This is a genomic window from Streptomyces sp. NPDC002276 (assembly GCF_053891435.1).
In genome coordinates, this window is the sequence record NZ_JBSFCQ010000022.1 from 57,672 (window position 1) to 115,342 (window position 57,671).

Genomic DNA, 57,671 nt, shown 5'->3' on the forward strand with positions numbered 1-57,671 from the left:
GGCATCGAGCGCTGGATCTGGTCGAACTGCTCGTGGAATCGCTGTGGTGCCATGGCGTGTCCTCCCACTGCGGCGGCGGTCGTCAATCAGAGCCCGCTGGCGAGTACTTGATACAGCGCCAAACCGGTGTGGTGTGCACCGGGGGGCCACTACCATCCGAGGAGTGACAGCGGATGGCGACCCGGTTATCGAACTGCTGCCGATGGTGTTCGCGGCTCCGAGCGAGGCGCTGGCCGGTGCGCGGGAGGTTCTCGACGGCGATCCGACGCCGTTCCAGGGCTCCGTGGCCCACCATGTGATCGGTATCTGGCAGCGGGACTTCGGCGATCTCCGGCTCGCGCTGAAGCACTTGCGGCGCGCCCGTGACCTGGCGGCGCGCGCGGAGTCGGCGGACCGGGAGGCGGACGTCCTGGGCACGCTCGGGGTGGCGCTGGTGCACGCGGGCCGCACCCGGCAGGGTCTGGCGGCCTTCGAGCGGGGCATCGCGCGCGGCAGCGGACAGACCAGGGCGCGCGTCCTGTTCCGGCGGGCCTACGTCTGGTGGGTGCTGGGACGGCACAAGGAGGCGCTGGACGACGTACGGCGGGCGATCCCCGTGCTGCGGCAGACGGACGACGTGATCTGGACGGCGCGGGCGCTGACCCTGCGCGCGACCGTGCATCTGGCGCTCGGCGCGGTGGACCGGGCCGACGCCGACTTCACGGCGGCCGAGCGGCTGTGGGAGACCACCGGCCAGGAGCACGACAAGGCCGACGCGGTGGAGAGCCGGGGCCTGGCCGCGTTCCGCTCGGGCGACATCCCGGTGGCGCTCCAACTCCTCGACGAGGCGGAGGAGATGTACGCCAAACTCACCACCCCCACCTTCATGCTCACCATCCGCCGCTGCGAGGTGCTGCTGAGCGCGGGCCTGGCCGCGGAGGCGCTGGCCCAGGCGGACACGGCCGTCGGGCTGCTGGACGGCATCGGCGGGCAGTCCACCCGCAAGGCGGAGCTGCTGCTGGTGGCCGCCCGGGCGGCGCGGCTCGCGGACGATCCGTCCACGGCGATCGCGCGCGCGGCCGTGGCGGTACGGCTGTTCGCCGCACAGCGTCGCACCTGGTGGCAGACGCATGCCCAACTGGTGCTGATCGAGGCGAGGTTGGCGGCCGGGCGGGCCTCCGGTCGGCTGGTCGCGGACGCCGCCGCGGTGGCCGGGCGGCTGGCCGCGTTCGGTTCCCCGTCGGCGCCGGAGGCCGCGCTGCTCGCGGGCCGGATCGCGCTGGCGCTGGGCTGGACGGCGGACGCGGAACGGCACTTGGCGGTGGCCGCCCGCAGCAGACGCGGCGGTCCCCCGCTGGCCCGGATGACCGGCTGGGCGGCGCAGGCGCTGCGCGCCGAGGCCGCCGGTTCGGGACGCGGGGTCCTGGAGGCCTGCCGTCACGGGTTGGACGTCCTGGACGACCACCGTACGACCCTGGGCGCCTCGGAGTTGCGGGCCCGGGCCACGGCGCAGGGCGCGGAGCTGGCGGCGCTCGCGCAGCGGGCGAGCCTCAACTCGGGTGGTCCGCGACGGCTGTTGGTGTGGAGCGAGCGGTGGCGGGCGACCGCGCTGTCCACCCCTCCGGCCCGGCCGCCCGCCGACCCGGCCCTGCTCAGCGGTCTGACGGCGTTCCGCGAGATCGCCGCCCGCGCGGAGGAGGCCCGGATGGAGGGGCACCCGGTACCGGCCCTGGAGCGCGAACAGCGGCGCCTGGAACGGGAGATCCGCTCCCGCACCCTCCACATCCGCGGCGACGCCCCCGGCGAGGGCGAACGCTTCGATCCGACCCGGCTGCTGGCACGGCTCGGTGAGGGACGGCTGGTGGAACTCGCCGTGGTCGACGGGCGGGTGCACGCCCTGCTGTGCGGCCAGGGGCGGGTCCGGCGGTTCCCGGCGGGCCTGCTCTCGGAGGCGATGGCCGAGGCGGAACACGTACAGGCGGGGCTGCGGCGGCTGGCACACCCCGGGGCGGAGGCCAGGCTCCCGGTGGTGGAGGCGGCGGGCCGACGGCTGGAGGAACTCCTCCTCGGTGAGGCGGTCCAACACCTGGGCGCCGGGCCGGTGGTGGTGGTCCCGCCGGGCCGACTCCACCGTGTTCCCTGGGCGTTGCTGCCCTCGTTGCGCGAGCGGGTGCTCAGTGTGTCGCCGTCGGCGGGCAGTTGGCTGCGTGCCCTGGACACCCGGCGACCGCCCGGCGGACGGCACGTCCTGGTGCGCGGGCCCGGCCTCGCGACCGACGGCGCCGAAGTCCCGGACCTGGCCGACCGCTACGGCACTCCTACGGTCCTGGAGCACGAGGACGCCGACGTCCCCCGGGTGCTGGCCGAGTTGGACGGCGCGACGTTGGCCCATATCGCCGCGCACGGCACGTTCCGCGCGGACAGTCCCTTGTTCTCGGCCCTTCGCATGGCCGACGGCCCGCTCATCGTCCACGACTTCGAACGCCTCGCCCGCAGCCCGTACCGCATCATCCTCTCCAGCTGCGACACGGCCCGCCTCGCCCCGGTGGGCGCGGACGAACTCCTGGGCCTGGTAACGGCGTTGCTCCCGCTGGGCACGGCGGGAGTGGTGGCGAGCAGCGCCCCCGTCAACGACGCCGCCGTGGTCCCGCTGATGGTCGCCCTGCACAAGGGCCTCAGCGCGGGCCTCTCCCTCGCGGAGGCCCTCCGCGACGCCCGGGCCGCGCTGCCCGGGGACGCGGTCCACCAGGCCACGGGCTGGGCGTTCACCGCGTTCGGAGCGGCCTGACCGACCGCCCCGGCAGCGCACCGGCCACGCGGACCGCGTCGTGGCCGATGGGGCACCGGTCACGCGGACTGCGCCGCGGCCGATGGGCCACCCGTCACGCCGACTGCGCCGTCGGCAGTTCCACCAGCCACGGCAGCGCGCCGCGGTCGCTCGCGCCGAGGCGGGCGTAGGCGCTGTAGAGGTGGTTGCCGACGGTGCGGACCGAGAGGGTGAGGCGTTCGGCGATCTGGCGGTTGCTGAGGCCCGCGGCGGCGAGGGTGACGATCTGCCGCTGGCGGGCGGTGAGTTCACCTAGCACCAGGCCGGAGAGCGCCGGGGTGCGGGCGCCCTGGCAGCGGCGGGCCAGCGCGACCGCGCGGGTGCGGGACATCCGGGCGGCACGCGGGTCGCGGTGCGCCCGGACGGCCTGTGCGTGCGCCTCGGCCGCGAACAGCAGGAACCCGCGCTGCTCCAGCTCCCCCGCCACCCGGTCCAGCGCGGGCCCGTCGCCGTCGACCAGCGCCTCGGCGTGCCGCGCGAGCACGGCCGGTCCGTCGCCGGGCAGCCGGGCGAGCCGTCCGGCCACCTGTTCGGGAGCGCCGAGGCGTACGGCGTCGTAGAGCGCGTACGCGGCGGGCCTGCCGTCCTCGACCGCACCCCCGCGCCGGTCCGGCGCCACCGCCTCGGCCACGGTCTCGCGGGCCGTCTCCACATCGCCCCGGGCCGCCGCCACCCAGCCGGTCGCGGGGCGGTTCGCGAGGGTCTCGTCGGTGTCCGGCACATCGCCCGACTGGGCGGCGGCCAGGGCGAGTTCGACCCCGCAGGCGCGGTCCTCCGGGGTCTCCCGCAGTCCCTCCCGCGCCCAGGCCGCGGCCTCGCGCAGTTCGCCGCGCAGCCTCGCGAACCGGGCGCGTACGGACGCGTACCCGGCCGGTACCGGTGCGCCCTCGGCCACCAGCCACTCCCCGACCGGCGTCGGCAGCGGCCGTACGTCGGTCCGGTCGATGCGGTCGGTGAGCGCGGCGCGTTCGGCGGCGAGGTCCGGGACGCACTGGTCGGGGGTGCGGGCCAGGCGGCGGGCCCGGAGCCGGCCGGCGGCGGCGCGCAGCGCGGGGCCGTGCAGGGGGTGGGTGAGACGGACGGCACCGCGGTCGTCGACGTGGATCAGGTCCTCGGCCTCCAGGCGTTCGAGGATGTCGAGGTCGAAGTCGTCGGGGGAGGACGCCAACGGCTCGGCGAAGGCCAGGCGTTCGAGGCTCTCGCGCTCGTCGAGGTCGGCGCGGGCGAGGACCTGCCCTGTGCGTTCGCGGACCGTCGCGGTGACCGGCACCGGGCCGCGCCAGGCCCACTCGTCGGTGTCCGTGGCCCGGGTCAGCAGCCCGCGCTCGCGCACCGCGCCGAACAGGTCGCGCAGCAGGCGCAGATCGCCCTGGCAGAGGTGGTGGAGGCGCTTCACGGTGAGGGGTTCCAGCGGGCCGCCCGCACCCGCCGCCAGCAGTTGGGCGATCTCCTCGCGGGGCAGCGGCTCCAGCGCGATGCGCGGCAGCAGTTCGCCCGTCCACAGGCGGGACACCGCGCCGGGCACGGGGTTGCCGTCGGTCACCACGACCACCAGGCGGGTCCGGCCGTGGACGGCGAGCTGGTGCACGAGGGCGGCGGAGGAGTCGTCGAGGAGGTGGGCGTCGTCGATCAGCAACAGCCGTGTTCCGGACAGGAGTTGGACCGCTCGGTGCAGGGAGACGCTCTCGGACAGCAAGTGGGCGAACGCGGCGAAGGGCAGCGTGCGGGTCTCGGGTGTCCCGGTGACGCGGACGCAGTCGCCGCCCCGGACGGCCTCGGTGACCAGCCGGGTCTTGCCCCGGCCGGCCGGGCCGGAGACCACGATGCCGTGCCGGCCGGCCGTCAACGACCCGCGGACCAGTTCGAGTTCGTCCTCCCGGCCGGTGAACGGCCAGGGTAGTTCAAGGGTTTTCGCGTCCTGTTCGAAAGTCATCACGCAGGTATGAGTCGGGCTACTCAACCCTGATACAGGGTGACTTGAGTAGCCCTCGACTCAGGCGCCCGGGTACGGTCACCGGCACTCTGGTCGCATGACCGCTCGCTACTGCTCCCTCGCGCAGCGGCCCGCCCCGGAGTTCGGACCGGGACTGGCCGCGGAGCGGCGCGGTGCGCTCATCGGCGGCAGCCGGATGTGGGTCAACGGCACGGTCCTGCACTACTACTTCTTCGACGTCGACAACTCCGCCGCCGCCGACACGTCCGTCATCCCGGTGCCCGGGACCGGCGAGCTGCGGCGGGTGCCGTGGGCCGGTGCCAAGGAGCAGCAGGACGTCGTACGCGAGTGCTTCCGGGAGTGGCGGGGGCTCGGCATCGGTGTCGACTTCGCCGAGGTGGGCGACCGTTCGGAGGCCGAGCTGCGCATCGGGTTCCAGGCCGGGGACGGTTCCTGGTCGGCGGTGGGGCGCGACGCGCTCACGGTCGGTCTGGGCGACCGCACCATGAACTTCGGCTGGGACCTGACCGCGCCCGGACAGCGTGGCACGGCGCTGCACGAGATCGGGCACGCGCTGGGCATGCTGCACGAGCACCAGAGCCCGTTCGCCGGGATCCACTGGGACGACGAGGCCGTGTACGCCGAGCTGGCGGGCCCGCCGAACTTCTGGAGCCGGGACCGGACCCTGTTCAACATCCTGCGCAAGCTGGACCCGGACGAGGTCAACGGCTCCGTCTGGGACCCGCAGTCGATCATGGAGTACCCGTTCGCGTCGGGCCTGGTCCTGGAGCCGGAGGAATACCGTGCGGGTCTGCGCCCGCACGGCGGTCTCTCCGCCGCGGACAAGGAGTTCGTGCTGCGCTGGTACCCGCACGTCGGCCCTCCCCGGCCGGCCGAGCTGGTGCCGTTCCGCTCGGCGCCGCTGCGGCTGGGGCCGGGCGAGCAGGCCGACTTCACGATCGAGCCGACCCAGACCCGCGAGTACGCCGTGGGTGCCTTCGGGGACAGCGACACGGTCGTCGTGGTCTTCGAGGAACGGGACGGCGAACCGCGTTTCCTCGCCGGGCAGGACGACGGGGGAACACCGCACAACGCGACACTCAAGGTCCGGCTCGTCAGGGGCCGCCGCTACTTCGTCCGTGTGCGTCTGTACTCCACGTGGGGGTCGGGGGACACCGCGGTGATGTGCTGGTAACAGCACGGGTACAGCCGCACGCGGGCGGACGGACCACAGGTCCGGCGCCGGGGGAAGCGGCCGAGGTTCGTAGCCTTCGGGGGAGGGATACGAGCCTCGGCCACGCCGCCGTGTTCAGCCGCCGAACCGTTCTAGGACCCCAACTCCATTGGCCGGGCAGGGTCTTTGGACCACTCCTCAAGTGAGCCGTCGTAGACGGAGACGTCCGTGCGGCCGAGCAGGGTGAGCGCGAGGGCGGCGCCCGCGGCCGAGATGCCGCCGCCGCAGTACAGGACGACCGGTGAGTCGTCGGTGTCGAGGACGGCTCCGATCCTGGCGGCGAGTTCGGGCTCGGGCAGTATGTGCCCGGTGGCGTCCTGCAACCCCCGGCCCGGGAGGCTGCGGCTGCCGGGGATGTGTCCACGGCGGCTGTAGCGGGTGGGCGCGGAGCCGTCGTAGCCGCCGGGGGGCAGCGCGCAGACCAGGGTGCCGGGCCGCTCGCCACGGCTGATGGCGGCCACGTCGTCGATCCCGGACCACAGATCGGGTCGTACGACGGGTGTCAGGGGACGGACGGCCGGAACCGGGCCGGTGTCGTCGCCGGAGGCGAGCGGACGCCCGGCCGCCTCCCACGCTTCGAGACCGCCGTCCAGCACCGCCGCCGGTACGCCGATCGCCCGGAGCATCCACCACAGGCGGGCCGCCCAGATGCCGCCGCCGCTGTCGTACGTGACGACCTCGACGCCCTCCCCCACACCCAGCCGGGCCAGCACGGCGACGAGCATGCCGGGGGACGGCACGGCGAAGTGGTACGGCGCGTCGTGGTCGGAGAAGTCACCGGTCAGGTCGGCGTGTCGTGATCCGGGCAGGTGCCGCTCGGTCCAGGTCCCGCGCCCGCTCGCGGAGCGGTGGTCGCCGTCCTCACGGGGTGAGGGCAGCAGCGTGGTGGCGTCGAGGACGACCAGCCGGGGGTCGTCGAGACGCGCGGCGAGCCAGGTGTCGTCGACCAGCGGGCCGGGCAGCAGGGAGGTGGTCATGGCCGCCGATCGTACGCCCGCCACCTGGGCGTCTCACCCCTCGGGCATGACCGTCCCACATTTCGGACCTCGCTTGCACAGAATCCGGGTAGTGCGGTTATCGTTCGGCCATCTACGCGGGAGCCCCTACCCGGTTGGGCTGAGAGGGCGTCTGGGACCGGCTCGTCGAGAGTCCGGCCCCCATGGGGACGCCGACCGCACCACTCGCGCCTCAGCGCCCGCGTAGGAGTTCACGTGTCTACAACAGTCGAGCCCCAGCACCCGGTGGTCAACTCCCCGGCGCGCCGCTCCTGTTGTTGTCGCATGCACTGATCCACCGCCTTCGCGCACCCCTCCCCTCCCTTCAGGCGCCGTCACGCCTGCGCACGTTTCGGAGTACCCCCATGCCGCACATACGGGTCATGCTCGACTATTTCCACCCGTGGCCGAATTCGGCCGGTCTGTACGTCGCCCGCGCCCGCGGCTGGTACGCCGAGGCCGGGCTCGACGTGGAGCTGGTGGTCCAGGATCCGGGACGCGGGGACACCCTCGAATACCTGGCGCGGGGCGAGGTGGACTTCGGGATCTTCCCGCCGAACCGGCTGCTGGCCCGGCGCGCGGAGCGAGGCCAGCCCCTGATCGCCGTCTCCGCGATCAACCACCGGGGCCTGGAGGCCATCCAGACCACCACGTCGACCGGCATCACCCGCCCCCGCGACCTCGCCGGCCGCCGGATCGCCTACAACCCGACCCCGCGCGGCCGGGCCATGGTCCGCCACCTGGTGGCGGCCGACGGCGGCGACCCGGACGCCGTGATCGGGATCGACGCGGGCGCCCGCGAGCTGACCGTGGACGACATCGCGGCGGGTGAGGCCGACGCCACCTTCGGGAACTACTGGTCCTGGGACGCGCTGCGCGGCGATCTGCCCGAGGAGCAGCGGCTGACCTGGCCGGTCGACGAGATCGGCGCCCCGCGCTACCACAGCTACCTGCTCGGCACGAACGAGACGCTTCTCACCGAACACCCCTCCCTGGTACGGGACTTCCTCGCCGTCACGGCCCGCGGCTACGCGGCGGCGGCCCAAGAGCCCGACGCCACCCTGGAGTTGCTGGAACGGGTCATCCCGTACTTCCCGCGCCCGCTGATCGCCCGCTCCCTCGCGCTGATCGCGCCCACTTGGACGGACGCGGACGGGCGTTGGGGAGTGATCGACGAGGGCCGGATGGGCCCGTACGCGCACTGGCTGGCCGAGAACGGCGCGATCCCGGACGACCGGGACTGGGCGAAGTCGTTCACCAACGGCCTGCTGGACGTGGCCACATGAGAGCCCTGGCCTGTCAGGCGCGGACGCTGACCCGGCGGCTCGCCGTCGACTTCATGCGGGTGGGCAGCGCGCTGTGTCGGCCCTGACCGGACCGACCCGCCAGCCCTCCCACCCCTCGAAGGACCCGACATGCATCGCCGTACCGCCCTGTCCGCCATAGCCGCGACCGCCCTCCTCGCCGTCACCGGCTGCTCCGCCGACTCCACGGCCGCCGCGAAGGACGGCACCACCACCGTCACCCTCGCCCTGGACTGGACGCCCAACACCAACCACACCGGCATCTACGTCGCCCAGGCCAAGGGCTGGTTCAAGGCCGCCGGGATCAACGTGAAGATCGTGCCGTACGGCTCGACCGCGCCCGAGACCCTGATCGCCAACCACAAGGCGGACTTCGGGATCTCGTACCAGGAGGGCATCACCACCGCGCGAGCGGCGGGCCAGGACATCACCTCCGTGTACGCGGTGACGCAGAAGACGGACGTGACGATCGCCGTGCGCGCCGACCGCACCGACATCACCTCGCCGAAGGACCTGGACGGCAAGACGTACGCCGGTTTCGGCGCCCCGTACGAGAAGCCGCTGTTGCAGAAGGTGATCCAGAACGCGGGCGGCAAGGGCGACTTCAAGCAGGTCACCCTCAACACCTCGGCGTACGCGGCTCTTTACGCGGGCAAGGCGGACTTCGCGATGCCGATGCCGACCTGGGAGGGCCTGGAGGCGGAGCTGAGCGGCAAGCCGCTGAAGAACTTCCAGCTCTCCGACTACGGCTTCCCGGCGATCTACTCGACCCTCGTCGCGTCCTCGGACCAGTTCCTGAAGAAGAACCCGGAGACCGCGAAGAAGTTCCTGGCGGCCGTCGACAAGGGCTACCGCTACGCCGCCGAACACCCGTCCCAGGCAGCCGACTTGCTCATCTCGGCGAACAAGAGCGTCCTCACCAACACCAAGCTGGTGCGGGAGAGCGAGGCACTGCTGGCCAAGGAGTACTACAAGGGCGCGGACGGTTCGATCGGCACGCAGAGCGCGGAGCGCTGGCAGGCCTTCGCGGACTTCGAGTACAAGGCGGGCCTCCTGGTCGACGCCGACGGCAAGAAGCTCACCGCCGCCCCGAAGGCCTCGACCTTCTTCACCAACGCCTATCTCCCGGACGCCAAGTGAGGCCGCTCCTGCGGTCGTTGTGGCCGCCGCTCCTCGTCCTGGCCGTGCTCCTCGGCGGCTGGCAGCTCTACGTCACCGCCGCCGGAGTCGATCCGACGACGCTCCCCTCCCCCGCCCGGGTGGTGGAGCAGGGCTGGCTGAACCGCCAGGACCTGTGGGACCAGACGCTCCCCACCCTCCAGGAGACGCTGCTCGGCTTCGCGCTGTCGTTCGCGGCGGCCTGGCTGGTCGCCGTGCTCCTCGACTTCTCCTCGGCCGCCCGCCGGGGCCTGTACCCGCTGCTCGTCGCCTCGCAGACCATCCCGATCGTGGCCGTCGCACCGCTGCTGATCATCTGGTTCGGCTTCGGTCTGCTGCCGAAGATGCTGGTGGTGACGCTGACGACGTTCTTCCCGCTCGCCGCGAACCTCGCGGCGGGCTTCGCGGCGACCGACCGCGACGCGATGCGGCTGCTGCGCTCGCTCGGCGCGGGCCGCTGGCGGACGTTCCGGCTGGTCCGGGTGCCGAGCGCGATGCCGTACTTCTTCGCCGGGCTGCGCGTGAGCATCACCTACGCCGTCGTCGGCGCCGTCTTCGCCGAGTACGCGGGCGCGGAAGCGGGCCTCGGGATCTACATGCAGGCCCAGAAGAGCGCGTTCCGCACGGACCTGGTGTTCGCGGCGGTCGCGGTGACCGCCGCGCTCAGCATCGCCCTGTTCGGCGCGACCTTCCTGCTGCAACGGCTGGTACTCCCGTGGGAACGGGCGCTGAAGGAGGACAAGTCGTCATGAGCAGTCTGCGCATCGAGGGCGTCGGCAAGTCCTTCGGCCCCCTGGAAGTCCTGCGGGACCTCGAACTCACCGTGGAGCAGGGCGAGTTCGCGGCCGTCATCGGCCCGAGCGGCAGCGGCAAGAGCACGTTGTTCAACCTGGTCTCCGGACTCGACCGCCCCACGTCGGGCCAGGTACTGGTGGAGGGCGAGGCGGCCGGAGTGGAGTCCGGCAAGGTCGCCTACATGCCACAGAAGGACCTCCTCTTCCCCTGGCGGACGGTCCTCGACAACACGGCACTGGGCCTTGAGGCGCAGGGAGTTGGGAAGAAGGAGGCACGGCGCCGGGCCGACGCCCTGTTCACGGACTTCGGCCTCGACGGCTTCCAGAAGGCGTACCCCTCCCAACTCAGCGGCGGCATGCGGCAACGCGCGGCCCTGCTGCGCACGGTCGTCCTGGAACGCCCGGTCCTCCTGCTCGACGAACCCTTCGGCGCGCTCGACTCCCTCACCCGCACCGAGATGCAGCTGTGGCTGGCCGGCATGTGGCAGCGCCACCGCTGGACCGTCGTCCTGGTCACCCACGACATCCGCGAGGCGGTCCTGCTCGCGGACACGGTCCACGTGCTGTCCCCCCGCCCGGCCACGATCGTTGACCGCGTCGAGGTCCCGCTGCCCCGCCCGCGCGGCGCGGACGACTTCACCAACCCCGACTTCGCGTCGACCGAGCGCCGCGTCCTGGACGCCCTACGCGGCACAACGGCGGTGAAGACAGCGTGAGTTCACACCTCGCCCACGGCCTGGGCACCGACCCGGTCGCCCCCGACTGGCCACCCCTGACGGACACCGAGGTGACCGACATCGTGGGCCCGGCCCGGGTGGTATGGCGCAGCCCACGCCCCCTGTCGGCAGCGGCCGTGGTGGAACAGGACGGCCGCCACCTGTTCGTGAAACGCCACCACACCTCCGTACGCACACTGGAGGGCCTGACCGAGGAACACGCCTTCCTACGGCATCTACGGCGGCGCGGCGCACCGGTGGTCGAGGTGCTGGACGCGGCGACGCGCGGCGAGTGGACGTACGAGGTGCACTCGACCGGCACCGGCACGGACCTCTACCGCGACGCCCTGTCATGGTCCCCGTTCCGCACCTCCGCCCATGCTCGCGCGGCGGGTGAGGCGCTGGCCCGCCTGCACCTGGCGGCGGAGGGTTTCGACGCCCCGCGCCGCCAAGTGCAGCCGCTGGTCGCGTCGTTCACGGTGTTCGCCTCGGCCGACCCGCAGCCGGAGCTGGAGCGGTACGTGCAGCAACGCCCCCAACTGGCAAAGGGGTTGGGGGACTTCCCGTGGCGCGAGGACACCCGGCGGGTCCTGCTCCCGCTCCACGAGGAACTGGCCCCGCACCTTGAGGGGTTGGATCCCTTGTGGACCCACAACGACTGGCACGCCTCCAACCTCCTCTGGAACGAGGACGGTTCGGTCGCTACGGCCCTGGACTTCGGCATGAGCGACCGGACGACGGCCGTGCACGACCTGGCCACCGCGATCGAACGCAACACGGTCCAGTGGCTCCAGCCCGGCTTCCCGGTCCGCGAGCAGGACGCCCTCGCGCTCCTCGACGGCTACCGGTCCATACGTCCGCTCAGCCCAGCCGAGTCTCAGGCACTCCCCGCGCTACTCCCCCTGGTCCACGCCGAGTTCGCGCTCTCCGAGCTGGGCTACTTCCACGGCGTCACGCGCTCGGCGGCGAACACCCGGCTGGCGTACGAGTACTACGTGGGGCACGCGGAGTGGTTCGCCGGGGAGGGCGGACGGCGACTGCTGGAGCTGTGCGGCCGCGCTAGCGGGGCGGCAGTTCGCGGGTGAAGACGACACGGGGTCGGCCCGGGCCGTCGTAGTCCTCGACCACACGCGCGTCGAAGCCAAGGGTGCGGTGGAAGGCGATCGAACCCTCGTTGGTGACCGAGGTGATGGCCTTGAGACGGACCGCGCCCTGCCGTTCGGCGGCCTCGATGAACGCCGAGTAGAGGCTGCGGCCGAGGCCGGTGCCGCGCGCGTCGTCCCGGGTCGCGATCAGGTGCACGTACCCGGTGTGGTCCGGCGTGACGAACCCGAAGAGGTACCCACGGATGCCGTCGTCGGCCCGGGCGACCAGGCAGGTGGACCCGAACTCCTGCACCAGCGCGGTCAGATGAAGCGCGCGGAGGTCGCGCTCGCCCCAGTAGCGTGCGTGGTCCTCCAGGACCTGGTGGAGGTCGGTGACATCGGCGGGTTCGATACGGACGGCCATGGCATCGATCATGGCACAGGGCGATCCGGCTCCCCGCGCCATGATCGAACGCCTCACATCAGCTCGACTGGGACGAGTGACCCCGGCGGCGCCATTCCTCGGCGAGGAGTTCGTACGACCGCACCCGGTCCGTGTGGTCGTGGGTGATGGTGGTGATGAGCAACTCGTCGGCGCCGACGGCCTCTTGGAGTTGTTCCAGTTGGTCGGCGACCCGGGCGGGTGAGCCGACGAACTGGGTGTCGATGCGGTCCTGGACCAGCTCGCGGTCCTCGTCGGTCCAGACGTGGGCGCGGGCCTCGTCGGGGGTCGGGAACTTGATGGCGCCCTCCGCCGTACGGATGGAGCGCACCCACAGACCGTAGCCGGTGGCGAGTTCACGGGCCGTGTCGTCGTCCTCGGCGACGACGACATCAGCGGAGACGCTGACGTACGGCTTGTCGAGGATGTCGGAGGGCTGGAAGGCGGCGCGGTAACCGTCCGCTGCCTCTAGGACGCTGGCGGGGCTGACGTGGTAATTCGCCGCGAAGCGGAGGCCGTTGCGGCCCGCGACCTCGGCGCTGACGCCACCGCTGCTGCCCAGGATCCACAGTTCGACATCGGCACCCTCGCCCGGTACGACGTGTGCCTCGACGCCCTCCGGGGAACGGTAGGTGCCGGCCAGCAGCGCGAGGACGTCGTCGATCTGCTCGCCGTACTCCTGGGACTCGGCCTTGGGCAGCAGGAGCAGTTTGCGCTGGAGCGCGATCCGGGGCGAGCCGAGGAGGAACTCGAAGGAGAAACGGGGCGGGATGCGCAGGCCGTTGGGGGCTCGGCCGTCGACGACCGGGGTGGCCGAGGGCAGTGGGGGCGACGGTCGGCCGCCCGAGCGGCCCAGGCCCAGGTCGAAGCGGCCGGGGTGCAGCGCGTCGAGCAGACCGAACTCCTCGACCGTGGACAGCGCGGTGCGGTGGCCGAGTTGTACGGCGCCGGAGCCGAGCCGGATGGTGGAGGTCGCGGAAGCCGTCAGGGCCAGGACCACCGCGGGGGACGTGCCCGCGACCCCGGGGTTGAGGTGGTGCTCGGCGAACCAGTAGCGGGCGTACCCGAACTCCTCGGCCCTGCGCGCGAGTTCGATGGAGTTGCGCAGGGCCTCGGGCGCGGTGGAGCCGGAGGAGATCGGGACCAGGTCGAGGACGCCGAGAGGGATGTCAGGCACGCGCGGGCTCCTCACTGGTGGACGCCTCCGGCAGAACCGGGCCCCAGTCGAACGGCGGGTCCGGGATGTCCTTGCGCAGCACGGGAGCCACCGCCGACCCGAACAACTCCAGCGAGTCACGGTGCTGACGGTCCGTCAAGCCGCTGGCGTCGGCGTGGAGATGGAGCACCGTGTGGCCGAACTGCTCGTGGTAACGGTGCACCTTGTCGATGACCTGCTGGGGGCTGCCGATCAGCGCGGAGCTGCGCTCGACGTAGTCCTCCAGGGTCTCGAAGACGATGGGCAGGCCCACCTGCTTCTGGAAGGCGAGGTTGCTCTCGAAGATCGGGCGGTAGACGGTCAGCGCCTCCTGGGTCGTGGGAGCGACGTAGAGGCCCGCCGTGCCCGCGCCGACCGCGATGTCGGCCGGGTCGTGGCCGTAGTGCTCCCAGCGCTCCCGGTAGTGGCGGATCAACTCGGCATACGGCTCTATGGGGTTGGTGACGTTCGCGGAAAACAGCGGGTCGCCGTAGCGCGCGGCCAGGTCGACGCTCTCCTTGCTGGTGGCGCTGCCGTGCCAGACCCGGATCGGCTGCTGGTAGGGCCTGGGCCACACCTCCGCGTCTTTCAACTCCGGGCGGAACCGGGTCTTCGCGGTCACCTTGTCCTGCCGCCAGAGCTGCCGGAACACCTCGTAGCTCTCGGCGCTGCGCTCCCACTGGTCCTCGGGCGTGACATGGAACAGCTCGCGCTGGGCCGTGCCGTTGCCCTTGCCGATGATCAGGTCCAGGCGTCCGCCGGAGAGATGGTCGAGCGTGGCGTAGTCCTCGTAGGCCCGCACCGGGTCGAGGAGGCTCAGCGTGGTGACCGCCGTGAAGAGGCGGATGCGGCGGGTGAGCGCGGCGACGTGGCTGAGGACGACGGTCGGCGAGGAGGAGATGAAGGGCCGCTCGTGCCGCTCCCCCACGCCGAAGCCGTCGAGGCCCAACTCCTCGGCCAGCACGGCGTTTTCGAGGACCTCGCGGAAGCGTTCGTAGGTCGGCTTCCGGATGCCCGTGACCGGGTCGGGCCGGTGGACGATGAGCGTGATCGCGAGGAACTTCACGACGCCGCCCGTTCCTCGCGCACCTCGTCGGGGTGGGCGAGGCCGAGGTGGTCGCGGAGGGTGTGGCCCTCGTACTCGGTGCGGAAGACGCCCTGTTCCTGGAGGAGCGGGACGACCTTGTCGGCGAACGGGTCGAGTCCGGTCGGGGTGATGTGCGGGACGAGGATGAAGCCGTCGCTGGCGTCGGCCTGCACGAAGTCGTTGATGGTCTTCGCGACCGTGGACGGGGAGCCGATGAAGGCCTGCCGGTTGCCGGTCTCGATGACCAGGTCGCGGATGGACCAGTTGTTCGCGGCGGCCCGCTCGCGCCACTCGCGGGCGGTGGCCAACGGATCGCGGTACATGCGGACTTGGGCGCGGCCCTTGGAGATGTGGTTGTCGCTGACGTCCGGGTCGATGTCGGGCAGCGGGCCGTCCGGGTCGTAGGAGGACAGGTCCCGGTTCCAGACGAACTCCAGGTGCTTGAGAGCCGTTGCGCCGCTGACCTGCTGGCGGCGCACCTCCTTCGCGAGGTCTTCCGCCTCGGCGTCGGTGTCGCCGAGCACGAAGGTCGCGGCCGGGAGGATCAGCAACTGGTCCGACCTGCGGCCGTACTTGGCGAGGCGGGACTTGACGTCGGTGTAGAAGGCCTGGCCCTCGTCGAGGGTGCTGTAGCGGCTGAAGATGGCGTCGGCACTGGAGGCGGCGAACTCGCGGCCCTCGTCGGAGTCGCCGGCCTGGAAGATGACCGGGCGGCCCTGCGGGGAGCGCGGGACGTTGAACTGGCCGTGGATGTCGAAGTGTTGGCCCTGGTGGACGAAGGCTCCGGCTTTGGCGTCGGTCAGGAAGGTGCCGGTGGCCTGGTCGGCGAGGATCTCGTCGCCGTGCCAGGAGTCGAAGAGTTCGTTGGTGGTGGCGAGGAACTCCTTGGCCCGGGAGTAGCGCTCGTCCTGCGGGAGGAAGCCGCCGCGCCGGAAGTTCTCGCCGGTGAACGCGTCCCAGGAGGTGACCACGTTCCAGGCCGCGCGGCCGTCGGAGAGGTGGTCGAGGCTGGCGAACTGGCGGGCCACCTCGTAGGGCTCGTTGAAGGTGGAGTTGATGGTGCCGGTCAGGCCGAGGTGTTCGGTGACGGCGGCCAGCGCGGCGAGGATCGCGAAGGTGTCGGGGCGGCCGACCACGTCCAAGTCGTAGATCTTTCCGCCCTGTTCGCGCAGCCGCAGGCCCTCGGCGAGGAAGAGGAAGTCGAACTTGGCGCGTTCGGCGGTCTTCGCGAAGTGCGCGAAGGAGCTGAACTCGATGTGGCTGCCGGCCGCGGGGTCGCTCCACACGGTGGTGTTGTTGACACCGGGGAAGTGGGCGGCCAGGTGGATCTGCTTCAGGGGCTTGCTCATGTCGTACGGTCCCTCCGGCTCAGGCGGTGGCCGCGGCGGCGGCGTAGCGGTTGGCGGGGCGGGCGAGCCCCAGCAGGCCGCGCAGGGTGTCGGCCTCGTAGGCGCGGCGGAAGGCGTTCCGGCGCTGGAGTTCGGGGACCAGCCCCTGGGTGATCGCCGGCAGGTCGTGTCCGGCGACGGCGGGCCGCAGCCGGAAGCCGGTCAGCCCCGCCGACTGCAACTCCTGGAGGAGGTCGGCGAGTTGGGCGGGCGTTCCGGCGAAGATCCGGGCGTCGCTGGTGTACGGCTCGCCCGCGAGGGCGTCGAGGCGCTCGCGGCGGGCGACGGCCGTGGCCTCGTCGTCGTCGAGGAAGACCACCAAGTCGCCGAAGATGTGCAGCGGTTCGTCGGCGCGTCCGGCGGCCTGCTGCTCGGCGCGGATCTCCGCGATGATCGCCCGTGCTTCGTCGGTGTCGTGCGGGGTGACGTAGCCGATGTCGGTGGCGCGGGCCACCAGCCGGTACGGGACGGTCTGGTGGGCGAGGGAGCTGACGATCGGCTGGCCCTGTGGCGGCCGGGGGGTGATGGAGGGGCCCTTGACGCTGAAGTGGCGGCCCTCGAAGTCGATGTAGTGCAGCTTGTCGCGGTCGACGAAGCGGCCGGTGGCTGTGTCCCGGATCTCGGCGTCGTCCTCCCAGCTGTCCCAGAGGCGGCGCACGACCTCGATGTAGTCGGCGGCCTCGTCGAAGTGCTCGGCGAGCCGTTCCTGTCCGGCCGGGGTGCGCAGGCTCTCCAGGTCGATCGGCGGGAAGTCGCGCCGGCCGAAGTGGTCGGCCTCGTGCGGGCGGCCGGAGAGTTGCACCCGCAGACCCGCGCGGCCGGTGCTGACGTAGTCGAGGGTGGCGATCGCCTTGGATATGTGGAACGGCTCTGTGTGCGTGGACACCACGGTCGGGACCAGGCCTATGTGGCTGGTGAGCGGTGCGATGCGGGCCGCGACGAGTACGGCGTCGAGGCGTCCGCGGACCTGGTCGGTGCGGCCGTCCAGCTCGCCGTAGCGCGAGGACTGGAGACCGAGGCCGTCCTCGAAGGTCACGAAGTCGAGCAGACCGCGCTCGGCCTCGGCGACCTGGTCGGCCCAGTAGGCGGCGGTGAACAGGTCGCGGGGCCGGGCCACCGGTTCACGCCAGGAGGCGGGGTGCCAGCCGGTGCCGTCGAGGGCGACGGCGAGATGCAGGGGAGAAGGGGAAGTCGATGACACGAGTGGTGCCTTCCTGGAGGTCCGTACGAGATCGCCGACCCAGAGATATGGGCGTACGGCGGGTGGGGCAACGGGTCAGGGGCGACAGAGCGCGCCGGCCACGCGCAGCAGATCTATGTGCTGCGCGTGGTGAGTCGCACGTGGAGTACAGCGGCGCCACACATGTGCTCCACCTCCACGGAATCCGGCTTCATTAGGGGCAACCGCATGCCTATGCCGTTTCTTCCGGATCGGCGGCGGAAGTCGGACCGGTGAACCGGACGAGCGAGAAGACCGTACGGGCGCGCAGCGTGAAGCCGATCGACTCGTACAGCCGGATGGCGTTGGTGTTGGTGGCCGCGGCGTGCAGGAACGGGTGGTCGCCGCGTTCCTTGATGCCGGCGGCGACGGCGCGGACCAGGCGGGTGGCCAGTCCCCGGCCGCGGTGGTCGGGGTCGGTGCACACGGCGCTGATCTCGGTCCAGCCGGGCGGGTGGAGGCGTTCGCCGGCCAGCGCGACGAGTCGGCCCTCGTGTCGGATGCCGAGGTAGGTGCCCATCTCGACGGTGCGGGGCAGGTAGGGGCCGGGCTCGGTGCGGGCGACCAGGTCGAGGATCTCGGGCACGTCGTCCGGGCCGAGACGGACGGCTTCGGGGTCGGGCTCGGCCCGCAGAGCGGTGTCCACCAGTTGGACACCCTGTCCGGAACGGACGATCTCCCAGCCGTCCGGGGTCTCGCTCACTCCGCGCACGGCGGCGGTGGAGCCGGGGCCGACGAGCGTGGCCAGGTCGGCCCAGGCGCGTGGGTCGTCGTTGTCGGTGATGGCGTTGAAGCCGGCCACGTCGACGGGGTAGCGGGCGGCGCGGCCGACGCGTTCGGCGAGATGGGCGTGCGGGCCGGTGAGCGCGGCCCAGGCCGGGTTGTCCAGGACGTGGCAGGTGGTCGTTTCGATACTGGCGGTGGAAGACATCGGGTGACGGCTCCGGTACTGGTCGCACGGGTCAGGGACCCCGCCGGGGCGCGGCGGGGTCCCCTTGCTGAGAGGGTGGGTCAGGAGTCGGTCTTCGGCAGTCCGGGCGGGTTGATCTCGGACTTGGCGACGGCCTCGTTGGAGAGGTTCCAGGCGGCCAGCCACTTGGCGTACTGGCCGTTCTTGATCAGGTAGTTGATGGCGTCCGCGAGGGGCTTGGCGAGGCCGCTGTCCTTCTTCGCGGTGGCCGCGATCAGGCCCTGGAGGGTGGATCCGGCGCCGGAGTACGTGCCCGCGTTGCGGACCGCCTTGGCCGTGCCCTTGGTCGAGGAGACCTGGTAGGCGACCGAGGGGTTGGGGGCGAGGTAGGCGTCGATCTTCCCGGAGGCCAGCGCGAGGTAGGTGCTGTTGTTGTCCTGGAAGTACTTGACGGTGAGCGCCTTCTTGCCCTCGGCGGCCAGCTTCTTCTTCCACTCCAGGAGGATCCGCTCCTGGTTGGTGCCCGCGCCCACGGCGACGGTCTTGCCGGCGAGGTTCTCGTAATTGCCGTCGAAGTTCCAGGAGTTGTCGGCCTTCACCGCGAAGCCGAGGTTGTCCTCGCGGTAGGAGGCGAACTCGTACTTCGCCTTGCGCTCCTCGGTGTCGGTGACGTTGGAGAAGGCGACGTCGACCTTTCCGCTGTCCAGGCCGATGAAGAGGTTCTCCCAAGTGGAGTTCTTCAGCTCGGGCTTGAGCCCGAGGACGGCGGCGACCAGGCGGGCGATGTCGGTCTCGGAACCGGTGAGGGTCTTCTGGTCCGAGCCGACGTAGCCGAGCGGCGGGGAGCCGGCGGGCAGGAAGCCGACACCGATCTCCAACTTGCCGCTCTTCGCTATGGACTTGGGCAACTCGGCGCTGATCGACTTCACTTCGGCGACCTTGAGCGTCGCCTCCTTGGCGGCACCGAGGGAGAAGGCGCCCACGGTGACCGTGCCGGAGGCGGCGCTGCCGGACGTGGTGGCCGCGTCACTGTCGCCGCCGCAGGCCGCGAGACCACCGGCGAGGGAAGCGAGGACGGTTCCCGCGGTGAGTCCGCGAGTGATTCTGCTGCGCAGGCTGAGAGTAGACATGGCTGTTCCTAGGCTCGGTGTTGAGGGCTTTTGAAGGTGAAGGTGAAGGTGAAGAGGGCGTGGCTCAGAGGACCTTGCTGAGGAAGTCCCTGGTGCGCTCGTGCTGTGGTTTGTCGAGGACCTCGTGGGGCGGGCCCTGTTCGACGATCTTTCCGCCGTCGATGAAAACGACCCGGTCGGCGACCTCGCGGGCGAAGCCGATCTCGTGGGTGACGATGACGAGGGTGGTGCCGCTGGTCGCCAAGTCCTTGATGACGGACAGGACTTCGCCGACGAGTTCGGGGTCGAGGGCGGAGGTCGGCTCGTCGAAGAGGATGACGCCGGGCCGCAGGGCGAGGGCGCGGGCGATGGCGACGCGCTGCTGCTGGCCGCCGGAGAGCTGCCTGGGGTAGGCGCCGGTCTTCTCGGCGAGACCGACGCGGCCCAGCAACTCCCTTGCCAGTTCCAGAGCTTCGGGCTTGCCGAGCCTGCCGGTGGCGACCGGGGCGGCGGCCACGTTGTCCAGGACGGTCAGGTGCGGGAAGAGGTTGAAGTTCTGGAAGACGAACCCGATCCGGCTGCGCTGCGCGAGGATGGCCCGCTCGCTCAACTCCTTCAGCCGTCCGCCCTGTTGCTTCACCCCTATGAGTTCGCCGTTGACGCTGACGTAGCCGATCTCGGGCTTCTCCAGGTGGTTGATGACCCGCAGCAGTGTGGACTTGCCGGAGCCGGACGGGCCGAGGATCACGGTGACCTCGCCGGGCCGCACGGTGAGGTCGACGCCGTCCAGCACGCGATGGGCGCCGTACCACTTGTGGACGTCGTGCACCTCTACGGCGGCGGGTGTGATGTCCGCCAGCGGTTCGACGGTGTTCGTGGTCATACGGCGGTCTCCCTCCGGATGCGGGCCCGCAGATCGGTGACACCGGTGCGGAGTTTCTGGATCGGGGTGGGCGGCAGGTTGCGGGTGGCGCCCCGGGCGTAGTGCCGCTCGACGTAGAACTGGATGACGGACACGACGCTGGTCAGGATCAGGTACCAGACGGTGACGACCAGGAGCAGCGGCACGATGTCGCCGGGGTAGGTGGAGCCCATCGTCTGCGCGGAGCCGAACAGGTCGAGCAGCGAGACGTAGAAGACCAGCGAGGTGCTCTTGATCAGGCCGATCAGCTGGTTGACGTAGTTCGGGGTGATGGAGCGCAGCGCCTGCGGGAAGACAATCTTGCGGAACTGGTAGCTCTTGGGGAGGCCGAGGGCGGAGGCCGCCTCGTGCTGGCCCTGGTCGACGGAGAGGATGCCGCCGCGGACCACTTCGGCCGCGTACGCCGCCTCGTTGAGGCTGAGTCCGACGACGGCGACGACCATGTCGGTGGCGAGCTTCGACTCGTCGAAGGAGAAGAAGGCGGGTCCGAAGGGGACGCCGATGCTGAGCGTCTGGTACAGGGCGCTGAAGTTGTAGAGGAAGATCAGCACCACGATGAGCGGGATCGAGCGCAGGGCCCATACGTAGGTCCAGCTCGCCGCGCGCAGTACCGGGCTCTTGGAGAGTCGGGCCAGGGCGAGCAGGATGCCGCCGAGGAGGCCCAACACCGCGCTGAGCGCGGCGACTTCGAGGGTGATGACGAGTCCGTCGAGGATCGTCGGGCGCAGGAACCAGTAGCCGAAGCGGTCCCACTGGTAGAAGGAGTTGGTGACCAGTCCGTGGACGAACTGCGCGCCCACCACCAGCACGACCAGGGTGACGATCCACCGGCCGGGCCGGCGCAGCGGCTGAACTCGCTGTGCTGTCAGGGGTTTTGACGAGGCATCAGCTACGGTGGCGTCGGCCAGGGACACGGTGGTGCCTGGGGGTTCACTCATGGTGGGCTCCGGCGGGTTCACAGACCCCGGTCCGTGGCGGTGGACGCGCGACGGCGGACGGCACGCGCGGGAGCGCGGGACCGAGGGCGGGGAGGGGGCAGGCACACCGACGGGATCGGGTGTGCGTCAGAAGTGCGTCGGCCGACTGGTCGTCAGGCCCGACAGCGGGCGCGGCCCGTCGCGGTACACAGTGCGCTGCTGACCCGGAGCAGATCGACAGCGCGGTCGGCGACGAACAGGTTGGCGTACGACCGTACGCAGCCCTGCGGGCGGCATGTGGCCGTCCTGGGAGCTGCGTACATGGCGTCACCTGTCACTGTTCCGGCCCCGCAGGGCCTCGCGCTTACCGAAACGTCATCCGGTCCGGTCGTCACCTGGGGCACCCCACCGCGTGCGAGGGTTGCCGGTCAGCAAGCCAGGGCTTGTCGCTGACACTCATGACCGTTCTGGCCGCAAGTTAAGACAATTGCTCGAACGAATGTCAACGGCCGTCCAGCAAGTGGACGGTGCGGACGCCGCTCAACTGCGGCAAGCTCCCGTTTCGTCCGCCGCATGGGCCGCCCAGTCCAGAATCTGGACGGCGGCTCCGGCGGCCTCCAGACCCTGGCAACGGGCGTGGTGGCGGCGGGCGATGCCGTCGAGGTCCAGATGGGTGCCGAAGGCCGGGTGGGCGGCCAGCCGACGGGCGTAGGCCCACAGGTGGGGGTGGTCGGCGACGCTCTGCACGGCGGCGGCGTCCAGGTGGTAGCGGTGCACGGTGTCGAGTTGCACCAGCGTCACCCACAACTCGACGTCGGCGGCGGTGAGTTCGTCGCGGATCATGTGCTCGCGGCCGTCCAGCCAGCGGTCGAGCGAGCCCAGTGTCTCCAGCAGCCGGCCCAGCGCCTCGTCGCGCTCCGCCTGTTCGCCACCGGCCGCTCCGGCGCGCTGCGCCGCGTCCTCGACGCCCTGCGCGCAGAGCCGCTCGACGGCCTCGATCTCCGACTCGGCGCCGCACGGGTAGAGCCGGGGTCCGCCCGCGCCGAAGTGCCGGGCGAGGTCGCGGGTGATGTCGGGGGCGTGGGTGCTGACGATGCGGCCTGACCAGTCGTCGCTGAGCACGGGCGCGGCGGCGGGTCCGGAGTAGCGGTGGGCGCTCGCCTCGTAGAGCGGGCGCAGCGCGGAGTGTCCACCACTCGGACAGTCGGGCACGGCGGACAGGAACACGGCCGGACAGCTCTCTTCGAGGCCGAGCAGGCTGTGGGTGACGGCGATGCGCAGGCCGTCGGCGCAGGCGGTGGACAGATGGAGGCGGTAGCGGCGGGGAACGGCGTAGTGCCCGCTGCGCGCGTCGCTCCCGATCCGGCCACGGAACTGGGGGGCGGAGCGGGGTGAGGGGACGGCGGCGAGAGGCGTGACGGACATGGGACTCCCCGGGTACGGGCGCGTGGACGTACGCGCGGCGGAAGCGTCGTCGAACGGTGGACGGGGCTCAGCGCAGTGGGCTCATGGCGCTGCACACCCGCAGCAGATCGATGTGACGGCGGGAGGTCAGAAGGGGCGAACGGTCCACTCGGCTGGTGGTGACCGGCTCAAGGCGCCCCATGTTTCCCTACCTGTTCACTAGGATTCCCTACTGGAGTGTCGATCCACCGTCGCCCGGGGTCAAGAGGGCGTCCACGGGTCGGGCACAGGTCCCGACCCGTGGACAGGCCGGGCCGCTACTTCGCGTACATCAAGGTCCCGAAGCCGAGCTGGTCGTAGCCGCCGCTGTCGGAGCCGTAGTCACCTCCCCCGCCCTCGGGTGCGACGAGGTTGTAGTACATGGCCGAGATGTACTTGTCGTCGAGGCCGATCCGACGCTTGTAGTGGAAGTGGAGCATCGCCCACACCGGCCGGATCTGGCCGCGCGAGGCGGAGGAGATCACCGTCTGGGAGGACTGGGCACAGCTCTGCCCGGTACCCCAGGTGTAGGTGGTGAAGGGCACGTCGCTGCCCGCGTTGTACTTGGCGACGTACTGCGCGGCCTTCATGAAGCGGCGGCTGTCGTACGAGTACAGGTCGTCGCCCTGGTTCCAGGCCATCTCGCAGATCGCGCCCATCTGGCCCATGCCCAGGACGGTGTGGCCCTGGTCGCGGCCGGACTCCTGCCACTGACCGAGCGCGTAGCCGTCCGAGTCGGTGTACAGATACGGCACGGCGTGCGCGATCGAGCCGTTCCCCGCACCCGACTTGAAGTAGGTGACGGCCTGGTCGTACTTGGCGCTGTCCCCGTTGAGGATCCCGATGGCCAGGATCGACGCCATGTTGCACAGGTCCCAGTTGGCCCAGTAGTTGGTGATGCAGGCGTCGTTGTGGTTGGTGAGGAAGCTGTTGTTGAGCGGGTAGAAGACGTTCGCCAGCATCTGCTGCGCGGCGGCGAGGTCGAACCCGCTGTAGTCCCGCATGAGTTCGCAGGCATTCGCGAACTGCCAGCCGTACAGACCGGCCGCGAGGAACCGGTCGGCGTTCCCGGTCACCGAAGTCAGCGTGGTGGACCATGCGTTGAGGATGTTCGCGGCGCACACGGCGTTCGCCTCGGTGCCGCCGACCTTCCAGCGCAGGGCGTTCTGGTAGGCGGCGGCGATGTCGTTGTAGAGCAGGCTGTAGTTCTGCCCGTCGCCGCCCCGGATGATCGTCGCGGTCGCCCGGTTCGTCCAGGTCGACTGCGCATGGGAGTTGGCGGTCAGCCTGTTCCAGCCGGACAGCCAGGGGTCGGTTCCCGCCGCGACCCTGACCTTGGCCCGGTTGATGTCACCGGCGTTGTGCAGCATGCCGGGGTGGGTGAAGGTGGCCGGGGCCGCGTGCGCGGTCGTGGCCACCGCGGCGCCGCCGAGAGCGGCGGCTGCGGTCCTCAACAGACCGCGACGGCTCAACTCTGTTCTGCGGAGGTGCTCGTGGGGGGAAGTGCGGCTCATTGCTGTGCATCTCCAATCCGTGGAGGATCAGGTGGGCGCGATGCTCACCTCGTCGAACTCCGTGGTGCACCGGACCGGTTGACTGCGCGAGCAGACCACCAGGCCGACGTAGTAGGGGGCGTCACCGAAGCCGGGGATCTCTCCGTCGGCGAGGGGGGTCCACGTGACACCGTCATCGATGGACAGGGCTGCGCTGAAGGCGGTCCCGGCGCGCTTCAACCACAGCAGGGCGGGGAGGGTGACAGCGGCGCCACCAGTGAAGGCGAAGGCACCGGCCACGGTCTTGCGGAGCATGAGTTGAGCGGTCGTCCCACCGCTGACGATCACGCCCGCCGCCTGGTCGAACGGCGACAGCGACTTCGCCATGAGCAGCCCCACCCGGTCGGCCGTGGTACCGGTCCGGGAGACGAGCCGGGCGACGACTTCGCAGTCACCGCTCACGGCTTGCCGTACGAACTGCCCTGTCATTCCTTGGCCGTTGGCGTTCAGGTCCACGCCCGCGCCGCGCACGGTGAAGGTCCCGCCGTCGTACGACGTACTTCCCGGCGTGGTGATCGCGACCACGCCCAGCGTCCCGAAGTCTCGGTCGTCGAGCACGGTGTCGCCGAGATCGCCGTATGTCCACGGCGCGGGCGGCGCGGTGCCGACCGTGAGGGCGAGGGTTCCGGTGGCGGTTCCTGAGGCGTTGGCGGCGGTGGTCGCGACCGTGAACTCCCGTGTCTCCGTGGGGATTCCGGAGATGAGCCCGGTGCGCCGGTCGACGCGCAGACCGGCGGGGAGCCCGTCCGCACCGAACCGCACGGGCTCGTGCGAGGCCCGCAGCGGATAGCGGAAGTCGGCACCCTGGTTGGTGAACACGGCGGTGGCGGAGGTGAGTTGCGGTTGAGCAGGGGTCGGCATCACGGCCTGTGCCTGTGCTGAACGCGGGCCGCGTCCACCGGCGTTGGTCTTCGCGACCGTGTAGTAGTACGTCGTTCCGGGCGTCCCCGTCGCGTCGACGTAGCGGATGCGGGTGCCGAAGCCGACCGGGCCGACGCGGGTGGCGAGGGTCTTGTACGGCCCGGTGGCTCCGGTGGCGCGCAGGACCGTGTACTCGGCGGACAGGTCCGGGTCGGACCAGGCCAACTCGATGGCGTCGGCACCGGTTTCGTCCCTCAGGTCGGTGGCGGTGCGTGCGGGGCGCGGTACGCGCCAGACCGTGCCGTTCGCCGACGTCACGCTGACGTTGTCGAAGGCGCCGGTGCCGGTCTCGGCGTAGTCCTGGTCGACGCCGAGGCAGGAGGTGAGAGCGAGTCCCGCGTAGGCGGTACGCCCCAACTCGACCTCGGTGGAGCCTACTTCCGTCCAGTGGACGCCGTCCGGTGAGATGGCTCCGGTGCAGCGGGCGCCCTTCCGGGTCACCCGCACCCAGTAGGGCTTCCGCAGCCGGTAGCCGTCGCCCGCGCCCTCGACGTACGGCGCCTCCAGCGGGGTCGCCGACTCGGGCAGCGTGCCGAGGTTGGAGATCGGGAAGGCGGCGGATGTCGTGATCGCCTGTTGCTGCGCGGGCGGTACGGGTGTGCTTCCGGTCGCGGAGATGTCGGCGCCGGTGGCGGGCCGGGTGGAGAACACCCCGCTCCAGGTGTGCAGCGGCAGCCCCTGGATCAGCATCGAGGCGTGCGGAGCGTCCGCGTCGAGGGAGGCGCGGACGGTGACGCCGATCTTGGAGTACTGCGAGCTGAGCGGCCACACGATCCTCGCGGTGACCGTGCCGTCGCCGCGCAGTGGGAGGTGGGCGAGACGGTAGGTGTCTGCGGTGCCGCTCGCCTCCAGGACGAAGCGCTCACCGTCGAAGACGGCGGAACCGGGGATCTTCACGTCCCCGATGTCCTGGGTCGACCAGGGCCTCGGGAGCCCTGCGGAGGCGGCGGCCCATGTCGAACTACCGCTCCTCCCAAGGGTGTTGGAGGCCGAGACCGTGTAGTAGTAGGTACGCCCCTCGTGCACGTTCCGGTCGGTGTACGTCGGCTGCGCGACTCCGGACGCGATCCTCTCGTAGCGGCCGTCGACGTCGCTCGCCCGCAGGACCGTGTAGGAGTCGGCCCCGGTCGAGGGCAGCCAACTCACCCGCACGGAACCGTCGTTGCCCACCGCCGTGACACCGGCCGGTGGTGTCGGCACGGTCGGCGCGGATGCCGTTGCACCGGCGTAGGCGAAGGTCCCCCAACTCGGCAGGTCGTCGTTGCTGCCCTCGACGACCCGGGTGCCTCCGCTGCCACGGAAGACGGCGTTCTTCGTGTACGGGGTGTCGAGGCCGCGCACGCCCGCGTAGTGCGCGTACGCCATCTCGTAGATGGGCGGCAGGGTGCCGCGCGAGGTGGCCGAGACGGTCAACTTGATGTACTTGCCAGTGCGGTCGAGGTCGGGGGTGAAGGGGACGTCGCCGCCGAGGTTGTAGCGGGCGGCGTACTCGACGTTGGCGAGGATGCGGTTGCCGTCGAAACCCCAGAGGTCGACGCCCTGGTTCCAGGCGACTTGGGCGGCGTCCGCGAGCAGGCCGACCGCGAGCTGTTCGTGGCCCTGGTCCCGGCCGCTCTCCTGACCCTGGCCGGCGGCGGTGACGATGCGGTGCAGGACGCTGCCGTTGCCCGCGCCGGCCGCGGCGAAGCGGAGCGCGTCGTAGAAGAGGGTGGGTTGTTCGGTGAACACGCCTATGGCCAGGAGGGATTGAAGGGACGTCAGGTCCCAGTTGCCGTTGGCGTAGAGGGAGTAGCCGGAGAGGGCCGGGTACCAGACGCGAAGGAAGGAGTCCTCGCAGCGGGCGATGTCGGCGGTGCTCCAGCCGTCATAGCCGGTGTGGCGGAGTAGTTCGGCCGCGTTGACGAACTTGAAGGCCTGGAGGCCCGCGCCGAGGGGGCCGTCGGCTCCGGTGATGGCGGTGAGCGAGGCGGACCAGGCGTTGAGGATGTCGCGGGCCTTGTCGGCGTGCGCGGCGTCGCCGGTGACCGCCCAGACGAGGGCGTTCTGGTAGGCGGCGGCCGAGTCGGCGACGGCCTGGTTCTGGTAGTTGGCGGGGCCGCGGCCCCAGGTGGTGATCTGCCCGGTGTTCTGCACGACGTACGAGGACGAGGAGCGGGCGTGGGCAGCGAGCGCCAAGTAGCCGTCGTAGACCGGAGATTGCTTGGCGGCGACCGCGGCTTTCATGCGAGCGAGGTCGTCGGCGGTGTGCAGGAGGCCGGGGTGGGAGAAGGCCACCTCGGTGTCGTCGCCGACCGCCAACGCCCGCCCGGGCACGAGCAGTCCGCTCGCGCCCGAGGCCAGCAGGAGAGCGGCGGTGCCGCCGAGGAAGCACCGGCGGCTAAGCGGACCCGCTGTTGTCGACTGCGGCTCGGCAACAGCGCTCCGAAGGGGCGCGGGGAACGGCGCGACCAGCCCCAACGGCGCCGCAGCCGACCGACGCTCCCTCCTAGGTGCAGGGCTCGTCATGACGCGGCAGCCGCCTCTGCCTCGGCCGTGGTGAGGAACTTCAGATTGGTGACGTGCTCGTTGTAGAACCACTGGATGGCATCGGTCGTGTAGTACCAGCTCGGCTTCTTCATCGAGTCGGTGACGACCAGCCCGTTGATGACCAGGTTCTCGAACGTCACGTTGTTGATGGCGTGTTCGGCGTCGTAGCCGAGAAAGAGCGACGGCTCAGCGTGCGTGCCCGTGTAGCTGAGGTTTTTCACGTAGACACCGTCGATACCGCGACCGACCGACGTGTTGTACTTCGTGTTGAACATCACCTTCATGTAGATGACCTGGCCCCAGCGGAAGTCCTCGATCCTGACGTCCTCGATGCGGACGTTCTTGATGAGGTTGGAGTCGCCGGGGTTGAGGGCGATGCAGCCCTGGTAGTTCATCTGGGGTTCGCGGTGGTCGAGGATGTCGATGTTCTTGATGACGAGGTTCTCGATCGTCTCGGGCGCGTCGGAGTTGCCGTGCGTGCCGACGTTGATCGGGTGGGCGACATCGGCCCACAGGGTGCAGTTCTTGACGGTGATGTCGCGGGTGTCGCCGTAGTAGTCCCAGCGGTGGCAGTAGATGGCGATGCAGTCGTCGGAGTTGCGCATGAAGCAGCCGTCGAAGGTGATCCCGGTGGAGGAGAAGACGTCGAAGCCGTCGCCGTTGCCCCGCGAACTGAACGCGCGCGCCTTGGTGATGTGGACGTTCTTGCTCTCCGCGAACGTGCCTGCGTAGCCCGCCGGGTTGAGGATGATGACGTTCTCGACGCGGATGTTCTTGCTGCCCTCGCAGAGGATCGCGCCGCCGGGGTTGTTGTAGAGCACGCCGTGGCCGGTGAGGCGGGACTTCTCCACGTCCTTGAAGTAGACCTGCGCGGTCAGCACGGCACCGCCCGCGAGGTAGACGGTCTTGCCGCTGGGGACCAGGAGGACGTTGCCGGTGACGGTGTGGACGCCGGGGCCGAAGTAGATGACGTTCGGGTCGTCGGCGGACGGGGTGTGGTGCTCGACGCGGTTGGTGATGAGGTGCAGGGCGTCGAAGATCTCGTCGTTGATCTGGACGACGACGTCCTTGGGCTCGTCGAGCGTGAACCGCAGGGTGTCGCCGAGGAGTTCGGGCTTGATGCCCAGCGCGTCCGGTCTCACCCGGGCCTTGGTGGTGCCGCCCTTGAGGTACGTCACCTCGACCTCGACCGAGCCGTTGAAGTCGAAGTACGCCATCGAGGAGCTGTAGACCTTGCCCGACCCGGTGGTGGCGTTGATCTCCTCGAACTGCGGCCGGTAGATGTCGAGGGTCTGCCAGGCGCCGTCGGGGGCGGTACGGACCCGCACCTGGAAGCTGGTGTTGGTCGGCATGGTCGTGGGGCGCGGGTAAGTGACCAGCTTGGGGCGGGAGTTGTGGCCGTCACCGGCCTGCGCCGCCGTGGCGGTCAGCCCGGACAGACCGGCGGCGAGCGCGGTGGCACCGGCGGCCTGGAGGGCCGTACGACGGGACAAGGGCGTGTTCATAGTGCGACTCCTTGCAACAGGGCGAAAAGAAGGGTTACTTGAGGCCGCTCGTAGACATCCCGGCGACGAACCCGCGCTGGGCGACGAGGAAGATCAGCAGGATCGGGACGACGTACATCACGGAGGCCGCGGCCTGGAGGTTGGTGTTCGGGGTGCCGGCCGCCGAGACATACGTGGTCATCACCGCGACGGCGAGGGTGGAGTGGTCGGTGGACAGGAGGAGTTGGGGCGCTATGTAGTCGCCCCAGGTCCAGGTGAAGGCGATGACGAAGCTCGCCGAGAGGACTGGCCAGGACTGCGGGAGGAAGATCCGCCAGAAGATCCCGCCGTAGCCGCAGCCGTCGACGATGGCCGCCTCCTCCAACTCGCGGGGCAGGCCCGCGAAGAACTGGCGGAAGAGGAAGACCAGGTAGGGGGCGGAGGACAGGCCCCACAGCACCCACGGCCAATAGGTGTCCACCATGCCGAACTTGGCGAAGATCAGGTAGGTGGGCAGCAGGGTGATCATCTGGGGCAGCATCATCGAGCCGATGAGGATGCCGAACAGGACCTTCTTGCCGGGCGCGGTGAGCCGGGCGAAGCCGAAGCCGACCCAGGCGGAGCTGAGGGTCACGAGGGTGGCGTAAATGGTCGCGATGATCAGGGAGTTGCGGGCGTAGCCGAGGAAGTCGATGGCCTTGTAGGCGTCGACGAAGTTGTGCCACTCGAAGTGCGTCGGCAGCCAGTGCACCGGAGCCGCCGCCAGCTCGGCGGGGGCCTTGAGGCCGGTGAGGATCAGCCAGCCGAACGGGCCGAGGAACAGGCCGGTGATGACGACGAGTGCCGTGTAGAGGACGAGTCGGTTGACGCGTATCCGCGTGCGGGCCGGGGACTTGGGGGTGTGCACGCTGGTGGCGGTCACTTCTGCGCCTCCGGGCCGACGTTGTAGAAGACCACGCCGGAGGTGAACTTGAAGATGAGTCCGGTCGCGATGAGGATCAGGACGAAGAGCACCCACAGCAGTGCGGAGGCGTAGCCGTAGCGGCCGAGCGCGAAGTACTCCGAGAACACATGGATCATGTAGGTGTAGTTGGACTGCGGGATCGTGGTGAGGCCGTTCGTGCCGGCCATGGGGGCGAGCAGCATCGGCATGATGGTCTGCACCGAGGCGATCACCCCGGTCACGGTCTGGAAGAGCAGGACCGGTGACAGCAGCGGCACGGTGATGCTGCGGAAGGTGCGCCTGGCGCTCGCGCCGTCGATGCGGGCCGCCTCGTGGAGTTCGCGGGGGACGTCCTGGAGCCCCGCCAGCGAGATGATCATGATGTTGCCCGCGGCCCAGAGCACCGTCATGACGAGGACGTAGCGGGCGTAGGGGTCGGCCAGCCAGCCGATCGCGTCGAAGCCGAAGAAGGTCAACACCCCGTTGGCGGCACCGGAGTTCTGGTCGAAGAGGTTCTTGAAGGCGATGCCCGCGCCCACCGGCGGTACCACTGCGGGGAGGTAGAGCAGGGTGCGGAAGAGCCCGCGTCCCTTGAGGGGGCGGTTGACGAGGACGGCGAGTGCCAGTCCGGCGATGATCGACAGCGGCACTGCCAGCAGCGCGAACAGACCGGCACGGCCCAGGGCGTCCCAGGTGACCGAATCGCCCATCAGCTCGCGGTAGTTGCCGAGGCCGACGTAGTGCCAGTGCGGGGAGATGCCGTCGTACGTGGTGAAGCTCAGCCACAGGGCGTACGCCATGGGCGCGATGGTCAGCAGCGAGAAGCCGATGATCCACGGCGAGGCGAACATGTAGAACGCGCGGTGCTGGCGCGTCGTCATGGAGGGCCCGGTGCGCGCGGCGGACCGGGCCCGGCCGGTCTTCGCGGTCGGGTGCGGCCGTCCGACGGCCTGCGAGGTTGCCTGATCGACCGTCATCCCACCTGCTCCTTCCCGCGTTTGATCTGTTCGTTGATGACGGAGTTGAGGCGTCCGGCGAGGCGGTTGACGGACGTCTCGCCCTGCATCGCGGGCGTGGCCGCCTGGTTGAAGAGGGACTCGAAGGCGTCGCCCGAGATGTACGGGGAGACGGCGACCACCGAGAAGTGCTTCAGTTCGTTCCGCTGTGCGCTCAACGTCCTTTTCTGGAAGTCCTCCTGATGGGGCATCAGGGGGCGCAGGGACTTCAGGGTCGGGATGCCCCAGCCGCTGGAGGCGCGGGCCTTGGCAGGTGCCTCGCCGAAGTACCACTCGAAGATCCGCCAGGCGGCGTCCTTGTTCTTCGACTTGCGGGGCATCCACATGCCGGTGCCGCCCTGGCAGGCGCTGATCCGGGGGCCGCCGGAGAAGACGGGGGCGGGGGCGAGCCGGGAGACCTGGGCCAGTTTCTTGTCGGTGCCGATCATGCCGCCCATCCAGTAGCCGTTGTTCGACATGGCCAGCCGTCCGGCCTGGTAGGTGGGGCCGTCCCAGCCGTTGGGGTCGGGCAGGACGGGGCTGGGGCCGACCTTGAGCCGGCAGTAGTCCAGGTACCAGGCGAGTGCCTTGCGGGCCTCGGGGGTGGTGAAGTCGACCTTGGAGAAGTCGTCGGCGAAGAGGCTGCCGCCGGCCGAGGCGGTCATGGTCGCCATGAGGGTGAGTTTGACCAGGCCGTTGTAGCTGCCGCCGAAGACGGTCGTCTGGCCGTTCGAACGCTGTGCGAGATGTTGGGCGTTGTCGAGCCACTCGTCGAACGTGACGGGTTCGGTCTCCGAGGGGTAGGCGACGCCCTTCTTGTCGAAGGCCGCCGTGTTGAACCAGAACATAGAGTCCTGGGAGAAGTCCTTGGCCATGCCGTAGCGGGGGCCCTTGCCCTGGACCTTTCCGTCGTAGCGCCACAGGTTGTTGACCGGGTCCAGGTCGTCGGGGCGCAGGACGCCGCTCGTGGCGAAGTAGGAGTCCAGTTCCTGCATCACGCCCCGCACGGCGTAGAACGCGGCGTCCACGGCGCCGACCCCGCGCACCAGATCCGGCGGGTTTCCGCTGGTGAGCATCGCGATCAGCTTGGTGATGTCGTAGTCCACCCGCTTGATCGCGATGCCGGTTTCCCGCTCGGCCTGCTTGACCAGGTCGGGGCCCAGGTCGTCGGCCTTCGCCATCACCGTGATGGTCTCGCCCGCTCCGCTCACGCCGGTCGAGACCTGGAGGGCGCAGCCGTTGAGGGCCGCCGCGCCGGTCGCGGCACCGGTTGCCGAGAGGGCGAGAAATCGTCGGCGGCTCAGGGGAGCACCAGCATGTGGGTGCATGACCGCACCACCTCCAGTAGAAACCGGTTGTCACGCGTTGGGGCAGAGCTTCTTCCGGCTTGGAAACGGCGTCAAGACCCTGGGCGAACTTTCGAAAAGACTGGGTGACCTCGACGACACGGTCCCGGAACACGGTTTGCTAGAAACCGGTTGTCCACGCGTGTGCCGGAAGTCCCGGACACCGGGCCGGTGTCCGGGACGTCAGCGCAGGTCGGCGGCGCGCTCGGGGCTCTCGTCGAGGAAGCCGCCCGACTGGTGCTGCCAGAGCTTCGCGTAGGCGCCCTCGGCCGCCAACAGCTCCTGGTGCGTGCCCTGTTCGACGATCCGGCCGCGGTCGAGCACGACCAGCCGGTCCATGCCGGCGACCGTGCTCAGCCGGTGTGCGACGACGAGTGCGGTCCGCCCCTCCATGAGCCGCCACAGCGCCTCCTGGACGAGGACCTCGCTCTCGGAGTCGAGGGCGCTGGTGGCCTCGTCGAGCAGCAGGATCGGGGCGTCGCGCAGGATCGCCCGGGCCAGGGCGACGCGTTGGCGCTGTCCGCCGGAGAGCTTGATCCCGCGCTCCCCCACCATCGTGTCGAAGCCGTCCGGCAGCGCGTCGGCGAACTCGGTGACGTGCGCGGCCTCGGCCGCCCGGCGGACCTCGGCGTCGGTGGCGTCGGGCCGGGCGAACGCGATGTTCTCCCGCAGGGTGCGGTGGAACATCGCCGGGTCCTGCGGGACGTAGGCGATCAGGCCGCGCAGGTCGGCCTGGCGCAGCCTGCTGATGTCCTGGCCGCCGATCAGGATGCGGCCGGAGTCGATGTCCGTCATGCGCAGCAGCAACCGGCTGAGCGTGGTCTTGCCGCCGCCGGACCGGCCGACGAGGCCGATCTTCGTGCCGCTGGGCACGTTCAGTTCGAGGCCGTCGAAGAGGGTGTCGGCGCCCGCGTGGGCGAACGTCACCTTCTCGAAGCGGACGTCGGCGGCGCGGGAGAGCAGTGGTTCCGGTGTGTCCGGGTCGAGGACGGTGGGCGAGGCCAGCAGCAGTTCGGTGAACTGGGCGGCCTCCGTCATCGAGCTTTCCAGGCGCCGGTAGATCTGGTTGAACTCGAACATGATCCGGGTCGCGTTGGAGTAGTACGTGAAGGCCACCACGACCGCCTCGACCCCGTGCTCGCCGCCGCCGAGCGCGACCGCGAGGAGCAGGCCAAGTGCGTTGGTGAGTACGGAGAGTGGCGCGACGAGCGTGTCGATGCGGAGGTTGCCGTAGTCCCAGGAGCGCAGGGTCAGCCGGCGTGACTTGGCGACGCGGGAGCGGTGTTCGGCGGCCTCGCGTTCCTCGGCGGCGAACGCGCGGACCGTGTCCATGTTCATCAGGCTGTCGGCGACATGGCCGGAGACCCGGGCGATGGCCTCCTCGCGTTGGTCGACGAGTGCCTGGCGGCGCCGGATGAGGGGTGCCACGACCAGGGCGGTGAGCGCGATCATCACCAACAGCCCTACGACGAGCAGCGGTTCGTAGCGCCACAGCACGATCGAGCCGAACAGCAGCGGCACCAGGCTGCCGACGACCTGGAAGGTCATAGTGTCGACGAACTCCTCGAAGCGGGAGGCGAAACTCAACACCCGCTTGGTGAGCGACCCCGCGAAGTTCTCGTGGAAGAACGCGGCGTCCTTGGCGAACAGTTCGTCCATGCCGATCACGTACAGGTGCTCGATGCCGAGCGCGTCCAGCCGGTTCAGACAGTGCAGTCCGAGCCGCCACAGCACCTCGGCGAACAGCAGCACACCGGCGAACCCGAGGACGTACGGCAGGGCCGAGCGGACGCCGATGCCCGTGTCGCCGGCGATGCGGCCGACGAGTTTCGCGACGATCAGCGGCGCGATGTAGTTGATGCCGATGTTGCCGAGCGCCGGCAGCAGTGTGCCGGGGGCGGTCCATCGGCGGAGCCGGACCAACTCCCGGCCGTAGTAACGCAGTGCGAGAAGCACCGAGCCCCGGCGCGACCCGGCCTCGCGCGTTTCAGGCGATCCCATCCCTACCCCGTGATGTCGAAGGAAGCCCGGCATCGGCGCTGGCCAGGAATGGCAGTGTCCCGCGCGGGCGGCCGTGCGGTCCAAGCGTTTTTCCCTCAACAGCGGTGATGCGCAAGGGGGGTGAGGGCCCTACGGTGACACCATGGCGACCCAGGTGAGCGAGCCCCTGCGGCTCCCCGACATGCCGTTGCACGATCCGTTCGTCGTCGTGGACGAGGGGACCCGCACCTTTCACCTCTACACCTCCAACGACCCGTCCGTGTCGGGTGTGGAGGGCGTCGGCACCATGGTCTACCGCAGTCCCGACCTACGCGACTGGACGCGTCCTGACGTGGTGTTCCTGGCGGCGGAGCAGACCAACCTCTGGGCGGGCGACGGCGGTTGGGCACCGGAGGTGCACCGCTGGAACGGCCGGTACTACCTGTTCACCACGCTGCACGACGAGAAGAGCCCGCTCCCGGTGCCGCCAACCGGTAAATGGGGCACGCCGTTCGCCCTCGCGAACCACCGGCGCGGCACGGTCACGGCGGTGTCCGATTCCCTGCTGGGCCCCTTCACCGTGGTCGATCCCCTGCGCCCCACCCCGCCCGAACACCTCATGACCCTGGACGGCACGCTGTACGTCGACCCGTCCGGGCAGCCGTGGATGGTGTACGCGCACGAGTGGCTACAGACCGTCGACGGCACCATGGAGGCGATCCGGCTGGCCCCGGATCTGACGGAGACGATCGGCGATCCGGTCTTCCTGTTCAAGGCCTCGGACGCCTCCTGGATCGGCGAGGAGATCCCGGCCGGTGTCCCGCACCAACTCCCGCCCTACGTCACGGACGGACCGCAGCTCCACCACTCCCCCGACGGTTCCCTGCTCATGCTCTGGTCGACGTACGAGAAGAACCGGGCCGACCCGGACGGCACCCTCGGCGGAGGCTATGTCCAGACCTACGCCGTCTCGGAGTCGGGGGCGCTCACCGGGCCGTGGCGTCAACACCGGCCGCTGGTACGGGAGGACAGCGGTCACGGCATGCTGTTCCGCACGTTCGACGGGCAGTTGATGCTGATCCTCCACCGTCCGTTCGAGAACGCGCGCGGCAAGCTGTACGAAGTGGAGCTGTTGGGCGGCGAGTTGCGGGTGGTGCGGCAGCGCACGGACCTGGACGGCGGGGGCTGACGCCACACCGCCCGCCTCTCAGGCGCCGTACACCTGGAACTCCGAGACCTGCCCGGCCGGCCAGCCGTTGTTGGCGGAGATGGTGAGGCGTACGTAGCGGACGCTGACCGTGGAGGGGAGGGTGAGGGTCGCGGTGTTGCCGGTCGCCGGGTCGAAGGTGTAGCCCGCGGCGGTGAGGAGTTGGGGGGAGGTGCCGGCGTCCGTGCCGCCCTGGACGGAGATGGTCTGGGTACGGGTGGACCAGGCGGTCGCCGGGGGGAGGTTGAGGACGATGCGTCTGACGCCGGTCGCGGCGCCCAGGTCGACCTGGATCCACTGCGGGAAGGCGTTGTTGGCGGACTCCCAGTAGGTGGAGGTGTCGCCGTCGGTCGCGTTGGCCGAGCCGTAGACCTGGGTGTGGCTGCTCTCCGAAGTGGGGCGGTGGAGGGCGAGGTTGGTGGTGGAGGAGGGGGCGTCGGTGGTGACGGTGACCTGGTTGGAGGGCTGGGACACGTTTCCGGCCGCATCGAGGGCGACGACGTCGAAGGTGTACGCGGTGGACGCGCCAAGTCCGGTGACGGTGAAGGAGGTTGAGCCACTCGTGCCCACCTGGGTGCTGGTCGAGCCGGACACCTGGAGGATCCGGTAGCCGGTCACGCCGACGTTGTCGCTCGCGGTGTTCCAGCTCAGCGAGACCGAGTTGGCGGTGTGTCCGGTGACGGTCAGGCCGGCCGGCGCGGCGGGCGGGGTGGTGTCACCGCCGTTCGGAACTACCGGCTGAGTGGGGCGAGTTGAGGTCAGTGCGAGCTGGCCCTTGAGCATGCGACCGCCGTCGCCGGTCAGCCGCAGGTAGTAGTCGGAGGAGCAGGCCGTGCCGTCCTCGTCGAGGGCGAGGAACCCGGAGTCGGTCGGCACCCACGCCTGGGTCTCGGCGGTCTTGGCGATCTGGTTGCCCTCGTTGAACTCGTCGAACATCGAGATGTAGATGCCCTGCACCCCGGCGCGCACCACGTTGTAGAACTGCCGCCACATGAAGTCGCCGTGCGCGCGCTGCCGTCCGGAGACATCGCCGGGCAGGACGCAGGGCTGGTAGTCGATGCCGTTGGCGTTGCAGTCGGCCTGGTCGGGGACGGTGTAGGTGGTGTACGCGTTGTCGGCCTCGGTCACATTGCCGATGGCGCCGACCATCCACGGCGAGATCATGTTGAAGGCGTGGTAGACGCCCAGGAAGCCGGACTGCGAGCCCCCGGTCCCGGTCCGCCATTCACGCGGGACGCCGCCGACGACGTAACACCCCTGCCCCTTGAACCAGTTGACGACATCGAGGCAGGCGTCGGGGGTGAAGGGGTGGTTGGGGTCGTTGAAGCCGAAGCCCCAAATGCACACCACCGGCTTGCCGTTCTGCTTCGCGTAGGCCGAACTCCCCGTGTGCGCGGACATCTTGTTCGTCCAGTCCGTCTTGATCTCGGACTGCATGTTCGTCCAGTTGGAGACGTCGTACATGATGTAGAACTTCCGGCCGTACGACTCTGCGGCGCCGCGCACCTTGGTCGCCATCGCGTCGCGGGTGGGGCCCTCGCCGCCGGTGGGGTTGAAGCGTTGCAGGGCGGCCGTGTCGATGTTGTTCTGCTGCATCCACAGGAAGTGGGTGTTCACGGTCTGCTGGTCGTAGGACGAGAACAGCTTGGCGGGCTGGCCGTTGCCGAGGGCGGCGTACGAGGTCTGGTAGGTGTTCGTGTACTCGCGCACGTCCGGCCAGCATTTGATGTTGGTGTTGTTGCGGGACGGCGGCTGGCCCCAGTCCTGGCTCCAGTGCCACCAGCCGTTGATGGGCGCGCCGTCGCCGATACAGGCGAACCAGCCCTGGTAGCCGACGGTGATCTTGCCGACGACGTCGCCCGGCGAGCTCGCGGCTGACGCTGTTGGGGGGAACACGGCCTCCGCCGCTCCCACCGCGGTGGCCGCGATCGCGGCCCTCAGGAAGACTCTGCGGGTGACACCCATCTCGACTCCTTTCGGTGGTGGGGACCGCCGGGCGCGGGTGCGCCCGGCGGCACCGTCGCGTCAGGTCAGGTGTTCCAGACCTGGAACTCGGAGATCTGGCCGGCCGGCCAGCCGTTGTTCGCCGTGATGTTCACCCGGAGGTACCGCTCGGTGGCCGCGGTGAACGTGAGGGTGACTGTGTTGTTGGTGGTGGGGTCGAAGGTGTAGGTGGCGGACGCCTTGAGGGTGGTGAAGGCGGAGCCGTCGGTGCTGCCCGACAGGGTCAGCGTCTGGTTGCGGGCGCCCCAGGTGGCGGGGAGTTGGAGGACGACGCGGCTGGCGCTCTGCGCGGATCCGAGGTCGACCTGGACCCACTGCGGGAAGGCGTTGTTGGCGCTCTCCCAGTAGGTGCCCTGGTTGCCGTCCGTCACGTTCGACGAGGCGTAGACGTCGGTGTGGCTGGACTCGGTGGTGGCCGCGCCCGCCGCCAGGTTCCGGCTCACCGTGCCGGCTCCGGTGCCGGTCAGCGCGACCGTGGTCGTGCCGTTCGACGCGTTGCTGGCGATGTCGAGTTCGCCGGTGCGGGTGCCGGACGCGGTGGGTGTGAACGTGACGGCCACTGTGCAGGAGGCACCCGCCGCGATCGACGTCCCGCAGGTGTTGCTCTGCGCGAAGTCGCCCGTGGTGGTGACGCCGGAGACGGTCGCGGCGGCGGTCCCGGTGTTGGTCACCGTGACCGTCTGCGCGCTGCTCGCGGTGTTGAGCGCCTGGGTGGGATACGTCAACGATGTCGGGCTGGCCGACAGGGTCGCCGGGGAGGAGCCGCCACTGCTGGGGAACACCTCGAAGTCCGACAACTGGGCTGCGTTCCAGCCCGTGTTGGCGCTGATGTTGACCCGCACGTAGCGCGCCGTGGCGGCGCTGAACGTGATGGTCGCCGTGTTCCCGTTGGCGTTCGGATCGAAGGTGTACCCGGCCGAGGCCTTGATGGTGGAGAAGCTGGAGCCGTCCGTGGAGCCCTGCACCGACAGGGTCTCGGTGCGGGCCGACCATGCGGTGGCCGGCGGGAGTTTGAGGACGACCTTGCCGACGCTGTAGTTCTGGCCGAGGTCGACCTGCGCCCACTGCGGGAACGAGCCGTTCGTGCCCTCCCAATATGTCGACGCGTCCGGGTCGGTGAGGTTCGAGGCGACGTAGGGGCTGTTGCTCGAACTCGCCGACGCGGGCCGTCCGGCGGCGATGTTGGTGGTGCTGTCGATGCCGGTTCCGGTCAGGGATACGACAGTTGGGCTGTTGTTGGCGTTGCTGGTGACGGTCAGGTTGCCCGTGCGCGCTCCGCCGGTGGTGGGCTTGAAGCCGACGGTCACCGTGCAGGAGGCGCCGACCGCGAGGGTGGAGCAGTTGTTGGTCTGGCTGAAGTCACCGGTCGCGGCGACGGCGGAGACGGTCGCCGACGCGGTGCCCGAGTTCGTCACCTTCACCGTCTGCGCGGTGGCCGAGGAGCCGACCACCGTACCGTCGAAGGCCAGACTCGCCGGGTCGGTGTTCAGCACCGGGCCTGGCGCGGTGCCGGTACCGGAGAGGGTGACCGTGTTGGTGACCCCGCCCGCGTTGACGGTCAACGCGCCGCTACGGCTGCCGGTCGCGGTCGGCGCGAACTTCACACTGACCGTGCAGGAGCCGTTCGCCGCGATCGAGGAGCCGCAGGTGTTGGTCTGGGAGTAGTCGCCGCTGGTGGAGATCGAGGAGACGGACGCGGCGCTGTTGGTCGGGTTGGAGACCGTCACGGTCTGCGCGTCGCTCGTCGAACCGGTCGCGACCGAACCGAAGTTGAGCGCGCCGGGGGTCGCCGTCACGCCTTCGGGCGGATAGGGCGGATACACCGGGGCCGGCCAGGTGCCGCAGTAAGGCGTGCCGCTGATACCGGAGTTGCCGCCGCCGTCGGTGACGACGAAGTTGCCGCCCGAGCAGCTGTAGACGGGGTTCGAGTAACCGACGCCGGTCGCCGTGACGTTGGTGAACTTGGCGGCGCCGCCCGTCTGTTCCTGGAGGGCGAAGGTGCCGGTGCCCGCGATGGTCACGTTGTTGAGGTTGACGCCGCTGATGGTGCCCTCGACCCACTGGACCGCTTCGTAAGGGCTCTGCTGGATCAGGGCGTTGGTCACGTTGATGGGCCCGGTGATCGCGCCCTGGCTGCCGTCGAACCACAACGCGCCTACGCCGAACTGCCAGTTGGGGTCGAGGCTGCCTGCCCGGACCATGGTGTTGTCGGAGATCGTGGTGGTGCCGACCGGCGTGGACGTGAAGCGCTGCCCCACGTGGATGCCGCCGCCCTGGGCGATGCCGGTGTCGACCACACGGTTGCCGCTGACGGTGTTGTCGTGGCCGCCGTAGATCGCGATGGCGTTGGCGAGGATCTGAAGGGACACGGTGTTGTTGGAGATCGTGTCGTTGGCGTCGGCGCCGAGGGCGGAGTCCGCCCAGGTGGCGATGCCGTCGTCACCCGTGTTGCGGATGTCGCTGTTGGTCACCTTCGAATTGGTGACGCCGCCATGGAAGTTGATGCCGTCGGCGGTGGTGTCCCGGATGCGCATGCCGGTGAACGTCAGCCCGTCCATCGGGCCGTCCATCCAGGCGCCGACCTTCATGTGGTCGATCCACAGGTTGGAGACGGTGGAGCTGCTCAGCGCGCCGCCGATGCCGTTGACCTGGGCGCTGTCGTCGCGTTCCTGCACATTGCCGAAGATCGCGAAGTTCTGGAGGCGGACACCGGTGCTCGGGTTGGGCGCGGAGTTGCCGTAGAAGCCGGGGGCCGTGCCGGTGACGGTGGAGTACCACATGCCGGCGCCGGCGATCGTGACGTTGTTGACGCTGATGTGGCCGGGGATGTTGAAGGTGCCTGGCGGGATCCACACGGTGCCGCCGGGGCCCGCCGAGCTGATCGCGGCGTTGAACGCGCTGGTCGCGTCGGCCACGCCGGTCGCGTCGGCGCCCTTGCTGGTCACCGAGACCGAGCCCGAGGGTGCGGTCAGGGCGGCGCCGACCTGTTCGAAGTCGGCGAAGTCGATCGTGTACGAGGAGGCGGTGTCGCCCGCGTCGACCTGGAACTTGAAGGTCGTGCCCGCCGGATAGGTGGTGGAGAACAGGCGGTGGGCCTCGTCGTAGAAGTGGTGCGGGTTGCTGCCCGGCGTGTTGGTGAAGGGGTAGCTGCCGTAGTACCAGCTGTAGGCGTTGGTCAGGGTGAAGTCGGGCTGCTTGACGCCGTTGACGTACAGCGAGAGCGCGGCGGTGTACACCGAGCCGCCCGAGGTGTCGGGGATGCTGTAGCGGAAGTTGATCGAGTTGGTGGCCACCGGTGTGGTGAACGTGACGTACTGGCCGGTGCCTTGGAGGGTCGTCGCCTTGCGGTAGGACGCCTCGTCGGCGAGCTGTCCGGCGGTGTAACTCGGGCCGATGTTCGTGCCGTTGGTGGCGGAGTTCTCCGCCTGCACCTCGACGTACGGGAGGCTCGCGCCGCTGCCGCCGGTGGCGGTGGACGCCGCCGCGGCGGGTGGTGCCGCCAGAGCGAAGACGCCCACGGCGGCCAGCATCACGGTGCTGACCGCCCAGACGAGGGCTCGTCTCAGATCTCGGATGGAATGGAACACGTGCCACTCCTTTGATCACGAAATGCCGGAACTGTTCCGCTGGCATCGCCGGGGAAGGGAGGGAGACGGGGGGTTGGTGACGATGCAAGGGGGACCGTAATGTCATAGACATGATCACGCAATAACTAGACAGAACTCTGCAACAAACAAAAACACGGCCCGCAAGATCTCAGGCGGGCCGTGCATATGCCGGTGCCGCCGGACGGAGGGTCCGGCGGCACCGTGGGGAGGGTGGGGTCAGAGGTCAGGCGGCCCAGATCTGGAACGTGGAGACCTGGGCCGCGGGCCAGCCGTTGTTGGCGGTGACGGTGACGCGGTAGTAGCGCTGGGTGGTGGCGGGGAAGGTGAGCGTGACGGTGTTCGCGGTGCCCGGGTCGAAGGTGTAGGCGGCCGAGGACTTCAGGGTGGTGAAGGCGGTGCCGTCGGTGCTGCCGCCGAGGGCCAGGGTCTGGGTGCGGGCGCCCCAGGCGGCGGGCAGTTGCAGGAACGCGCGGGAGGCGCCGCGAGCCGAGCCCAGGTCGACCTGGACCCACTGCGGGAACGCGTTGTTGGCGCTCTCCCAGTACGTGTTCTGGTTGCCGTCCGTGACGTTCGAGGAGGGGTAGACGTCGTTGTGGCTGGACTCGCTGGTGGGCCTGCCCGCGGCGAGATCGGTGCCGGGAGTGTCCGAACTCGCGGTGAGCGCAAGGTAGTTGATGTTCCAGCCGCCCGTGTCCTGATCGAGTGTCAGGACTTGTCGGCCGGCGGGCAGGGTCACTCGGGTGGTCACGGTGGACCAGGTCTGCCAGTCGCCGGTGGCGGGCAGGTCCACGGCTCCGGTGAGGTTCGTACCGGTGCCGTCCGACAGGTGCAGCGCGCCGGTCACGGCGGTCGGGGCCGCGACCCGCAGGCCGAGCGTGTAGGTCCCGGCCGTCGCGACGTCGACCGTGTAGCGGAACCACTGTCCTGGACCGGTCCAGCCCAGGTTGTAACCGCCTCCTGTGTCCGAGGTGTTGTCGAGGTCGACGCCGTCGGCGCGGTAGGAGTTGGCGTTGCCGTTGACGGAGGTCACGTTGTACGCGACGCCCTGACCGCCGGTGTCGTAGTCCTCCGCCTGGACCGTTCCAGGCACGGCGGCCGGGGTGCCGCCGTAGGGGCCCTCGGGTGCGGGCGGCGGCCAGTGGTTGTCGCTCAACGTGGCGGTGAAACCGGTGGAGTTGTTGACGAAGGCCGAGGTGCCGGGGTCGAGTCCGGTGACCGTGTTGCCGGTGATCGTCGCGGAGCCGGTGGGCGCGGGGTAGAACGGCGGCGAGATCGAAATGCCGTTGCGGCCGGGGCTGTTGACGGTGTTGTCCCGGAGCAGGGTGTTCGTCGAGGTGGAGAAGTCGATCCCGTCGTAGAGGGAGTGGGTGACGGTGTTGCCGGTGACCGTGACCTTGTCGACGGTGCCGACGTTCTGTCCGTCGCCGCCGTTGCCGATGTGCAGGGCGGGCTGGCCCTGGCTGTAGGCGTTGCCGCCGGAGCGGACCACGGTGTTGCCGGTCACGGTCGCGGAGAGCAGGTCGCTGCCGTTGACGCCGAAGCGTCCGGCGCCCAGACCGATGTAACGGGCCGTGTCGGCAACGTAGTTGTCCTTGACCAGGTGGCCGCTGCCGCCGTAGACGCCGACGCCCTTGCCGCCCCAGGGCGCGATCGAGGTGTTGTCGCTGACGGTGACATTCGTCATCGGGTTGTAGTAGGTCTTCGAACCGTCGCCGTTGGTGTTGTAGTTCACCGAGTTGACGGCGATCGCGTCGTCCCCGGTGCCGCGGACGAAGTTGTTGGTGACGGTCAGGTTGTTGCCCGTATCCGCGCCCAGGGACACGTTGTTGACGTTGATGCCGTCCGCCCAGACCGACGTCAGCCTGCTGTTCTTCACCGTCCCGCCGGTGCCGGAGGCCCAGAAGCCCGACATGGTGTGCTGGGTCCAGATGCCGTCGGCCAGCCAGTCGGTGCCGGTGGTGTCCATCGCGCCGCCGTCCCCGCCGATGGTGCTCCGGCTGACGGCGTTGGCGTCGATGTGGAAGTCACGCACAGTGCAGGACGTGAGGTCGAACAGGGCCGCCAGAGGTGTGGAGTTGGGGACCGGGACGTCACGGTAGACCGTGCTGTACCAGAGCCCCGCGCCCGCGATGGTAATGCCCTGCGCGTTCAGTCCGGCGGTGCCCTTCACATAGAACGTGCCCTGCGGGATCCACAGGATCCTGCCCTGTTGCTCGGCCTGGTCGATGCAGTTCTGGATCGCGGCCCGGCTGTCCACCGACTGGCTGTCGGCCGCGCCGTTGGTCGGGGTGTTGTCCGCCACCGCGCCGCAGCTCGTGATCGAGATCGAGTTCGCGGGCTGCGCCTGCGGCGCGGGCGGATTCTCCACGTCGACGGAGTCGATGTCGTAGAAGGACGCGCTGTTGGCGGAGTCCCTGCGCAGCGAGAAGGTGGCACCGGCCGGGATCGGGGAGCCGGTGACGAAGGCGTGCGACTCGTCCCAGAACACCCGCGGATCGCCGTCGGCCGGGTTCTGGTCGTCGCTCGTGTTGTAGTTGCCGTTGCCCTCGTACACCCAGCTCTGAAGCGAGTTGAGGTTCAGCGCCTGCCGGAACACGCCGTTGACGTACAGGTTCAGGGTCGCGGTGGTGCCACCGCCGGACGCCGAATCGGGGATGCTCGCGCGGACGTTGAGGAAGGAGATCGACCGGCCGGTGGTGTTCGTCCACTGCACCGACTGGCCGGTGCCGTCCAGATGGACGTAGGAGTGGCCGGAGGCCTCAAGGGCGGCGCTGGAGTACTGCGTGGTCGGGGCCGAGGTCAGTGACCGGACGGCCGCACCGCCCGCGGGGGTGCCGGCCTCGGCTTCGTAGACGGCGAACGGGGTTGTGGCGCCCGCCGTCGCACTCGCTGTCGCCGGGTGCGCCGCCGCCCCGGTCGGCGGTGACTGCTGGGTGGCGGCGGCCGGTAAGACGGCCATGCACATCGCGCCGACCGTGGCGACGACGGCCACCGCCAGTCGCCGGGGTCTGAGGCTCGTCAGCATCTGATGCTCCTTCACGGAGTAGGGGGAACCGGCGCCCCGACCGTACAGAGCCCGCATCCACCCCGCTAGATTCCGACGAAGTAAAGAATGAATTGCGCAAGCAGATGCAACTTTCTTGCACTGTCGCGCAATTAACGAAGGTGGCGCGTTGCTACACCTCGTTGAAGCCGCGCGCCGCGTCGTAGATGTCCAACTCGATGACGACCACGAAGACACTCGTCACGACGAAGTGGACCATCACCCCGTCTTCCCAGGCCGAGCGCGTCACGGTGTCGTTGGTGTAGGCGAGGTGACTGCTATCGCCCTCGGGGTCGGCCATGATCCGGTCGACAAGGCGCTCGAACTTCTCCCGGTCCGAGGCCGGCATGTAGTCGCGGAACCGCGCGACCTGCTCGGTGAACCGCACACGTCTCTTCATCGCGGCAGGATCATACGGAGGCGGGGAAGACCTCCGCCGGGATTATTACGACGGTCTGCGTCGGCTACGACGCCGAGTCCTTCCTGCCGGTCGCCGCCGCGTAGGCCTGGGTCGGAGTCATCGGCACTCCGTTCAACGACACGGTCTTGTACGGGCTGACCTTGGCGCAGGTCTTGGACTCGGCGGCGGTCGAGGCGTTGGCGTTGGAGACGGCCGCGTGGGTGTCGGCGGGCGCGGCGGCGGACGAGGAACTGCCCGAGAGCGTCGTGCCGTTGGTCCAATCCGCGCCGATGACGAGGGTCAGGCCGCTCTCAGTGCTCTGGGTGAGGTGCGCGGCGGACAGGCCGACGGCCGAGGCCACCGTCTGGGCCTCGGCCTTCTCGCCGGGGCCGTAGGTGAGTCGGGTGGTCGCCGCCTGTTCGGGTGCGTTGCCGGTGCTGGTGCCGGGGCTGAAGCCCTTGGCGATGAGCGCGTTGGCGATCACGGAGGCACGTCCGCCGATGGTGGTGCCGTTCTCCACCTTTACGGCGACCTCGGCGGCCGGGACCGTGACCGGCGCGGTCGCGGAGGGCGAGGCGGATGCTTTCTTCTTGCCGCTGCCCGAACCGCTGCCCGAACTCAGGGACTGGTCGTTGGCGATGGCCGCGAACAGGGACTTGGCTCCGGCCGCCGGGACGACGCGGTCGGCGTTGGTCGGGTCGGCCCCGGTCTGCATGGTGGTGAAGGTCATCCGCTTCGACGGGACCTTGTCCAGGTCGGTCGCCAGGTCCACGAGCTTGCCGACGCTGCCCAGGCCCGTGTCGACGGTGAGCGCCTTGGTCGCCGCGTCGGCCAGTGAGTACACCTTGGCCGGATTGGCCAGTGTGCCCGCGCTCTTGAACTTGCGGATCATCGCGCTCAGGAACAGGTGCTGGGAGACGGTACGGCCGAGGTCGCTGCCGTCGCCGAAGCCGTGCCGGGAGCGCACGAACTCCAGCGCCGCCTCGCCCTTGAGGGTGTGGGTGCCCTTGGCGAGTTTCAGATGCGAGTAGGTGTCGTAGACGTTGTCGCTGACGCAGACCGAGACGCCGCCGACCGCGTCGGACATCTTCACCACGCCGGCGAAGTCGAGCATCACGAAGTGGTCGATGGTGATGCCGGTGAGCTGGTGCACGGTCGTCACCTGGCAGGCGGGGCCGTACTGGAGCGCGCTGTTGATCTGCCCGTAGTAACCGGCCGTCGCCTGGCTGCTGTCCGGGTCCTTGCAGGCGGGCACCTGGGTCATGGTGTCGCGCGGCACGCTCATCACGGTGGCGTTGGAGCGGTCGGCGGAGACGTGGACCACCATCTCCACGTCCGCGTTGTGGCCGACGGCCGAACCCCCGGTGCCGCAGCCGCCGCCCAGTTTGCAGTCGGCGGCGTTGTTCCGGCCGTCCGAGCCGATCACCAGGAGGTTGATGGGCGTACGGCCGAAGGCGTCGGCCTTCTCCTTGCCGCCCGCGCCGTCGTCGAGCGCGACGCTGTTGATGTTGCCGTTCAGGTGCTCCCAGAGCCAGGTGCCGACTCCGGCGGTGACGAGGATCAGTGCCGAGACCGTGATCAGGGCTATGCGGGCGACGCGTCGGCGCCGGGCCACCGGTTTGGCGCGGCGGCGGGATCCTTGACTGCCGTTCCGCGCCGCCTGCCGCGCGGCGGCTCTGCCGCCCGGCCGATGGGCCGGCCCTCCGTCCGTGCTGCGTGGGTGAGGCAGGCCGGAGCGATCTCGCGTGGCCGCACGGCCGGACCGCTCGCCCCGGGGGTCGCTCATCCACCACTCCCTACGCTGTCACCGACACCGACACCGACACCGACACCGACCGCCGGCCCGAAGGACGGCAGCGGGCCGACCCGCACGTGAGGGCGTACCCCTCGGGCCGGATGTTTGCGCAATATAGCAACTGTCGTCGTTCGCACCGGTGGGCCCTCCCCTCTCCGCGGCCCCAACTCCGAACGCGCGAGGTCCTGTTGCCCTACCCGGCAAGGGCTTTCCCGGCCTTGGCCCAGTTGGCGTGCAACCGGTCCAGGTACGACCGCGCCTGGCTGCCCGGTGTCGTACCGCGTGCGAAGGCGAGCATGTTGCCCGCGCCGGTGTTGTAGCCGAGGGCGAGGAGGTCGTCCTGGCTGATGGATGTCCGCCGGGTCGTGGGCAGTTGGGCGGCCAGGTCGTGCAAGTACCAGGCTTCGGCCTCGATGGCGAGGTCGCGGTCGTCGGGCAGTTCGTCCCAACTCCGGTCGGCGAAGTCCCGGCCCTTCCTGACCTCGTCGAAGGTCGCGCGATGCATGTTCGCGATGCCGAAGGCCGCGTCCGGCTTGTACCGCTGCCAGGCCCGCTCGAAGGCCGCGTCGTGCGGCTTGTACGCCTCGTTGTAGAGGATCGCCATCACCAACTGGGCGCTCACACCTGCCTGTTGGGCCCGGGTGCGAACCTGGGACGCGTAGGCGGCGGGGTCGTACGACGTGGTGGTGGCCCGTGGTGAAGGACTGGCCGAGGGCGAGGGACCGGCCGAGTCGCTCGACGTGGCCGAGCGGGGCGTCCCGGTCGAGGGATGCGGAGTCGCGGCCTGCGGAGTGTCCGCAGCGCGCACGAGGACGTAGACGACGACCGCGAAGACCACGAGCGCGAGCCATCGTCGCCGGGACCGGGGTTCGGCCAACTCCCGCACCTCCCGCGTTGTTCCGGGACAGAACCCGAACGTACCGCAAGCCCTTCCCCTGGGCAGATGTCCCCCATCATCGGGAATTTGACGAGATCCAGTACTCTGCCGCTCGCGTCATACGGCAGTGTGCCGACGGCCTGAACTGTGGGGGGACCACATGAGCGGTGAGATCTACTTCAGCAACAACTACCGTGACCTGTGCGTGCGGAACGGAACGGGGGCCGGTTTCCAGTTCGAGTTCTCGTGCGCCCGCTGCTACGACACCTGGCGTTCGCCGTTCGAGGCGTACGTCGGTGAACGGGCCGCCACCTGGCTCGGCAAGGGCGTCGACGTGGCCTGGAGCCTGCTGGGCAGCGCGGGCCGGGGAGTGTCGTCCGCGGCCGACGGGCTCGCGGGGGCCGGCTGGGGACAGGCCCGCGACCACGCCTTCCAGCAGGCGATCGACAACGCGGAGGGGCACTTCAACCGCTGCGCCCGCTGCACCGACTACGTCTGCGGACGCTGCTGGAACGCGGCGCAGGGACTGTGTCTGCGCTGCGCGCCGGACACCGCGGCCGAGGCCATGGCGGCCCAGCAGCGCGGCCTCAACGACATGGCGTCCCAGCGGGCGTACGCCGCGGGACAGCAGACCGGCCAGACCTACGACCCGTCCACACCACGGCAGTTGGTGTGCCCGCAGTGCCGCACCGAGACCCACGGCGCGGCCTTCTGCTCCGGGTGCGGCTATCACCTGGCCCAGTCCAACGCGTGCTCATCCTGCTCCGCCGTGGTGCCGGACGGCGCGGCGTTCTGCCCGGGGTGCGGAACGCGGCGGTAACGCGGTCGGCGCTCCCGGTTCCCGGCCCGTGTCGCTCGGCACGGGCCGGGGAGCGGTCACAGATGGGCGGCCACGGCGGGCAGCAGGTCCTGGAAGGTGCGGCCGGCCGCGGGTTCGCCGATCGCCTTCAACTGCCAGCCGCCGCCTGCCCGGTAGAGCTTCGCCATGATCTGGGCCGTGTAGGTGCCACCGCCGCTGAGCGTGTAGCGGGCCAGTTCCTGTCCGGTGGTCTCGTCGATCAGCCGGCAGAAGGCGTTCTCCACTTCGGCGAAGGTCTGCCCGGTGAAGGAGTTGACCGTGAAAACGATCTGGTCGATATGGACGGGGACGCGGGCGAGGTCCACCAGGATCGTCTCGTCGTCACCGGCACCGGCGCCGCCGACCAGGTTGTCCCCGGTGTGGCGGACGGAACCGTCGTCGCTCGTCAGATGCTGGAAGTAGACGACGTCGGCCGACTCCCGGCCGGCGAAGAGCAGGGCCGAGGCGTCCAGGTCGATCTCGCGGGGACCGGTCAGTTTGGCCAGGAATCCCTTGCGGGGCGCGGCCTGCCAGCCCAGTCCCATGCGTACGGACGTCAGGGCACTGCCGTCGGACTTGCTCAGGCTGACCTGCTGGCCCTTGCCCAGGTTGACGGACATGCGCGGTCTCTCTTTCTGCCGCTGTGCGAGCTGCTGGACGAGGAGTTCGGGAAGCCGGGGGCGGACTCCTCAGACGCCGACCCCGAAGTCGGCGGCGATGCCGGCCAGCCCGGCGGCGTAACCCTGCCCCACCGCACGGAACTTCCACTCCGCGCCGTTGCGGTACAGCTCGCCGAAGACCATGGCGGTCTCGGTCGACGCGTCCTCCGACAGGTCGTAGCGGGCGAGTTCGGCGCCGCCGGCCTGGTTGACGACGCGGATGAAGGCGTTGCGGACCTGTCCGAAGCTCTGTCCGCGGGAGTCGGCGTCGTGGATCGAGACCGGGAAGACGATCTTGTCGACCTCGGCCGGTACGGCGGCGAGGTCCACCTTGAGGGACTCGTCGTCGCCCTCGCCCTCACCGGTGAGGTTGTCGCCGGTGTGCTCCACCGAGCCCTCGGGGCTCTTGAGGTTGTTGTAGAAGACGAAGTGCTGGTCGGAGGGGACCTTGCCCGACGCGTTCAGCAGCAGCGCGGAAGCGTCCAGGTCGAAGTCCGCGCCGGTCGTGGTGCGCACGTCCCAGCCGAGGCCCACCAGCACCGCCGTGAGACCCGGCGCCTCCTTGCTCAGCGAAACGTTGCCGCCCTTGGACAGGGAAACACCCATGACTCGTCCCTCCACACATGCCGACGATCGGGGTCCGAGGCACGGACCCCGACTAGAATCTACAACAGTGTAGAAATCTCCGGGAGGGCGGCACGGCCGGCCGGTACCGCGTCGCTACGATGTGACGATCGCGACCCCGCGGCGGCAGGAGGAGAACGGAACGTGGCGAAGCCGGAACCGCGTCCCCCGCGCCGGGCGCAGGGCGCGCTGGAGACGCAGGTGCTGACCGTCCTGCACAGCGCCGGGACGCCGGTGACCGCGGCCTGGGTGCAGGAGCGTCTGGACGCCGAACTCGCCTACACGACCGTGATGACCGTACTGATCCGCCTGCTGGACAAGCAGGCCGTGACCCGCAGGCGGGAGGGCCGCTCCTTCGTCTGGTCGCCCGCCGCGGACGAGGCGGGGCTAGCCGCGCTGAAGATGCGCAAGGTGCTCGACCGCGAGCAGGACCGCAGGGCGGTACTGGCCAGCTTCATCACCGCCCTGCCCGAGGACGACGAACAACTCCTGCGCGCCCTGCTCGACCAGGCGGCCGACGAGCCCGACGAGTCGGCGGGCTGACGCCCCGTGGGTGTCTTCGTCCTCCTGCCGCTGCTCCTGCCGTTGACGGCCTGGCCGATCGCCCACCTCGCCACCCAGCACCTCCACCCGCGCGCGGCGACGACCGTGCTGAGCGTCGTGGCCGCCATCATGGCCGTGTGCAGCACGCTGTGCCTGGGCCTGCTGATGGTGGTCGGCACCGCCCAACTGCCCGGCAATCCCCTGCCGGACGGCTGGTCGGACCCCGAGGTACGGGAGAGCGTGCCCCAGGACGAGATCGCGGGCAAAGCCGCGATTCCCTTGCTCCTGGCGGTGGTTGCGGGCTGCGGCCGTACCCTGTGGCGCCATTTCCGCGTACGACGGCGGGCTCACGCGGCACTCACCGGCCTGCGCGACACCCCGGTCGCGGTCCTGCCCGACGCCGAGCCGTACGCCTACGCCCTGCCCGCCGGACCACGCGACCGGATCATCGTGTCCACCGGCATGCTCACCCGCCTCAACACCCAGGAGCGCAGAGCCCTGTTCGCGCACGAGCGGGCCCACCTCACCGCCCGGCACCACCGCCACCTGCTGATCGCTCAACTGGCCGCGCAGGCCAACCCGTTCCTGCTGCCGCTGCGGACAGCCGTCTCCTACGTCGCCGAGCGCTGGGCCGACGAAGAGGCCGCTCACCGTGTCGGCGACCGCAAGGCCGTGGCCCGCGCGATCGGCAAGGCGGCGCTCGTCTCACGCGGCACACCGGGCCCGACGCTCGCGGGCCTCGCGGCGCCGGGCCCACTCCCCCGCCGCGTCGCCGCCCTGCTCGCGCCGGCGCCTCCGGCACGCACCTGGCCACCGCTCTTCACCGCCGTGGGCCTGGCGCTGTGGAGCGCCGCGGCGGGTGCGGCCCTGTCCGCGACGTTCTCGGCGAACTCGGCGGTGACCCTGCTGCTCCTGCTGCACGCGGCAACGCCGTTGTAGACAGGACCGGCAGCGCGATTCCGACAAGGATCCGGCAAGGACACCTGCCCATCGTCGTCACGCAGGCTGAACGCGTCGGAACAGCTGGTGCCGAGCGTCGCGTACGGAACGGCTTCTGCGTCCATCAGCCAGTCGGTGTGGAGGCGGTCGCGGTGGGGATCGGCTTGTCGAGCATGGTGCAGATCGCGGCGTTCAGCAGAGCCTCCGTGGCTGCGGCGGGCTTGGGTGCCGCGATGCCGAAGATGGTCGGGACGTGGACCGAGACGGTGCGTCGGCCCGTGTCGTCGGTGTAGTCCCAACTGGAGTAGCCGGGTGCCTGGCCGTCATGGCCCCAGACCGTGCCACAGGGTGTGAACTTCCGCTCCAGGCCGAGTCCGTAGCGGTTCGGGTTGCCGCTCTCCTCCGCGACGGTGGTCTTCATCTCCTTGAGCTGGGCGGGCGACAGGAGCTTGCCGGACAGCAGCGCGGTGTCGAACCGGGCCCAGTCCTGTGCGGAGGAGACCATGCTCCCGGCGGCCCACTCCGTGTTCTCGTTGATCCAGGTGGCGTCGATGTGACCGGCGGGGCGGGCGGGGCCGACGAACTCGGTCCCTGCGGGGATGCCGGGCCAGAGCACCGGAGCCAGGTGGGCGGGGTCGGGCTCGTAGCCGTGGGTGAGGCGGGGGCTCTTCGTCGTGTCGGAGCCGTTGACCAGGTAGGTGTTCTTCAGACGCAGCGGTTCGGCGATCCGTTCCTGGACCAGGTCGCTCAGGCTGTGTCCGGTGGCCTTCTCGGCGACGAGCCCGAGCGCGATGTAACCGGTGTTGCTGTACGAGTACTTCGTGCCGGGCGGGAACAGCGGGTCGTGCCGGACGCCCGCGGCGATCAGCTCCTCCGGGGTCCACTGCCGGGTGTCCTGACCGGTGAACGTCTTCAGGACGTCGGCGTCGTCCGGGATGATGTTGTACAGGCCGCTGGTGTGGTTGAGCAGCATCCGCATCGTGATCGCGGACCCGTTGGGGATGAGGCCGGGCAGCCATTTCTCGACCGGGTCGGTCAGCTTGAGCCGGTGTTCGGCGACCAGTTGGAGGACCACGGTGGCGACCATCGTCTTCGTGTTGGAGCCCATCCGGAACTCGTCGCTCGCGGTCAGCGTGTGGTCGGCCCTGGCCCAGGACGCCTGCCGGGTGATCGCGGTCGCCCGCCCGTTTCCGTTGTCGACCCGTACGAGAACGCCGGGCGCCCCGGCGTCCACGACCTGCTGGGCGAGCGTTGCCAGTCGGGCCTCCTCGGCTGCCGTCACGCCGGGCCGTCCGGCCGGGGTACGGGCGGTGTCCTGCGCCGCGTCGGCCGCCGTGCAGGCCGTGACCGTGCCCGTCAGTGCCGCGGCCAGGGCCAGCGTCAGACAGACCTGCCGAGTGGAGCGCGGGTAGGGGGTGTTGCGGGGCATGAGGTGTCCTCCTCGATACGGAGCATGGGTTGCCGGGGGGCATGGTTTGCCGGGGCGGCCGAGGAGCGGATCCCTGGGGCTGCCGCACCGCCGGCTTCCGACAGCTCCAGGCTTCCGGCGACGCGGAGGAAGAACACTGGTGCTGGGCCCCTGCGATGGTGGAGGTATCCCCAGTGCGCGGACCGGAGCCGGCGGGTCATCATCAACTTCCGGCGCGTGACGAACTGCCGTCCCGTCACTGCGATTTGCCGTCGGCGGGCCGTTCGACGCGGTACCGATGCACGACGATGGAGCGCGATGACCTATATCCGCGAGCGTCAAGTCCAGCTCAGTGCAGGTCAGTTGGAGGAATATCCCGCGCTCGGCGTCGGCTGGAGGGCCGCTCTCGCCCTGCGGGTGGGCCTGCTGGGCTGGTCGTTCGTCCTGCTGCTCGGCTCGGTCCTGGGTTTCGGCCTGCTGACCCTCTGGACCACCTCGCTGACGGTCGTCGCGTTCTGGGTCGGTATCCCGCTGACGCTGCTGTCAACCGTCCTGGTGCGTTGGTTCGCCGACCTGCACCGCCGGTGGGCCGCCGACCGACTCGGTGAACCGGTGGCCCGGCCCTACTCACCTACACCGGACGGCAGTTGGCCGGTCCAGTTGTGGGCGATCCTGCGGGACCCGGCGACCTGGCGGGACTGGGCCTGGCTGGCGGCCAACTCGGTCACCGGGTGGTTCACCTACGGACTGTCGTTCCTGTTCTTCGCCTGCGGCGCCGTCTACCTGAGCTATCCGCTGCTGGTGGTGCTGACCCCTCCTGCCGTGTTCCGCACACCTCTGGGCAACGGCTTCCGCCTGCACGGCGTCGGGGAGTCGTTCGCCATGGTCCCGCTCGGCCCGGTGTTCCTTCTGCTCTGGTACACCACCGCCGTACGGCTGGCGAACCTCAACGCCCTGGTGGTCCGCTCCCTGCTCGGGCCCACCGCGCAGGCACAACTACGGGCCCGTGTAGCCCAGTTGGCCGCTTCACGGGCCGAGACCGTCGACACCCAGGCGGGCGAACTGCGCCGGATCGAACGGGACCTGCACGACGGGGCACAGGCCCGGCTGGCGTCGCTGGGCATGAGCCTGGGTCTGGCCGAACAACTCCTGCCCCAAGATCCCCAGGCGGTCGCGGAGTTGCTGGCCGAGGCCCGCGCGTCGACAGCCGATGCCCTGGCCGAACTACGGGACCTGGTACGCGGCATCCATCCCCCGGTGCTCGCGGACCGCGGCCTCGGCGGAGCCCTGAAAGCCCTGGCGCTGGCCAACCCGATACCCACGACCGTGGTCACCCGCCTGCCCGGACGGCTGCCCGCGCCGGTCGAGTCCGCGGCCTACTTCGCCGTCGCCGAGGCCCTGACGAACGCCATCAAGCACGCCCGGGCCCAACACATCGAGATCGGCGTGGAGTTCACGCCCCGCCCCGGTACGACGGCGGGGCTGCTGACCATGCGGGTGTACGACGACGGCCGCGGCGGTGCCGCCCTCGACGCCGGCACCGGTCTGCGTGGCGTCGCACGCCGCCTGTCGGCCTTCGACGGCACCCTGACCGCCGACAGTCCGCCCGGCGGACCCACCGAGATAAGGATGTCGCTGCCGTGCGCATCGTCCTGGCCGAAGACCTCGCCCTGCTCCGCGAGGGCCTGATCAGGATCTTCCGGGCCAACGGCTTCGAGGTCGTCGACGCGGTCGACAACGGCCCTTCTCTGATACGGGCGTTGACGACCCACCGGCCCGACGTCGCGGTCGTCGACGTACGGCTGCCCCCGACCTTCACCGACGAGGGGCTGCGCGCCGCCATCGCCGCACGCAAACTGATCCCCGCCCTGCCCGTCGTGGTGCTCTCGCAGTACGTCGAGCAGCTGTACGCACGGGAGTTGCTGTCCGACCGTGCCGGTGCGGTGGGCTATCTGCTGAAGGACCGGGTCATGGCCGTGGACCAGTTCGTCGCCAACGTCCGCCAGGTCGCCGCCGGCAGCACGGTCATGGACCCCGACGTGGTCGCCGCCCTCCTCACCCACCGCTCGACGGACCCCCTCCTGCTGCAACTGACCCCGCGCGAACACGAGGTCCTCTCCCTGATGGCCCAGGGCCGCACCAACACCGCCATCGCCGCCCGGATGTACGTCAGCGAGAAGACCGTCAGCAAACACAGCTACAACATCTTCACCAAGCTCGGCCTCGAACCCTCCGAGGACGACAACCGCCGGATCCTGGCGGTACTCGCCTATCTGGAGGGCTGAGCCGGCGGTGTCGGCCCGCGCGGAGGCCGGAAGCAGGAGACGGGCCTTGACCTCCTCGCCGGTCACCAGGGGCCGTGGTAATCCAGCCCCAGGACCAAGGCCGCGATCGCGGTGCCGAGGAACACGATCCCGCCCACGACGTTGCGAGAGCCGACGCGCAGGTGGGCGATGATGGCCCCGATGAAGTAGAGCACCAGGCCGGAGGCCGCGAGGGTTCCGAGTACGGGCACGGCGAGTCCGGCCAGCAGCCCCGCGGTACCCGCCGCGAGCAGCATGCCCAGTACCGGTACCCACTTCCGGGGCAGTCCTTTCATGTCCGCCTGGGTCTTGGGGTACTCGTGGCCGATCAGGTAGGTGACGGCGGCGGCACCGTTGAAGACCGCGCCGAGGATCGTCACCGTGAGGTAGGCGGCGAACAAGTCATCTCCATTTCCGTAGTGAGCGGCACTGCTGGGCAGCCCGTCGCGACATGCGCTTCGCCTGTATGACGGGCCGACGCCTCGTTTTCGTGACATCGGCGATCGACGCGAACCGGCCCGACACGCGGCCTATGACCACACCCCCCGCAGACACGACAAAGGCCGCCTTCCCATTGCTGAGAAAACGGCCTCTGCCCTGCGACTTCAAAAGTCGGGACGACAGGATTTGAACCTGCGACCCCTTGACCCCCAGTCAAGTGCGCTACCAAGCTGCGCCACGTCCCGGTCGCGTCGCACCCGGTCGGTCGGGTGAACGCGCAGGTGAATCTTACCGCATGCGCAGGGTCACTTCGGCGGCGTCGGGGTGTCGTGGGTGCGGTACATCGCCTGGATGTCCAGCTCCAGCTGGACGGTCGGGCCGACGACCGCGATGCCCCGGGCGAGCATGCTGCGCCAGTTCAACGTGTAGTCCTCGCGGTGCAGTTCGGCGGTGGCGAGGGCCGCGCAGCGGAGTTCCTCCGCGTAGCCGCCGTTGACGGTGCCCAGGTAGGTGGTGTCCAGGTTCACCGAGCGGCTCACGCCGTGCATCGTGAGCGAACCCTGCAAGGTCCACTTGCTGCCGCCGCGGTACGCGAACCGCGTGCTGGTGAAGTCGATGTACGGGTAGCGCTCCACGTCGAGGAAGTCACCGGAGCGCAGATGGTTGTCGCGCGTGGTGTTGCCGGTGGTGATGCTGGACGCGTCGATGCGGACGTGGACCTTGGACTCGGCCACGTCCTGGGCGATCTGGATGCCGCCCTGGAAGCGTTCGAAGCGGCCGTGGACGTGGGCCATGCCGACGTGCTTGGCGATGAAGCGGATCGCGGTGTGCGGCGGGTCGAAGAGCCAGGTGCCGGGCGGCGGGAGTTCCTGGGCGCGGCCGGGCTGGAGCCATACGCGTTCGGTGGGCGCGGCGGTTCCGGCGGCGATCTCCACCGTCTCCTGGTGCGGCTGGAGTCCCTGGGCCGAGACGAGGAGGCTGTAGCGCCCGGGCGGCAGGGCGGCGAGGAAGAAGCCGTACGGGTCGGTCGTACCGGAAGCGGTGACGCGGTGCGAGTCCAGGGCCGTCACCGTGACGTCGGCGGATGCCATGGGCGCGCCCACCGGGTCGACGATCTCCCGGCCGAGGCCGCCCGCGCCGGGCGGGAGGGGGAGCGAGAGGCCCGCCGCCGGGGCGGAGGCGCCCTGGGGCAGCCAGCGCCTGAGCAGTGCGAGGGCCATGGTGATCACCTTTCTTCACAGCGGTCGTGCTCCGCCGATCCTGGAGGATTCAGCACCTTTGCGGGTGTCTCATATCGAGACACCCGTTCCGCCGCCTTCCGCGTAGCGGCGGACGATCGGCTCCAGATAGTCCGCGCGCGTGCCCACCAGGAGCGGGAATTGGGCCGTGGAGTGGATCAGGGCGATGGCGTCCAGTTCCGGTTCGCGGCCCCGGGCCAGCTCCGCCTCGGCCATCGCCGCGTGCCGCGCGCGCACTTCGGTCTCCGGGAGCGACGGCGCGCGGAACAGGACGCCGATGCCGCCGTTCCCCGCGCGGGTGACGTTCCAGAAGGTGAGGTCCTCGGGCCGGGCCTCGATGCCGGTCTCCTCGCTCAACTCCCGTGCGGCATGGCGGTGCAGGGCCTTCATGTCGAGTGGTTCGTCGCCCTCGGGGGGTTCGAGCGAGCCGCCCGGCAGTTGCCAACGGCCCGGCGCCGCCGTGGAGTCGGACATGCGGCCGACCAACAGGCGTCCGTCGTCGGCCGGTTGGAGGACGGAGACGAAGAAGGACGGCAGCCACGAGGTGCAGCCGGGCACGCGGCGCAGGGCGAAGTGGCGGTACGTCGTCCGCACCCAGGAGACGACCAGTCCGTACGGCCCGTCCCGCTCCGCGCCCGCGCACACCAGGACCGGCCCGTCGAAGAAACTCGGGTTGGCGCGCACCCGTTCGTCCCAGACCCGGTTCATGGCGAGCCGCTCCTCGGGGGTGAGCCGAGGAGCGGCTGTTTCGACGAACCTGAGCCGGTGGACGTCGAGGAGTTCGGCGCCGGGGCGCCGCGCGGTCTGTTCGATCATCGGCTCATGCTGGCATACCGGCCGGGTCAGTTGAGGGCGCCGGGAGCCATCACCGACGCTTCCTCCTCCGCCTTCAGGAGCGCCGACTCGGAGCCGCCGACAGCCCTTCCTCCGCCCCGGCCTGTCCGCCGTACCGGCACCATGAGGGCGGCCAGTGCCGCCGCCAGGCAGAGCACCGCCAGCAGCGCGAATCCGTGGGTGTACCCGGAGTCGTAGGGCAGGCCGGACGTCTGGAGGTGGCCGGTGACCAGGACGCTGGTCACGGCGGCGCCAATGGAGCCGCCGATGGTGCGGATGTTGGCGTTCATGCCGGTCGCGGCGCCGGTCTGCTCGGGCGGGACGCTGCCGACGATGAGGTTGGCCATGGAGGCGAAGGCGAGTCCGATGCCGAGGCCGAAGATGCCCGCGACGAGGGCGATCTGCCACTGCTGGTCGTGCCAGAGAGCGAGGATCCCGCAGGCGACCGCGCCGAGTGCGGCACCGGTGGTGAGCAGCGCCTTGGCGCCGACGACGGGTTCCAGTC

General features: G+C 70.0%; 47 protein-coding genes, 1 tRNA gene and 1 riboswitch (2 of these 49 cut by a window edge). Of the genes, 13 read left to right on the forward strand and 35 right to left on the reverse strand.

Annotation, left to right across the window (positions count from 1 at the left end; all coding sequences use genetic code 11):
- Nucleotides 1-53, reverse strand: partial view of a S8/S53 family peptidase gene (locus tag ACWIHT_RS39570; RefSeq protein ID WP_456173368.1) — the start only. Its footprint begins 1,384 nt before the window's first position; the window shows 53 of its 1,437 coding nt (coding positions 1-53); its start codon is at nt 51-53; its stop codon lies off the left edge, out of view.
- Between the two features lie 149 nt (nt 54-202).
- Between ACWIHT_RS39570 and ACWIHT_RS39575 the strand changes: the two genes are divergently transcribed.
- Entirely contained in the window at nt 203-2,767 is a 2,565-nt protein-coding gene (locus ACWIHT_RS39575; protein ID WP_456173445.1) for a CHAT domain-containing protein, read from the forward strand.
- 94 nt (nt 2,768-2,861) lie between these two features.
- Here the strand turns inward: ACWIHT_RS39575 and ACWIHT_RS39580 are convergent, their stop codons facing one another.
- The gene (locus ACWIHT_RS39580) at nt 2,862-4,739 is read right to left on the reverse strand and encodes a LuxR family transcriptional regulator AbsR2 (RefSeq protein ID WP_456173369.1); all 1,878 of its coding nucleotides are present in this window, start codon (nt 4,737-4,739) and stop codon (nt 2,862-2,864) included.
- Nucleotides 4,740-4,836: 97 nt separating this feature from the next.
- Here ACWIHT_RS39580 and absR1 point away from each other — a divergent pair, with 97 nt between their 5' ends.
- A complete protein-coding gene (absR1, locus tag ACWIHT_RS39585; RefSeq protein WP_456173370.1) occupies nt 4,837-5,934 on the forward strand; it encodes a beta-glucuronidase AbsR1 in 1,098 nt (365 codons plus the stop codon).
- 131 nt (nt 5,935-6,065) lie between these two features.
- Here the strand turns inward: absR1 and ACWIHT_RS39590 are convergent, their stop codons facing one another.
- Nucleotides 6,066-6,950 carry a sulfurtransferase gene (locus ACWIHT_RS39590; protein ID WP_456173371.1) on the reverse strand — a complete coding sequence of 295 codons (885 nt, stop codon included), beginning with the start codon at nt 6,948-6,950 and terminating at the stop codon, nt 6,066-6,068.
- Nucleotides 6,951-7,333: 383 nt separating this feature from the next.
- On the opposite strand from ACWIHT_RS39590, the gene ACWIHT_RS39595 reads away from it, so the two are divergent.
- The 5 genes from ACWIHT_RS39595 (at nt 7,334) to ACWIHT_RS39615 (ending at nt 12,025) form a co-directional block, all read left to right on the forward strand.
- The gene (locus tag ACWIHT_RS39595) at nt 7,334-8,254 is read left to right on the forward strand and encodes an ABC transporter substrate-binding protein (protein ID WP_456173372.1); all 921 of its coding nucleotides are present in this window, start codon (nt 7,334-7,336) and stop codon (nt 8,252-8,254) included.
- A gap of 129 nt (nt 8,255-8,383) precedes the next feature.
- A complete protein-coding gene (locus ACWIHT_RS39600; RefSeq protein ID WP_456173373.1) occupies nt 8,384-9,412 on the forward strand; it encodes an ABC transporter substrate-binding protein in 1,029 nt (342 codons plus the stop codon).
- A complete protein-coding gene (locus ACWIHT_RS39605; RefSeq protein ID WP_456173374.1) occupies nt 9,409-10,182 on the forward strand; it encodes an ABC transporter permease in 774 nt (257 codons plus the stop codon). The genes ACWIHT_RS39600 and ACWIHT_RS39605 overlap by 4 nt, the downstream gene beginning before the upstream one ends.
- Complete coding sequence (locus tag ACWIHT_RS39610) at nt 10,179-10,940, forward strand: ABC transporter ATP-binding protein (protein WP_456173375.1); 762 nt, start codon at nt 10,179-10,181, stop codon at nt 10,938-10,940. The genes ACWIHT_RS39605 and ACWIHT_RS39610 overlap by 4 nt, the downstream gene beginning before the upstream one ends.
- Entirely contained in the window at nt 10,937-12,025 is a 1,089-nt protein-coding gene (locus ACWIHT_RS39615; protein WP_456173377.1) for a phosphotransferase enzyme family protein, read from the forward strand. Before ACWIHT_RS39610 ends, ACWIHT_RS39615 begins: the two co-directional genes overlap by 4 nt.
- On the opposite strand, the gene ACWIHT_RS39620 is transcribed toward ACWIHT_RS39615, so the two are convergent.
- From ACWIHT_RS39620 to ACWIHT_RS39705, 18 genes are all read right to left on the reverse strand, one after another.
- Nucleotides 12,000-12,449, reverse strand: coding sequence for an N-acetyltransferase family protein (locus ACWIHT_RS39620; RefSeq protein ID WP_456173378.1), 450 nt, complete (start codon nt 12,447-12,449; stop codon nt 12,000-12,002). The two genes, ACWIHT_RS39615 and ACWIHT_RS39620, sit on opposite strands and share 26 nt — an antisense overlap.
- Before the next feature lie 58 nt (nt 12,450-12,507).
- Nucleotides 12,508-13,644: an LLM class flavin-dependent oxidoreductase gene (locus ACWIHT_RS39625; RefSeq protein WP_456173379.1), complete on the reverse strand. Its 1,137-nt coding sequence runs from the start codon at nt 13,642-13,644 to the stop codon at nt 12,508-12,510.
- Nucleotides 13,637-14,728: an LLM class flavin-dependent oxidoreductase gene (locus ACWIHT_RS39630; protein WP_456173380.1), complete on the reverse strand. Its 1,092-nt coding sequence runs from the start codon at nt 14,726-14,728 to the stop codon at nt 13,637-13,639. The genes ACWIHT_RS39625 and ACWIHT_RS39630 overlap by 8 nt, the downstream gene beginning before the upstream one ends.
- Complete coding sequence (locus ACWIHT_RS39635; RefSeq protein ID WP_456173381.1) at nt 14,725-16,098, reverse strand: NtaA/DmoA family FMN-dependent monooxygenase; 1,374 nt, start codon at nt 16,096-16,098, stop codon at nt 14,725-14,727. The genes ACWIHT_RS39630 and ACWIHT_RS39635 overlap by 4 nt, the downstream gene beginning before the upstream one ends.
- 19 nt (nt 16,099-16,117) lie before the next feature.
- A complete protein-coding gene (locus ACWIHT_RS39640) occupies nt 16,118-17,338 on the reverse strand; it encodes an LLM class flavin-dependent oxidoreductase (RefSeq protein ID WP_456173382.1) in 1,221 nt (406 codons plus the stop codon).
- Nucleotides 17,339-17,549: 211 nt separating this feature from the next.
- Nucleotides 17,550-18,287, reverse strand: a complete 738-nt coding sequence (locus ACWIHT_RS39645) for a GNAT family N-acetyltransferase (protein ID WP_456173383.1) — start codon at nt 18,285-18,287, stop codon at nt 17,550-17,552.
- A gap of 80 nt (nt 18,288-18,367) precedes the next feature.
- Nucleotides 18,368-19,396, reverse strand: a complete 1,029-nt coding sequence (locus ACWIHT_RS39650; protein WP_456173384.1) for an ABC transporter substrate-binding protein — start codon at nt 19,394-19,396, stop codon at nt 18,368-18,370.
- 64 nt (nt 19,397-19,460) lie between these two features.
- Complete coding sequence (locus ACWIHT_RS39655; RefSeq protein ID WP_019072665.1) at nt 19,461-20,258, reverse strand: amino acid ABC transporter ATP-binding protein; 798 nt, start codon at nt 20,256-20,258, stop codon at nt 19,461-19,463.
- A complete protein-coding gene (locus tag ACWIHT_RS39660; protein WP_456173385.1) occupies nt 20,255-21,235 on the reverse strand; it encodes an amino acid ABC transporter permease in 981 nt (326 codons plus the stop codon). The genes ACWIHT_RS39655 and ACWIHT_RS39660 overlap by 4 nt, the downstream gene beginning before the upstream one ends.
- A gap of 334 nt (nt 21,236-21,569) precedes the next feature.
- Nucleotides 21,570-21,678, reverse strand: a riboswitch (SAM riboswitch).
- Between the two features lie 76 nt (nt 21,679-21,754).
- Nucleotides 21,755-22,639 (reverse strand): glutathione S-transferase C-terminal domain-containing protein, encoded by an 885-nt coding sequence (locus ACWIHT_RS39665; RefSeq protein WP_456173386.1) that lies wholly within the window; start codon nt 22,637-22,639, stop codon nt 21,755-21,757.
- Nucleotides 22,640-22,706: 67 nt separating this feature from the next.
- Nucleotides 22,707-22,820 carry a putative leader peptide gene (locus tag ACWIHT_RS39670; protein WP_317880146.1) on the reverse strand — a complete coding sequence of 38 codons (114 nt, stop codon included), beginning with the start codon at nt 22,818-22,820 and terminating at the stop codon, nt 22,707-22,709.
- Between the two features lie 115 nt (nt 22,821-22,935).
- On the reverse strand, nt 22,936-24,171 hold the full coding sequence (locus tag ACWIHT_RS39675) for an alginate lyase family protein (RefSeq protein WP_456173387.1): 1,236 nt from the start codon (nt 24,169-24,171) through the stop codon (nt 22,936-22,938).
- 27 nt (nt 24,172-24,198) lie between these two features.
- Nucleotides 24,199-27,444 carry an alginate lyase family protein gene (locus ACWIHT_RS39680; RefSeq protein ID WP_456173446.1) on the reverse strand — a complete coding sequence of 1,082 codons (3,246 nt, stop codon included), beginning with the start codon at nt 27,442-27,444 and terminating at the stop codon, nt 24,199-24,201.
- A gap of 188 nt (nt 27,445-27,632) precedes the next feature.
- On the reverse strand, nt 27,633-29,162 hold the full coding sequence (locus ACWIHT_RS39685; RefSeq protein ID WP_456173388.1) for a glycosyl hydrolase family 28 protein: 1,530 nt from the start codon (nt 29,160-29,162) through the stop codon (nt 27,633-27,635).
- A 34-nt stretch (nt 29,163-29,196) separates the two neighbouring features.
- The gene (locus tag ACWIHT_RS39690; protein ID WP_456173389.1) at nt 29,197-30,063 is read right to left on the reverse strand and encodes a carbohydrate ABC transporter permease; all 867 of its coding nucleotides are present in this window, start codon (nt 30,061-30,063) and stop codon (nt 29,197-29,199) included.
- Entirely contained in the window at nt 30,060-31,061 is a 1,002-nt protein-coding gene (locus ACWIHT_RS39695; protein ID WP_456173390.1) for a carbohydrate ABC transporter permease, read from the reverse strand. The genes ACWIHT_RS39690 and ACWIHT_RS39695 overlap by 4 nt, the downstream gene beginning before the upstream one ends.
- Nucleotides 31,058-32,407 carry an ABC transporter substrate-binding protein gene (locus tag ACWIHT_RS39700; protein WP_456173391.1) on the reverse strand — a complete coding sequence of 450 codons (1,350 nt, stop codon included), beginning with the start codon at nt 32,405-32,407 and terminating at the stop codon, nt 31,058-31,060. The genes ACWIHT_RS39695 and ACWIHT_RS39700 overlap by 4 nt, the downstream gene beginning before the upstream one ends.
- A 201-nt stretch (nt 32,408-32,608) precedes the next feature.
- Nucleotides 32,609-34,426, reverse strand: coding sequence for an ABC transporter ATP-binding protein (locus ACWIHT_RS39705; protein ID WP_456173392.1), 1,818 nt, complete (start codon nt 34,424-34,426; stop codon nt 32,609-32,611).
- A gap of 142 nt (nt 34,427-34,568) precedes the next feature.
- Between ACWIHT_RS39705 and ACWIHT_RS39710 the strand changes: the two genes are divergently transcribed.
- Complete coding sequence (locus tag ACWIHT_RS39710) at nt 34,569-35,594, forward strand: glycoside hydrolase family 43 protein (RefSeq protein WP_456173393.1); 1,026 nt, start codon at nt 34,569-34,571, stop codon at nt 35,592-35,594.
- Between the two features lie 18 nt (nt 35,595-35,612).
- Here ACWIHT_RS39710 and ACWIHT_RS39715 read toward each other — a convergent pair whose 3' ends face one another.
- From ACWIHT_RS39715 to ACWIHT_RS39740, 6 genes are all read right to left on the reverse strand, one after another.
- Entirely contained in the window at nt 35,613-37,577 is a 1,965-nt protein-coding gene (locus ACWIHT_RS39715; RefSeq protein ID WP_456173394.1) for a galactose-binding domain-containing protein, read from the reverse strand.
- A gap of 65 nt (nt 37,578-37,642) precedes the next feature.
- Nucleotides 37,643-41,203 carry a choice-of-anchor D domain-containing protein gene (locus ACWIHT_RS39720; RefSeq protein WP_456173395.1) on the reverse strand — a complete coding sequence of 1,187 codons (3,561 nt, stop codon included), beginning with the start codon at nt 41,201-41,203 and terminating at the stop codon, nt 37,643-37,645.
- A gap of 244 nt (nt 41,204-41,447) precedes the next feature.
- Entirely contained in the window at nt 41,448-44,249 is a 2,802-nt protein-coding gene (locus ACWIHT_RS39725; RefSeq protein ID WP_456173397.1) for a carbohydrate-binding protein, read from the reverse strand.
- A 151-nt stretch (nt 44,250-44,400) separates the two neighbouring features.
- Nucleotides 44,401-44,667, reverse strand: a complete 267-nt coding sequence (locus ACWIHT_RS39730; RefSeq protein ID WP_456173398.1) for a hypothetical protein — start codon at nt 44,665-44,667, stop codon at nt 44,401-44,403.
- A gap of 64 nt (nt 44,668-44,731) precedes the next feature.
- Nucleotides 44,732-46,453, reverse strand: coding sequence for an LCP family protein (locus tag ACWIHT_RS39735; RefSeq protein WP_456173399.1), 1,722 nt, complete (start codon nt 46,451-46,453; stop codon nt 44,732-44,734).
- A gap of 202 nt (nt 46,454-46,655) precedes the next feature.
- Nucleotides 46,656-47,339: a lytic transglycosylase domain-containing protein gene (locus ACWIHT_RS39740; protein ID WP_456173400.1), complete on the reverse strand. Its 684-nt coding sequence runs from the start codon at nt 47,337-47,339 to the stop codon at nt 46,656-46,658.
- A 160-nt stretch (nt 47,340-47,499) separates the two neighbouring features.
- On the opposite strand from ACWIHT_RS39740, the gene ACWIHT_RS39745 reads away from it, so the two are divergent.
- Nucleotides 47,500-48,159, forward strand: coding sequence for a zinc ribbon domain-containing protein (locus ACWIHT_RS39745; RefSeq protein WP_456173401.1), 660 nt, complete (start codon nt 47,500-47,502; stop codon nt 48,157-48,159).
- 56 nt (nt 48,160-48,215) lie between these two features.
- Here ACWIHT_RS39745 and ACWIHT_RS39750 read toward each other — a convergent pair whose 3' ends face one another.
- Nucleotides 48,216-48,797, reverse strand: coding sequence for a TerD family protein (locus ACWIHT_RS39750; RefSeq protein WP_456173402.1), 582 nt, complete (start codon nt 48,795-48,797; stop codon nt 48,216-48,218).
- Nucleotides 48,798-48,866: 69 nt separating this feature from the next.
- A complete protein-coding gene (locus ACWIHT_RS39755) occupies nt 48,867-49,442 on the reverse strand; it encodes a TerD family protein (protein ID WP_456173403.1) in 576 nt (191 codons plus the stop codon).
- Nucleotides 49,443-49,604: 162 nt separating this feature from the next.
- Between ACWIHT_RS39755 and ACWIHT_RS39760 the strand changes: the two genes are divergently transcribed.
- Nucleotides 49,605-50,003 (forward strand): BlaI/MecI/CopY family transcriptional regulator, encoded by a 399-nt coding sequence (locus ACWIHT_RS39760; protein ID WP_456173404.1) that lies wholly within the window; start codon nt 49,605-49,607, stop codon nt 50,001-50,003.
- A gap of 6 nt (nt 50,004-50,009) precedes the next feature.
- Complete coding sequence (locus ACWIHT_RS39765) at nt 50,010-50,942, forward strand: M56 family metallopeptidase (RefSeq protein WP_456173405.1); 933 nt, start codon at nt 50,010-50,012, stop codon at nt 50,940-50,942.
- 124 nt (nt 50,943-51,066) lie between these two features.
- Here ACWIHT_RS39765 and ACWIHT_RS39770 read toward each other — a convergent pair whose 3' ends face one another.
- Entirely contained in the window at nt 51,067-52,371 is a 1,305-nt protein-coding gene (locus ACWIHT_RS39770; RefSeq protein ID WP_456173406.1) for a serine hydrolase domain-containing protein, read from the reverse strand.
- Between the two features lie 297 nt (nt 52,372-52,668).
- Between ACWIHT_RS39770 and ACWIHT_RS39775 the strand changes: the two genes are divergently transcribed.
- Together ACWIHT_RS39775 and ACWIHT_RS39780 are read left to right on the forward strand one after the other, a co-directional pair.
- Nucleotides 52,669-54,039, forward strand: coding sequence for a sensor histidine kinase (locus ACWIHT_RS39775; protein WP_456173407.1), 1,371 nt, complete (start codon nt 52,669-52,671; stop codon nt 54,037-54,039).
- Complete coding sequence (locus tag ACWIHT_RS39780) at nt 53,991-54,635, forward strand: LuxR C-terminal-related transcriptional regulator (RefSeq protein WP_456173408.1); 645 nt, start codon at nt 53,991-53,993, stop codon at nt 54,633-54,635. Before ACWIHT_RS39775 ends, ACWIHT_RS39780 begins: the two co-directional genes overlap by 49 nt.
- A 62-nt stretch (nt 54,636-54,697) precedes the next feature.
- On the opposite strand, the gene ACWIHT_RS39785 is transcribed toward ACWIHT_RS39780, so the two are convergent.
- From ACWIHT_RS39785 to ACWIHT_RS39805, 5 genes are all read right to left on the reverse strand, one after another.
- Nucleotides 54,698-55,054: a DoxX family protein gene (locus ACWIHT_RS39785; RefSeq protein ID WP_456173409.1), complete on the reverse strand. Its 357-nt coding sequence runs from the start codon at nt 55,052-55,054 to the stop codon at nt 54,698-54,700.
- A 211-nt stretch (nt 55,055-55,265) separates the two neighbouring features.
- Nucleotides 55,266-55,339, reverse strand: a tRNA-Pro gene (locus tag ACWIHT_RS39790).
- Nucleotides 55,340-55,399: 60 nt separating this feature from the next.
- The gene (locus tag ACWIHT_RS39795) at nt 55,400-56,314 is read right to left on the reverse strand and encodes a YceI family protein (RefSeq protein ID WP_456173410.1); all 915 of its coding nucleotides are present in this window, start codon (nt 56,312-56,314) and stop codon (nt 55,400-55,402) included.
- Between the two features lie 69 nt (nt 56,315-56,383).
- On the reverse strand, nt 56,384-57,148 hold the full coding sequence (locus tag ACWIHT_RS39800; protein ID WP_456173411.1) for an NUDIX hydrolase: 765 nt from the start codon (nt 57,146-57,148) through the stop codon (nt 56,384-56,386).
- 26 nt (nt 57,149-57,174) lie between these two features.
- A protein-coding gene (locus tag ACWIHT_RS39805; RefSeq protein WP_456173412.1) for an MFS transporter crosses the window boundary here: on the reverse strand, nt 57,175-57,671 show its 3' portion. 970 nt of this gene lie beyond the right edge of the window; only the last 497 of its 1,467 coding nucleotides appear in the window; its start codon lies off the right edge, out of view; its stop codon occupies nt 57,175-57,177.

Bases quoted from the DNA above. Each gene is read 5' to 3' on its own strand.
- ACWIHT_RS39575 (WP_456173445.1), top strand. From the start codon at position 203: ATGGTGTTCGCGGCTCCGAGCGAGGCGCTGGCCGGTGCGCGGGAGGTT.
- ACWIHT_RS39580 (WP_456173369.1), bottom strand. From the start codon at position 4,739: ATGACTTTCGAACAGGACGCGAAAACCCTTGAACTACCCTGGCCGTTC.
- absR1 (WP_456173370.1), top strand. From the start codon at position 4,837: ATGACCGCTCGCTACTGCTCCCTCGCGCAGCGGCCCGCCCCGGAGTTC.
- ACWIHT_RS39590 (WP_456173371.1), bottom strand. From the start codon at position 6,950: ATGACCACCTCCCTGCTGCCCGGCCCGCTGGTCGACGACACCTGGCTC.
- ACWIHT_RS39595 (WP_456173372.1), top strand. From the start codon at position 7,334: ATGCCGCACATACGGGTCATGCTCGACTATTTCCACCCGTGGCCGAAT.
- ACWIHT_RS39600 (WP_456173373.1), top strand. From the start codon at position 8,384: ATGCATCGCCGTACCGCCCTGTCCGCCATAGCCGCGACCGCCCTCCTC.
- ACWIHT_RS39610 (WP_456173375.1), top strand. From the start codon at position 10,179: ATGAGCAGTCTGCGCATCGAGGGCGTCGGCAAGTCCTTCGGCCCCCTG.
- ACWIHT_RS39620 (WP_456173378.1), bottom strand. From the start codon at position 12,449: ATGGCCGTCCGTATCGAACCCGCCGATGTCACCGACCTCCACCAGGTC.
- ACWIHT_RS39635 (WP_456173381.1), bottom strand. From the start codon at position 16,098: ATGAGCAAGCCCCTGAAGCAGATCCACCTGGCCGCCCACTTCCCCGGT.
- ACWIHT_RS39645 (WP_456173383.1), bottom strand. From the start codon at position 18,287: ATGTCTTCCACCGCCAGTATCGAAACGACCACCTGCCACGTCCTGGAC.
- ACWIHT_RS39650 (WP_456173384.1), bottom strand. From the start codon at position 19,396: ATGTCTACTCTCAGCCTGCGCAGCAGAATCACTCGCGGACTCACCGCG.
- ACWIHT_RS39655 (WP_019072665.1), bottom strand. From the start codon at position 20,258: ATGACCACGAACACCGTCGAACCGCTGGCGGACATCACACCCGCCGCC.
- ACWIHT_RS39660 (WP_456173385.1), bottom strand. From the start codon at position 21,235: ATGAGTGAACCCCCAGGCACCACCGTGTCCCTGGCCGACGCCACCGTA.
- ACWIHT_RS39665 (WP_456173386.1), bottom strand. From the start codon at position 22,639: ATGTCCGTCACGCCTCTCGCCGCCGTCCCCTCACCCCGCTCCGCCCCC.
- ACWIHT_RS39670 (WP_317880146.1), bottom strand. From the start codon at position 22,820: ATGGGGCGCCTTGAGCCGGTCACCACCAGCCGAGTGGACCGTTCGCCC.
- ACWIHT_RS39675 (WP_456173387.1), bottom strand. From the start codon at position 24,171: ATGAGCCGCACTTCCCCCCACGAGCACCTCCGCAGAACAGAGTTGAGC.
- ACWIHT_RS39685 (WP_456173388.1), bottom strand. From the start codon at position 29,162: ATGAACACGCCCTTGTCCCGTCGTACGGCCCTCCAGGCCGCCGGTGCC.
- ACWIHT_RS39695 (WP_456173390.1), bottom strand. From the start codon at position 31,061: ATGACGGTCGATCAGGCAACCTCGCAGGCCGTCGGACGGCCGCACCCG.
- ACWIHT_RS39700 (WP_456173391.1), bottom strand. From the start codon at position 32,407: ATGCACCCACATGCTGGTGCTCCCCTGAGCCGCCGACGATTTCTCGCC.
- ACWIHT_RS39705 (WP_456173392.1), bottom strand. From the start codon at position 34,426: ATGGGATCGCCTGAAACGCGCGAGGCCGGGTCGCGCCGGGGCTCGGTG.
- ACWIHT_RS39710 (WP_456173393.1), top strand. From the start codon at position 34,569: ATGGCGACCCAGGTGAGCGAGCCCCTGCGGCTCCCCGACATGCCGTTG.
- ACWIHT_RS39715 (WP_456173394.1), bottom strand. From the start codon at position 37,577: ATGGGTGTCACCCGCAGAGTCTTCCTGAGGGCCGCGATCGCGGCCACC.
- ACWIHT_RS39725 (WP_456173397.1), bottom strand. From the start codon at position 44,249: ATGCTGACGAGCCTCAGACCCCGGCGACTGGCGGTGGCCGTCGTCGCC.
- ACWIHT_RS39730 (WP_456173398.1), bottom strand. From the start codon at position 44,667: ATGAAGAGACGTGTGCGGTTCACCGAGCAGGTCGCGCGGTTCCGCGAC.
- ACWIHT_RS39735 (WP_456173399.1), bottom strand. From the start codon at position 46,453: ATGAGCGACCCCCGGGGCGAGCGGTCCGGCCGTGCGGCCACGCGAGAT.
- ACWIHT_RS39745 (WP_456173401.1), top strand. From the start codon at position 47,500: ATGAGCGGTGAGATCTACTTCAGCAACAACTACCGTGACCTGTGCGTG.
- ACWIHT_RS39750 (WP_456173402.1), bottom strand. From the start codon at position 48,797: ATGTCCGTCAACCTGGGCAAGGGCCAGCAGGTCAGCCTGAGCAAGTCC.
- ACWIHT_RS39755 (WP_456173403.1), bottom strand. From the start codon at position 49,442: ATGGGTGTTTCCCTGTCCAAGGGCGGCAACGTTTCGCTGAGCAAGGAG.
- ACWIHT_RS39770 (WP_456173406.1), bottom strand. From the start codon at position 52,371: ATGCCCCGCAACACCCCCTACCCGCGCTCCACTCGGCAGGTCTGTCTG.
- ACWIHT_RS39775 (WP_456173407.1), top strand. From the start codon at position 52,669: ATGACCTATATCCGCGAGCGTCAAGTCCAGCTCAGTGCAGGTCAGTTG.
- ACWIHT_RS39795 (WP_456173410.1), bottom strand. From the start codon at position 56,314: ATGGCCCTCGCACTGCTCAGGCGCTGGCTGCCCCAGGGCGCCTCCGCC.
- ACWIHT_RS39800 (WP_456173411.1), bottom strand. From the start codon at position 57,148: ATGATCGAACAGACCGCGCGGCGCCCCGGCGCCGAACTCCTCGACGTC.